The sequence below is a fragment of the Streptococcus sp. sy010 genome (genome assembly GCF_007859175.1).
Classification (GTDB): domain Bacteria; phylum Bacillota; class Bacilli; order Lactobacillales; family Streptococcaceae; genus Streptococcus.
Genome location: NZ_VOHO01000001.1, coordinates 230,686 through 288,356, shown reverse-complemented (window position 1 = coordinate 288,356; position 57,671 = coordinate 230,686). Strand labels below are relative to the sequence as shown.

Annotated in this window: 56 protein-coding genes, 2 pseudogenes and 1 riboswitch (1 of these 59 running past the window's edge); of the genes and pseudogenes, 7 read left to right on the top strand and 51 right to left on the bottom strand. The window is 38.0% G+C overall.

The annotated features are described in order from the left end of the window. From FRX51_RS01480 to dnaG, 13 genes are all read right to left on the bottom strand, one after another. Positions 1-279, bottom strand: partial view of a glycosyltransferase family 2 protein gene (locus tag FRX51_RS01480; protein ID WP_146495211.1) — the start only. 666 nt of this gene lie to the left of the window's left edge; the window shows 279 of its 945 coding nt (coding positions 1-279); the start codon lies at positions 277-279; the stop codon falls past the left edge of the window. A gap of 9 nt (positions 280-288) precedes the next feature. Further along, positions 289-2,715, bottom strand: coding sequence for an LTA synthase family protein (locus FRX51_RS01475; RefSeq protein ID WP_146495209.1), 2,427 nt, complete (start codon positions 2,713-2,715; stop codon positions 289-291). Further along, positions 2,712-4,466, bottom strand: coding sequence for a rhamnan synthesis F family protein (locus FRX51_RS01470; protein ID WP_146495207.1), 1,755 nt, complete (start codon positions 4,464-4,466; stop codon positions 2,712-2,714). Before FRX51_RS01470 ends, FRX51_RS01475 begins: the two co-directional genes overlap by 4 nt. Continuing rightward, entirely contained in the window at positions 4,466-5,872 is a 1,407-nt protein-coding gene (locus tag FRX51_RS01465; protein ID WP_146495205.1) for a glycosyltransferase family 2 protein, read from the bottom strand. Before FRX51_RS01465 ends, FRX51_RS01470 begins: the two co-directional genes overlap by 1 nt. A gap of 12 nt (positions 5,873-5,884) precedes the next feature. Then, complete coding sequence (locus tag FRX51_RS01460) at positions 5,885-7,108, bottom strand: ABC transporter ATP-binding protein (RefSeq protein WP_146495203.1); 1,224 nt, start codon at positions 7,106-7,108, stop codon at positions 5,885-5,887. Next, positions 7,108-7,908: an ABC transporter permease gene (locus FRX51_RS01455; RefSeq protein WP_146495201.1), complete on the bottom strand. Its 801-nt coding sequence runs from the start codon at positions 7,906-7,908 to the stop codon at positions 7,108-7,110. The genes FRX51_RS01460 and FRX51_RS01455 overlap by 1 nt, the downstream gene beginning before the upstream one ends. Continuing rightward, on the bottom strand, positions 7,908-8,840 hold the full coding sequence (locus FRX51_RS01450; protein ID WP_146495199.1) for a glycosyltransferase family 2 protein: 933 nt from the start codon (positions 8,838-8,840) through the stop codon (positions 7,908-7,910). Before FRX51_RS01450 ends, FRX51_RS01455 begins: the two co-directional genes overlap by 1 nt. Further along, complete coding sequence (gene cps2T / locus FRX51_RS01445) at positions 8,830-9,987, bottom strand: beta 1-4 rhamnosyltransferase Cps2T (protein WP_146495197.1); 1,158 nt, start codon at positions 9,985-9,987, stop codon at positions 8,830-8,832. The genes FRX51_RS01450 and cps2T overlap by 11 nt, the downstream gene beginning before the upstream one ends. Before the next feature lie 100 nt (positions 9,988-10,087). Beyond that, positions 10,088-10,939: a dTDP-4-dehydrorhamnose reductase gene (gene rfbD / locus FRX51_RS01440; protein WP_146495195.1), complete on the bottom strand. Its 852-nt coding sequence runs from the start codon at positions 10,937-10,939 to the stop codon at positions 10,088-10,090. 51 nt (positions 10,940-10,990) lie between these two features. Beyond that, on the bottom strand, positions 10,991-11,917 hold the full coding sequence (locus FRX51_RS01435; RefSeq protein ID WP_146495193.1) for a glycosyltransferase family 2 protein: 927 nt from the start codon (positions 11,915-11,917) through the stop codon (positions 10,991-10,993). Positions 11,918-11,923: 6 nt separating this feature from the next. Further along, complete coding sequence (locus FRX51_RS01430; protein ID WP_146495191.1) at positions 11,924-12,256, bottom strand: metal-sulfur cluster assembly factor; 333 nt, start codon at positions 12,254-12,256, stop codon at positions 11,924-11,926. A gap of 41 nt (positions 12,257-12,297) precedes the next feature. Continuing rightward, positions 12,298-13,407, bottom strand: a complete 1,110-nt coding sequence (rpoD, locus tag FRX51_RS01425; RefSeq protein ID WP_146460258.1) for an RNA polymerase sigma factor RpoD — start codon at positions 13,405-13,407, stop codon at positions 12,298-12,300. Then, positions 13,404-15,179 carry a DNA primase gene (gene dnaG / locus FRX51_RS01420; RefSeq protein WP_261379779.1) on the bottom strand — a complete coding sequence of 592 codons (1,776 nt, stop codon included), beginning with the start codon at positions 15,177-15,179 and terminating at the stop codon, positions 13,404-13,406. Before dnaG ends, rpoD begins: the two co-directional genes overlap by 4 nt. Before the next feature lie 158 nt (positions 15,180-15,337). Here dnaG and mscL point away from each other — a divergent pair, with 158 nt between their 5' ends. Then, positions 15,338-15,691, top strand: coding sequence for a large conductance mechanosensitive channel protein MscL (gene mscL / locus FRX51_RS01415; RefSeq protein ID WP_146495189.1), 354 nt, complete (start codon positions 15,338-15,340; stop codon positions 15,689-15,691). 102 nt (positions 15,692-15,793) lie between these two features. Here the strand turns inward: mscL and rpsU are convergent, their stop codons facing one another. The 8 genes from rpsU to FRX51_RS01375 form a co-directional block, all read right to left on the bottom strand. Further along, on the bottom strand, positions 15,794-15,970 hold the full coding sequence (gene rpsU / locus FRX51_RS01410) for a 30S ribosomal protein S21 (protein WP_000048058.1): 177 nt from the start codon (positions 15,968-15,970) through the stop codon (positions 15,794-15,796). A gap of 162 nt (positions 15,971-16,132) precedes the next feature. Beyond that, positions 16,133-16,741, bottom strand: coding sequence for a superoxide dismutase (locus FRX51_RS01405; protein ID WP_146495187.1), 609 nt, complete (start codon positions 16,739-16,741; stop codon positions 16,133-16,135). Between the two features lie 75 nt (positions 16,742-16,816). Continuing rightward, positions 16,817-17,851 (bottom strand): DNA polymerase III subunit delta, encoded by a 1,035-nt coding sequence (gene holA, locus FRX51_RS01400; RefSeq protein ID WP_146495185.1) that lies wholly within the window; start codon positions 17,849-17,851, stop codon positions 16,817-16,819. Positions 17,852-17,945: 94 nt separating this feature from the next. Then, positions 17,946-18,389 carry a VOC family protein gene (locus tag FRX51_RS01395; protein ID WP_146495182.1) on the bottom strand — a complete coding sequence of 148 codons (444 nt, stop codon included), beginning with the start codon at positions 18,387-18,389 and terminating at the stop codon, positions 17,946-17,948. A gap of 80 nt (positions 18,390-18,469) precedes the next feature. After that, positions 18,470-19,564, bottom strand: a complete 1,095-nt coding sequence (locus FRX51_RS01390) for a hypothetical protein (protein ID WP_146495180.1) — start codon at positions 19,562-19,564, stop codon at positions 18,470-18,472. 72 nt (positions 19,565-19,636) lie between these two features. After that, complete coding sequence (locus FRX51_RS01385; RefSeq protein ID WP_146495178.1) at positions 19,637-21,844, bottom strand: DNA internalization-related competence protein ComEC/Rec2; 2,208 nt, start codon at positions 21,842-21,844, stop codon at positions 19,637-19,639. 16 nt (positions 21,845-21,860) lie between these two features. Further along, the gene (locus tag FRX51_RS01380) at positions 21,861-22,508 is read right to left on the bottom strand and encodes a helix-hairpin-helix domain-containing protein (protein ID WP_146495176.1); all 648 of its coding nucleotides are present in this window, start codon (positions 22,506-22,508) and stop codon (positions 21,861-21,863) included. Between the two features lie 76 nt (positions 22,509-22,584). Further along, the gene (locus tag FRX51_RS01375) at positions 22,585-23,325 is read right to left on the bottom strand and encodes a 1-acyl-sn-glycerol-3-phosphate acyltransferase (RefSeq protein ID WP_146495174.1); all 741 of its coding nucleotides are present in this window, start codon (positions 23,323-23,325) and stop codon (positions 22,585-22,587) included. A gap of 95 nt (positions 23,326-23,420) precedes the next feature. Here FRX51_RS01375 and FRX51_RS01370 point away from each other — a divergent pair, with 95 nt between their 5' ends. Together FRX51_RS01370 and FRX51_RS01365 are read left to right on the top strand one after the other, a co-directional pair. Further along, positions 23,421-24,176, top strand: coding sequence for a tRNA1(Val) (adenine(37)-N6)-methyltransferase (locus tag FRX51_RS01370; RefSeq protein ID WP_146495172.1), 756 nt, complete (start codon positions 23,421-23,423; stop codon positions 24,174-24,176). After that, on the top strand, positions 24,160-24,435 hold the full coding sequence (locus FRX51_RS01365) for a GIY-YIG nuclease family protein (RefSeq protein WP_146495170.1): 276 nt from the start codon (positions 24,160-24,162) through the stop codon (positions 24,433-24,435). Before FRX51_RS01370 ends, FRX51_RS01365 begins: the two co-directional genes overlap by 17 nt. Positions 24,436-24,468: 33 nt before the next feature. Here FRX51_RS01365 and FRX51_RS01360 read toward each other — a convergent pair whose 3' ends face one another. From FRX51_RS01360 to murF, 5 genes are all read right to left on the bottom strand, one after another. Further along, positions 24,469-26,016: a DEAD/DEAH box helicase gene (locus tag FRX51_RS01360; protein WP_146495168.1), complete on the bottom strand. Its 1,548-nt coding sequence runs from the start codon at positions 26,014-26,016 to the stop codon at positions 24,469-24,471. A gap of 210 nt (positions 26,017-26,226) precedes the next feature. Further along, positions 26,227-26,820, bottom strand: a complete 594-nt coding sequence (locus tag FRX51_RS01355; RefSeq protein ID WP_186627075.1) for a DUF4230 domain-containing protein — start codon at positions 26,818-26,820, stop codon at positions 26,227-26,229. Between the two features lie 112 nt (positions 26,821-26,932). Beyond that, on the bottom strand, positions 26,933-27,313 hold the full coding sequence (locus FRX51_RS01350) for a PH domain-containing protein (protein ID WP_146495166.1): 381 nt from the start codon (positions 27,311-27,313) through the stop codon (positions 26,933-26,935). A gap of 10 nt (positions 27,314-27,323) precedes the next feature. Beyond that, positions 27,324-28,868: a peptide chain release factor 3 gene (locus FRX51_RS01345; RefSeq protein WP_146495164.1), complete on the bottom strand. Its 1,545-nt coding sequence runs from the start codon at positions 28,866-28,868 to the stop codon at positions 27,324-27,326. A 485-nt stretch (positions 28,869-29,353) separates the two neighbouring features. Beyond that, positions 29,354-30,724: a UDP-N-acetylmuramoyl-tripeptide--D-alanyl-D-alanine ligase gene (gene murF / locus FRX51_RS01340; protein ID WP_146495529.1), complete on the bottom strand. Its 1,371-nt coding sequence runs from the start codon at positions 30,722-30,724 to the stop codon at positions 29,354-29,356. Between the two features lie 102 nt (positions 30,725-30,826). Then, positions 30,827-30,918, top strand: a riboswitch (THF riboswitch). Positions 30,919-30,954: 36 nt separating this feature from the next. Between murF and FRX51_RS01335 the strand changes: the two genes are divergently transcribed. Then, complete coding sequence (locus tag FRX51_RS01335; RefSeq protein WP_146495162.1) at positions 30,955-31,509, top strand: folate family ECF transporter S component; 555 nt, start codon at positions 30,955-30,957, stop codon at positions 31,507-31,509. A gap of 39 nt (positions 31,510-31,548) precedes the next feature. Here the strand turns inward: FRX51_RS01335 and FRX51_RS01330 are convergent, their stop codons facing one another. From FRX51_RS01330 to FRX51_RS01260, 16 genes and pseudogenes are all read right to left on the bottom strand, one after another. Then, positions 31,549-32,595 carry a D-alanine--D-alanine ligase gene (locus tag FRX51_RS01330; protein WP_146495159.1) on the bottom strand — a complete coding sequence of 349 codons (1,047 nt, stop codon included), beginning with the start codon at positions 32,593-32,595 and terminating at the stop codon, positions 31,549-31,551. 121 nt (positions 32,596-32,716) lie between these two features. Beyond that, positions 32,717-33,313, bottom strand: coding sequence for a recombination mediator RecR (recR, locus tag FRX51_RS01325; RefSeq protein ID WP_146460223.1), 597 nt, complete (start codon positions 33,311-33,313; stop codon positions 32,717-32,719). A gap of 14 nt (positions 33,314-33,327) precedes the next feature. Next, a complete protein-coding gene (gene pbp2b, locus FRX51_RS01320; protein ID WP_398587218.1) occupies positions 33,328-35,397 on the bottom strand; it encodes a penicillin-binding protein PBP2B in 2,070 nt (689 codons plus the stop codon). Between the two features lie 59 nt (positions 35,398-35,456). Next, on the bottom strand, positions 35,457-35,885 hold the full coding sequence (locus FRX51_RS01315; protein WP_146460218.1) for a hypothetical protein: 429 nt from the start codon (positions 35,883-35,885) through the stop codon (positions 35,457-35,459). Between the two features lie 77 nt (positions 35,886-35,962). Then, the gene (locus tag FRX51_RS01310; RefSeq protein ID WP_146495155.1) at positions 35,963-36,655 is read right to left on the bottom strand and encodes a phosphoglycerate mutase; all 693 of its coding nucleotides are present in this window, start codon (positions 36,653-36,655) and stop codon (positions 35,963-35,965) included. An 83-nt stretch (positions 36,656-36,738) separates the two neighbouring features. Beyond that, positions 36,739-37,518: pseudogene (locus tag FRX51_RS01305) on the bottom strand (nucleoside phosphorylase). A gap of 15 nt (positions 37,519-37,533) precedes the next feature. After that, the gene (locus FRX51_RS05790; RefSeq protein WP_186627074.1) at positions 37,534-37,677 is read right to left on the bottom strand and encodes a hypothetical protein; all 144 of its coding nucleotides are present in this window, start codon (positions 37,675-37,677) and stop codon (positions 37,534-37,536) included. A 69-nt stretch (positions 37,678-37,746) separates the two neighbouring features. Beyond that, complete coding sequence (locus FRX51_RS01300; RefSeq protein WP_146460213.1) at positions 37,747-38,022, bottom strand: HU family DNA-binding protein; 276 nt, start codon at positions 38,020-38,022, stop codon at positions 37,747-37,749. A gap of 113 nt (positions 38,023-38,135) precedes the next feature. Then, positions 38,136-38,975 carry a DegV family protein gene (locus tag FRX51_RS01295; protein ID WP_146495153.1) on the bottom strand — a complete coding sequence of 280 codons (840 nt, stop codon included), beginning with the start codon at positions 38,973-38,975 and terminating at the stop codon, positions 38,136-38,138. A 212-nt stretch (positions 38,976-39,187) separates the two neighbouring features. Beyond that, positions 39,188-40,846: a DNA repair protein RecN gene (gene recN / locus FRX51_RS01290; RefSeq protein ID WP_146495151.1), complete on the bottom strand. Its 1,659-nt coding sequence runs from the start codon at positions 40,844-40,846 to the stop codon at positions 39,188-39,190. After that, positions 40,847-41,677: a TlyA family RNA methyltransferase gene (locus FRX51_RS01285; protein WP_146460207.1), complete on the bottom strand. Its 831-nt coding sequence runs from the start codon at positions 41,675-41,677 to the stop codon at positions 40,847-40,849. Beyond that, a complete protein-coding gene (locus tag FRX51_RS01280; RefSeq protein ID WP_146495149.1) occupies positions 41,670-42,533 on the bottom strand; it encodes a polyprenyl synthetase family protein in 864 nt (287 codons plus the stop codon). The genes FRX51_RS01285 and FRX51_RS01280 overlap by 8 nt, the downstream gene beginning before the upstream one ends. Further along, positions 42,534-42,746, bottom strand: coding sequence for an exodeoxyribonuclease VII small subunit (locus FRX51_RS01275; protein WP_146460202.1), 213 nt, complete (start codon positions 42,744-42,746; stop codon positions 42,534-42,536). After that, the gene (gene xseA, locus FRX51_RS01270; protein ID WP_146495147.1) at positions 42,724-44,064 is read right to left on the bottom strand and encodes an exodeoxyribonuclease VII large subunit; all 1,341 of its coding nucleotides are present in this window, start codon (positions 44,062-44,064) and stop codon (positions 42,724-42,726) included. The genes FRX51_RS01275 and xseA overlap by 23 nt, the downstream gene beginning before the upstream one ends. 96 nt (positions 44,065-44,160) lie before the next feature. Next, positions 44,161-45,015, bottom strand: coding sequence for a bifunctional methylenetetrahydrofolate dehydrogenase/methenyltetrahydrofolate cyclohydrolase (locus tag FRX51_RS01265; protein ID WP_146495145.1), 855 nt, complete (start codon positions 45,013-45,015; stop codon positions 44,161-44,163). Positions 45,016-45,063: 48 nt separating this feature from the next. After that, complete coding sequence (locus FRX51_RS01260; RefSeq protein WP_146460196.1) at positions 45,064-45,294, bottom strand: YkuJ family protein; 231 nt, start codon at positions 45,292-45,294, stop codon at positions 45,064-45,066. 242 nt (positions 45,295-45,536) lie between these two features. Between FRX51_RS01260 and FRX51_RS01255 the strand changes: the two genes are divergently transcribed. The 3 genes from FRX51_RS01255 (at position 45,537) to FRX51_RS01245 (ending at position 48,668) form a co-directional block, all read left to right on the top strand. Then, positions 45,537-47,783: an ATP-dependent Clp protease ATP-binding subunit gene (locus FRX51_RS01255; RefSeq protein WP_146495143.1), complete on the top strand. Its 2,247-nt coding sequence runs from the start codon at positions 45,537-45,539 to the stop codon at positions 47,781-47,783. Between the two features lie 74 nt (positions 47,784-47,857). Further along, a complete protein-coding gene (locus tag FRX51_RS01250) occupies positions 47,858-48,304 on the top strand; it encodes an NUDIX hydrolase (RefSeq protein ID WP_146495141.1) in 447 nt (148 codons plus the stop codon). A 64-nt stretch (positions 48,305-48,368) separates the two neighbouring features. Then, complete coding sequence (locus FRX51_RS01245; protein ID WP_146460187.1) at positions 48,369-48,668, top strand: DUF1827 family protein; 300 nt, start codon at positions 48,369-48,371, stop codon at positions 48,666-48,668. Between the two features lie 74 nt (positions 48,669-48,742). On the opposite strand, the gene ileS is transcribed toward FRX51_RS01245, so the two are convergent. The 9 genes and pseudogenes from ileS to ftsA all read right to left on the bottom strand — a co-directional run. After that, positions 48,743-51,532 (bottom strand): isoleucine--tRNA ligase, encoded by a 2,790-nt coding sequence (gene ileS / locus FRX51_RS01240; RefSeq protein ID WP_146495139.1) that lies wholly within the window; start codon positions 51,530-51,532, stop codon positions 48,743-48,745. Positions 51,533-51,774: 242 nt separating this feature from the next. Beyond that, positions 51,775-52,554, bottom strand: coding sequence for a DivIVA domain-containing protein (locus FRX51_RS01235; protein ID WP_146495137.1), 780 nt, complete (start codon positions 52,552-52,554; stop codon positions 51,775-51,777). Between the two features lie 10 nt (positions 52,555-52,564). Further along, positions 52,565-53,356: an RNA-binding protein gene (locus FRX51_RS01230; protein ID WP_146495135.1), complete on the bottom strand. Its 792-nt coding sequence runs from the start codon at positions 53,354-53,356 to the stop codon at positions 52,565-52,567. Next, positions 53,353-53,607: a YggT family protein gene (locus FRX51_RS01225; protein WP_146495133.1), complete on the bottom strand. Its 255-nt coding sequence runs from the start codon at positions 53,605-53,607 to the stop codon at positions 53,353-53,355. Before FRX51_RS01225 ends, FRX51_RS01230 begins: the two co-directional genes overlap by 4 nt. A 3-nt stretch (positions 53,608-53,610) precedes the next feature. Next, positions 53,611-54,186, bottom strand: a complete 576-nt coding sequence (locus FRX51_RS01220) for a cell division protein SepF (protein ID WP_146495131.1) — start codon at positions 54,184-54,186, stop codon at positions 53,611-53,613. Positions 54,187-54,195: 9 nt separating this feature from the next. Further along, on the bottom strand, positions 54,196-54,867 hold the full coding sequence (locus FRX51_RS01215; RefSeq protein ID WP_146495129.1) for a YggS family pyridoxal phosphate-dependent enzyme: 672 nt from the start codon (positions 54,865-54,867) through the stop codon (positions 54,196-54,198). 1 nt (position 54,868) lies between these two features. After that, positions 54,869-56,167, bottom strand: a complete 1,299-nt coding sequence (ftsZ, locus tag FRX51_RS01210; RefSeq protein ID WP_146495128.1) for a cell division protein FtsZ — start codon at positions 56,165-56,167, stop codon at positions 54,869-54,871. 28 nt (positions 56,168-56,195) lie between these two features. Continuing rightward, positions 56,196-56,423, bottom strand: coding sequence for a cell division protein FtsA C-terminal domain-containing protein (locus FRX51_RS05910; protein WP_398586887.1), 228 nt, complete (start codon positions 56,421-56,423; stop codon positions 56,196-56,198). Then, a pseudogene (gene ftsA, locus FRX51_RS01205) lies at positions 56,399-57,590 on the bottom strand (cell division protein FtsA); the annotation flags it as partial. The pseudogene ftsA and the gene FRX51_RS05910, both read right to left, overlap by 25 nt. Between the last annotated feature and the right edge of the window lie 81 nt (positions 57,591-57,671).

Here is a 57,671-nt window from a genome sequence, read left to right as displayed (position 1 = left end):
CTCATCTGCAGGATAAGTGTCATCCGCATCAACCATGATGTAGTAATCCGCGTCAATTTCACGAAACATCGAACGCACCACATTTCCCTTACCTTGACGAGGTTCAAAACGAACCACTGCTCCGGACGCTTTAGCTAATTGGTTGGTCTTGTCCTTAGAGTTATTGTCATAAACATAAATGGTCGCTTGCGGCAATACCTTTTGGAAATCAGAAATAACCTTTTGAATGGTTACTTCTTCATTATAGGCTGGCAACAAAACAGCAATTTTTTCTTGCATTTTCTCTCCTTATTTAATTTCAAAAAAACTTGGTCTTGCTTTAATATAAGCCTTACCTATAGTCATATCATACTGCAATAGTTTCAGATCAGCTTCCACTTCTTCTAACTCTTTTTCACTCAACTCCGCACGGTTAAGCAATTGGGTCAATAAAGCATAATAAGGGGAAACCTTGGCATTAGTATGAGCTAACAAGGCTGCTGGAAAATCATTAGAGCGAATAAGTGGGTACTCTAATTGTTGATTTTCTTGGTTGTTCCAAATAAAATAATCGGTTTGATACTTGCTATCTGCTTGCTCACTAAACACTTGTTCTGGATATAAACTTGGCAAATGGTCCCCATAAAAAACAACGGTTATCGGCTTGTCAATTTCTTGAAGGGCTTCTAAAAAAGCAATGGTGGCTTCATCTGTCTGTGCTAATAAACGAGCATAACTGGTTAGATTAGCATTTTCTTTTGCAGAAAAATTTTGTCCTGTCACCATCACTTCTTCTGGTGTGCTAGCTGACCAAGGGACATGATTTTGCATGGTAATGACAGAGAAAAATTGACTGTTTTTTGTATCCAAACGTGCCAAAATATTATCATAAACCGTTTGATCACTGATATTGACACCCGCACGATTAACATCAAGCAACTTGTCCTTCGTGCTATTAGTAAAGACTTGTTTGCCAAAGCCTAACTGCTGATAGATAAGATGACGACTATAATTAAGCCTATTTTCTGGATGAATCACCACTTTATTTTGTTTTTGATAAAGATCGCTAATCGAAGGAAATACCTTCATTTTAGGCACAACTTCAGTATAAAGGACGGAAACTGATGACGAAAAATTGGGTAAAGGAAGGCCTGTCAAAGATTGAAATTCCATATTTGCAGTGCCACCACCATAACCATCTGATGTCATCAAGCCAGATGTTGTTTCTTCTTTAATGGCATCAATATTAGGCAATACACTAGCTGATAAATCAATACCATCTAAACGTTCCGGATTGGCTAAACTCTCACTCAACAGATAGATAACAGTTTGTTGGTCAATTTTTTCTGTTCTTTCTCGATTGATATCCTTGGCTAGTTGACTATATTTTTTTACTAATTCTTCTATTTTAGCCTGATTATATTGACTTGGTTTTTCCATAATCGGTGTCGTCAACTGTTTAGTCCATACATAAGCTAGTGATTTATAGCGAGCATTACTTGAAAATCCTAACCAGTTAATATTTAAAACCTTATCTAATTTAGCCAAACTAGGTAATGGGTTAAGGTAACTAGCATTGCCATAAACCACAGCTACAAGACTAACTAAAACGAAGAGACTCCCAAAAAATCGTTGTAACCAAGAAAAAATTGGAGGGGAAACCAGACGCCTTCTAACATAAGAATAAATAAAACCAAGACCAATAAGAAAGAATAGACTCAACCAAATTACGCTTGGACTAACAAAACCAATCAGTAATCCTAATTGACGTAACCAAACAAAGTCAATTAACAAGAGTGGTTCACTACGCATGAATTCTTTTAGGTAATTGACTAACGATAGACTGCTACCCAAGCCAAAAATCAGAAGACTTCCTATCAAGTAGCGATTGGTCACCAAATAAACCAGTAAAGCTAAGGCAAAAAGTATAAGTAATTGAAAACTGATCGCTCCAGGCAAAACATAATAATTAGCAATACTCTCTGATTTTTTGACACCAAGCTGAAAGGTATAATTAAAGAATAAGGCAAAAAAAGCACTAGAAGCTACAGCTAGATAAGGAGTTGCCAAAGCCATGCGTAATCCCTGCCAAGCTTTAGAAAAGATGAAAATCAAGGCAGCAAAACATAATAAAGAACTGGTAACTTGTACTAATAAGCCTAAATGATAACTAGCTAATTCATCTGAAGCAAACAATGGGCGCAAAGGCAACAAAAGACTAGCACGATATTGACTATCTTGTAACAAGAAGGAAGCACTCAAAAGATAGAAAAGAAGTTCCTCATGACCAGTATAATCTGGCAACCATTCCTGTTTATCATAGGCAACAAGTAGGCGATGAAGAAAAAAGGCCAATAGAATCATAAAAAACAGTGGTAGGAGAAAATTCCCTTGCCAAAATTGATTTTTTTGAAACGCTCCAACAATAAAATCCTTGTTATTGAGTTGGCGAGTCAACCTCAAAAAATAGGACAAGAAAAGATAAATTAAATAAACCGTGCTTAATCTTTTAAAAAATGACCACGTCAACAGTTTGGGTAAATAAAGTACCAAACCTAGACCTGAAATATAGAACAAGAGGTAACTAAAATTTTTAATCCCAACAAGGTCTGAGGCCGTATTGTTGGCTAAGATTGACAGATTGATTAGTTGAAGATTGAAATAAATACTCAATAATAAAATAATCAATCCATGTAAAGCAAATAGCCAATCTATAGATTTTAAGCCCTGTTTCATGATGACCACTTTCCCATTAGTCGCTTGATAATATACTTAATAGCGCGTGCAGGCCCAATCACAATATATTTTAAAGCACCTTTTATCCCACCCATATAGGTAAAATCAACATAAGTACTTGGAGCACTGCCTTGACGTTCATTAAGTAATTTATTATCAATAAAAGGACTCAGACGGATTGGGTTGGCTGCAATTCTGAAATCATAATGTTGATTCCAAGCAATATAGACTAGCAACCGCTCAATCGCATGGAGAATAGAATTTTGTGGTAGGGGTTCAGCTGGCACATCTGCATCCGTCAAATCCAAATCAAACAGTGGCTTCAAAGCGTCATACTTGAACCAAACAAACGTTCCATAGCTCATCACAAAGGTCTGCATGGCTTGAAAATCAATAGTCTTTTTCATCCCCATTTTTTGCCATAAATCGTTCATTTCAGGAGCAATTAAGTGTTCATTCCAAGCATCCACAATCTTATTATAACGGAAAAAACTAGGAATATCGGCAATCACCAAACCGATATTTTCCTTGCTTAGTTGAGCTAATATTTGATTGGCTGGTTTGATGAGCATCTCAATCAATTCCTGACGCCAAGATTGTCCTGCCCAAAAATCAGCTTCTTTTGATTTTTTAGTATGAAAATGTCCAACATAATCATAAGCAGATAGTTGCTCTTTTAATTTTAACATCGGCAACACATCACGGCCAATATTACCAGTCACTATAATCTCAGCTTTTTGATTAAATGCCGCTAACACTTGTTTTATGTCTTCTTGTTTTTCTACCTGGTCTGTCGTGATAAACAAATCATAAGAAAAGCTAAATTGCTTAAAGGCTTCTAAAAATTCAGCCAATAAATCAACATAAAAGACATGAAGGTGAACTGCTACTTTTTGATGTTCAAGAATAGGTTCTTGTACATCTGTTAGCTCAAGATATTTACGCCCCAACAAATAGCTACTGTCTGGTAAACCAACGTCAGACATGTGTGTCACAATTAGTTCAACAGGATAGCTTGTTGTTCGCTCAATTTCTGCTAGCAAGTAGGGACTGATATGCTGATTGGCGTCAATCGCTTTAACCTTAATAAAGGGCACACGATTGTTCAAAATAGCTGTCGGATGATAGTATGAAAAATCAGGGTGCAACATACCAGTCGTGTCTTCTTCCACCGTATCAAAAACGGTCTGATAATTGAAGCCCGCCTTTAATAAAGTCGTGGTTACTTGTGTTTCATAATGACTGATAACATCTGCAACATCTGTAAAATCCTTAACAGAAGACCAAAAATTGCGAAATACTGACGATTCAACGACGGTTTGCTTAAAACTGATAAAATAACTTTGAATATGTTCTGCAAAATCCTTGGTCTTACGATTGTTAGTCATGCCCCAAAAATCAATTTCAGAAACTGCTTCATATTTAAGATAATAATCTTTCAAATCCCATAAAGGACCAAAACAAGTATCGTTCATAATGGTCACATTATCATACATCGTCAGATGATCAAACCCTAATTTCAGCATACCATCACGCCAAGCCGCAAAATCAAACCCTTGATTTTCTCGCTGAATAAACTCATCCATCAATCTTTGATCCACTAACTGTTGATAATCCATTTCTTGAATTTGACTATTAGAAATGAATAGAATCTTAGAAAACAACGGACGAAGCTGATTTAATTGATGGTAAACATGTGGGCTAACACGATTGTATTTATTAAAATGCACATATAAAAGCAAACGCTTCATTATTTTCTCCTAAAAAAGTTAATCAGCTTAGTTGGAATACGCCAACGACGAGAATGAACGACAGAATTATAACGAACAACCATTTGCTCTAACTCTTGTTTATAATAATCTTTTTCTGATTCCAACATAAGTAGCTGACGTTGACTGTTATCTAAATTTTGTCTAAGCTCTTGATAAGTCAACAAGTCTGAACTAAGTAATTTGACAATGTAGTCATCTTCAGCCACATCATCGACATTATACATCTGATAAGATAGGCTGAACTGCTTTTGTGGTAAATGACCTACATCATAATAAAGATAAGCATCCCCCTGATTGAAAAAATAAGTTTCTTGAAATCTAACACCATTTGTAAAATTAGGTAGTAGTTCTGTTTGATAGCTATCATCAATAACACGAATATAACGATAAAAACTAGGTAGTTTAGATAAATCGATTCGTAAAGTGATAGCATCATCTGGCAAGGTAAAGGTCAAGGTATCCTGATAAGACATCGTGGCGGACAAAACCTGATTAGCATCAGATGCTTCCTTTTTTATATAACTAATGCTGATTTCTTGAGTACTTAGATGAGACACTGGATAGTCTTTTTGAGCCAAGGCCAGACTGAACTCATTATGTCTGTCTAGCAGTAATTTCAACATAGCCACCATATCTCGCTTGGGGTACTTATCTAAATAATAGTATTGTGTTTGTAATAGGCGATCAAAGCGTTGTTGTAATTGCTTGAAAGCCTTAGGCCGTGAATCTGAGCCTTGATTGACACGATAAGCCACGGTCACTTCTGGCAAAAAGACAAACTCAGTCAGATTGAACAAGTCTAGTTGTAAATTAAAGGTATCATCTGCTGTGTCTTTGTCCTCTAGTAACATTTGATTAGCTTGTCGCATAACTTGGGTTTCGACCAACCAACTAGACGGCGCTGTAAAACCACGGGTGACCAGCATTTTTTCATAAGTGTCTGCCAAATCGACCACTCCTTGTTCAAAAACACCTTGAGCTAAGATACGACCATTCTCATCAATGTAGTTAATATCTGTTCCACACCACTTAGCTGCTTGATGTTCAAGTAATTGAACTTGTTTGGCCAATTTTAAGTCATCAATCCAACAATCATCTCCATCACAACGAGCAATGTAATCCCCCCTAGCTTCTTGACAAATCGAAATCCAAGTTTGGTTAATCCCTTGATTCTCTTCATGATAAAAGGCTCGAATCAGCTCAGGGTATTTTTTCGCATAGGACTCAATAATCACTCTTGACCCATCAGTTGAACAATCATCAACTAAAAGAATTTCATAATTAACCTCTTTTTGACCTAAAAAACTATCAATGGTCTGTTCCAACCACTGGGCTTTATTGTAAACCGTACAAATAATCGAAACTAGGGTAGGTGATGTTTTCATAACTTTCCTCAACTATTCTGACAAGATTTCCCACGAACCGTTGCGTTGAATAATACCAGAAGCAGAATCCAAAGCAGATAAATCATCTAGGGCAATATCATCACGATTAATCATAATAATCGGTGCATTACTAGCATTAGCAAATGCCAACATTTCCTTAGACGGACCAAGTATGGTAACCTGTAATTTCAACTTAATATCGTTAATATTGGGAATGTCACAGGTATAACGATAAGACTTATGCCCTGTTCCCTTGGTCGGTATATCCCAAGCATTGTCATTATAAATCCAAATCTGACGATCAATATCGGTTAGGGAAAAAACAATGTGGGTATCAATATCGGTCAGCACATCATAGGAAATTTCAAAGCTAATCTTATCTTTTGGTGTCATTTGAGCTTGGGACAGTAGTTTAACCTTGAGATTATCGACTTGTAAAATCTCTTCTACTGATTCTGATTCTTCTTCACTGGTTTCCACCACTTCAGTTTGTACGGCATTGTCAAAACTATATTGGTTGGCTACATCATCTGGTTCTCCATTAACCTTGATCAAACCATCTTCAATCAAAATAGCCTTATTACAGTATTTTTTTACTGCTCCCATGTCATGGGTCACTAAAATGGTTGTCTTGCCACTCGCTTTTCGTTCCAAAAAATAATCATTACATTTACGCTGAAAGGCCTCGTCACCTACGGCTAAAACTTCATCTAGAATGAGAATGTCACCTTGGGCCTTGATGGCTACTGAAAATGCCAGACGAACCTGCATACCACTGGAATAGTTTTTCAGCTTTTGATTCATAAATTCTCGCAACTCAGCAAAATCAACAATGTCATCATACATGGCATCGACTTCTTCTGTGGTAAAACCTAACATGGCACCATTCATATAAACATTTTCGCGCCCAGTCAATTCGGGATTAAACCCAACCCCCAACTCGATAAAGGAAACCAACTTCCCATCAATCGTTACTTGTCCCTTTTCTGGTGTGTAAATCTGTGAAATGATTTTGAGTAAGGTTGATTTTCCTGACCCATTGCGTCCAACAATTCCAAAAAAATCACCCTTTTCTACCTCAAAGCTAATGTCTTTAAGAACATGGTATTCCTTGTAGCCCTTAATCCCCTTGAAGCGATTAACCAAACTGGTTCGCAAACTATGGGTACTTTCTGTTGGAAGTTTGAAAAACTTACTAACCTGCTCTACTTTTACTGCAATTTGCTTAGCTGTCATTAAAGAATCTCCGCGAATGTTTTAGCATGTTTATTAAAATACCAAAAACCAAAAGCAAAAATAGCCACTGGTAAAAGGTAAGGAATTAAAGAATAAGGAAGTCTGACAATCTGCCAAACGGTTGTATTGGCTGGATTGATTAGTAGATAGCGTAAATCTTGGATAATTTGAGCCATGGGATTGAGCATGACAATCTTGGCTGCCAGCATACTGGTATTTGAAATTTGACTAAGCGGGTAAATAATTGGTGTCGCATACATACCTGCTTGCATCAAGACTTCCCATACTGGACCAATGTCACGAAATTTAACGAAAAGAGCTGATAAAAAGAGAGCAATTCCCATAGCCAAGAGCGCCACTTCAACCACTAAAAAAATAGATAACATGGCAGGCCATGTGAACTCAACACCGTTAATTAAGGCAAAAAGCATGACAACTAAAAGGTTAATACCGTAGTTAATCAAGGCTCCTACAACTGAGGATAAGACAATGATACTTTTTGAAAAATTTAACTTTCTCAACAAATCACCACGACTAACAATAGACATCATCCCCATGTTCGTTGCTTCAGAAAAGAAAGACCAAGTCACCATACCTAGAAGAAGCGCTACGGCAAAATGTGGCACATCTTGACCAAATCTCAAAAAATGAATAAAAACCACATACATAATAGCGAAAAGCATGACTGGTTTTAAAATTGACCAAAGGTAGCCAATCACGCTCCCTTGATAACGTAGCTTAAAATCAGTTTTGACCAATTCTTTTAATAAAATTCGATTTTCTTTTTTAAAGAAATCCATTATTTTCTCCTGTAAGCAAATTTTGTAACGATTAACATCCTAAAAATAAAGGTATGAAACCACCTGTTCTTAGCAAATTGATATTTTTTCAACAAACCAATGCGTTCTACCAACGGTTTGTCTAGCAACCCAACATACGCTTCAATTAAGTCACGATTGGGTTGAGATAAGTCTTTATCCAAAAGCAGAGCAGCTTGTTTTTGACTAGCTGTAATTAACCACCAATATTTAGTAACCAACTTATGAGGTTGTAACCAATTTTTCATCCGCTTAGACCAAGTTCTAGCTCCTAAAACATTATCACTATGCTGACGATACAGTTCAGTCGGCGTATCTAGATAGACTAATTGTCCTAAAGCAGTCGCTAGCAGAGCCAAATACCAATCATGCATGAGCAAATTTTCTATTTCCGTCCAATTCTGAGCCAAGGCATGATTGATCATCATGGTGCCACCTGTGACCGTATTTTCAGTCAGTTCTTGTCGCAAGTTGGTATTGGCATGATGAGATTGTGTCTTTATCATGCTAGGATACAAGACATTTAACTGTTCATCTACCACAGACAAGTCTGTATAAATGAGTAAAGGGCACTCCTTGGCAAATTCTTGTGCTTTTTCTAGACAAAGTGATAATTTTTCTGGCAACCAGACATCATCTTGGTCACTAAAAAAATAATAATCTGCCTGTTCCTGTTTTAGCAACCGATGAAAACTCTTAATAACACCTAGATTTTTTTGATTAGGATTTGGCAACAGACGAATACGTTCATCTTCTGCCATATAAGATTTGACAACATCAAGGGTTTTATCCGTTGAACCATCATCGCGAATCCATAACGTCCAATCGGTAAAGGTCTGTTGTTGAATACTTTCAATCTGTTGACCAATGAAAGATTGACCATTGTAGCTGGCAAGAAGAATATTAACCTTCATCTAAAAACAACTCCTCATACTGTTCAACAATTCTTTCCCAAGTGTAAGATTCCCTCATCAACTGCTTGGCTTTTTGTCCCAAGGCTGAAAAATCAAGTTCTTTCTCATAAGCATCCAGTAAGTCTGTCAAACTATCATCATCTTTTTTCCAATACAAAACCGTATCTTGAGCCACTTGGCGATTAAAATCCACATCTAAAACCAAGTTGAGATTGGTATGGGCGAGAGCCTCTAACAAACCTGGGTTGGTCCCACCCACTTCATGCCCATGTAAATAAGCAAAGGCTTCTTGACGAAGATAAGTCAACAATTCACGGTCATAAACTGTACCGACAAACTTAATTCTTCTATCCTTATCAAAGCCTGTTTCTTGTCGTAAACGCTCAAAATAAGGATTTTCTTCATGATTGCAAACAATTAAGAGATCACGCTGACTCTTGCTCTTCATAAAAGACTTTATCATGTAAGCATAGTTATTTTCTGGCACAAAGCGTCCCACAATCAGATAATACGCCTTCTCCTGACAAGACCAGTTGTCAAAAAAATCTCTAACTACTTGACTATCCTGCCTTAAAGAGCTTGCTGACAAATCTGTTCCATAAGCAATAAATGTCGTTTTAGCCCAAGGATATGCTTGCTTGATATAACTTTCAATTCCCTTATTGTCACAAATGACCAAGTCTGCCGCCTGGGTCATCTTTTTCTCAGCATGCTTTAAATAGGCTTGAATAGGCTTAGACCATTTGGAACGTTTCCACTCCAAGCCATCTGGATTAACATAGAGTTGACCACCTACTTTTTTTATCTGGTGTGCAACAGGGCCTATCATTCCTCCTATGGTATTTCCCAAGATATAAAAAATAGGATTTTTGATTGCTTGTTCTTTAATCATATCCAAGGCGTAGGCAATCGCTTTAAGGTCATAAGCAATCACTCGAGCTGGACCTAAAAACTTGGGAACCTTGATGGTGAAACAGTCTGCTCCTTCGTACATAAAATGATGCCCTGTTTTATCATCTGTTAGACAAGCCACATGGTAACGAACCATCGGAGTTTGTTGATTTTTGACTAATTCTTCCACAAAAGTTTCAAAGCCACCATACTGGGCTGGCAAACCCCTACTTCCAATCACAAAAACATCTTGCATGGCTCACCTCTTTTTCATTACAATCATAGTCTATTATATCATATTTTATCTTGATTCAAACCTAAAAAGCTAGAGCCTAAGCCCTAGCTAACATCACTAATTATTTAAGCTCTTGACGATAAAATTCTTTGAGTGCATCTTGCCAGCTTGGAATAACAAATCCTGTCGCCTTAGCTTTATCAAGATTAAGCGTCGAATTAAATGGTCGCTTGGCCTTAGCTGGAAACTGACTAGAATCAACAGGGGATACCTTGACATCATGATTTTTTAGAATCTCACAGGCAAAATCATACCAAGTCATGTCTTCCTTAGCATCATTTGACAAATGGTAATAACCATAAGCCTTGCGATTTTCTGCCAAATAAGTCATAAATTCCGCCAGAGTACGTGTCCATGTTGGACGTCCATGTTGGTCATTGACCACTGTTAATTCCGGGTGTTTGTCTGCCAAAGACTGCATGGTAAAGACAAAGTTTTTACCATACTGACCAAATACCCAAGCTGTACGGATAATGTAGTAATCAGCCAAATACTTTTCAACAAGCTCTTCACCCAAACGTTTGGTGCGGCCATACTCCGTTTGTGGATTTGGTTGATCTGTTTCCAACCATTCTTGACCAACCGGCTTTTCTCCATCAAACACATAATCCGTAGAAATATAAACTAGCGTTGCCTTAAATTTGGCACAAGCCTTAGCGACATTTTCAGTACCCGTCACGTTAATGGCATAATTGAGTTCTTTTCCTTCATCTTCTGCTGCATCAACTGCCGTGTAAGCTGCACAATGATAGACCAAAGTTGGTTTGACTTGGGCAAATACTGCTTCGACTTTTTCTGCGTCAAGAATATCCATTTCAGCCACATCAACTGCTACATACTCTTCTTGACGTTCGTCCAAAAGATGACAAAGCTCTGTCCCTAATTGCCCCTTACTACCTGTTACTAAAATCATGATGTTCTCCTTTAGCTATTTTTTTCTATTCTACACTAAAAAAAGATATTTTCATCCTTTTTCTTTAATAATATAGACAGGTCGTTTTTTAGTTTCAAGGAAAATCTTGGCAATATACTTACCAATAATCCCTAGACTGAGTAACTGTAAACCACCAATAAATAAAATAATGGAAACCAAACTAGCCCAGCCAGTCACACTACCACCAATGGTTAGCTTGCGAATCACTACAAATAAAATCCCTAAAATCGAGGTCAAGAAAAATAAGGTTCCTGTCCACATTGAGAAATTAAGTGGGGCTTCTGAAAAGTTGATAAAACCATCCAAGGAATATTTGAAAAGACTCCAAAAATCCCAAGAGGTTTCACCCGCCACTCGTTCACGATTTTCATAACTGACATAGGTTACCTTAAAACCGACCCAAGAAAATAGCCCCTTAGAAAAACGATTAACCTCACTCAAAGAAAGGATACTATCGACGACTTGTCTTGTCATCAGACGAAAATCACGAGCCCCATCTACCATTTCAGTATCTGAAATTTTATTGATTAAAAAATAGAAAGAACGTGCAAAGAAAGAGCGAATAGGTGGTTCACCCTTTCTATCTGCCCGTCTGGTTCCAACCACATCATAACCCTCTTGGATTTTTTGATACATTTCTACCAACAGTTCAGGCGGATCTTGTAAATCCACATCCATGACCGTAATAAAATCACCAGTTGCTGCTTCAAGACCTGCCAATAGAGCTGCTTCTTTGCCGAAATTTCGTGAAAAAGATAGATAATGAACATTGTCAAACTGACTAGCTACATCACGCAGAACATCTAAAGTCTGATCTTTTGAGCCATCATTGATGAAAATATAATCAAAAGCCAATGCTTTTTCCATTTTTTTCTCAACCAATTGAGTGGCTGAGAGAAATGTTCTAATCGTTGCCTCTTCATTATAACAAGGCACCACTAATGATAAACGTTTCATCTCATCCTACCTTATTCCTAACGCAATGCGAGCATAGCGACTCAATTTTTCAGTTGACCAAGCTGGTGTCCAGACTAATTTTACCTCTGTCTTTGTGACTTCTGGAATTTCCTTCATCACATCATAAATCTGGTCAGTAATCAAATCAGCCAAGGGACATCCCATGGTCGTCAGGGTCATGTCAATTTCTGTTTCACCATTTTGTTCAAAACGAATATCATAAATTAAACCTAGATTAACAATATCAATTCCTAATTCTGGATCTAAGACCAATTCTAATTGCTCTAAAATTCGATCTTTGATGTGAAGAATTTCTTCTTCCGTATATCTTGCTGACATTTTTCTCCCTTAATTTATTGATGATAGCACTAATTAACTGATTAGTCTTCCATAAAATCGCGTAATTGCTTGCTACGACTTGGATGGCGTAATTTACGTAAGGCCTTAGCTTCAATTTGACGAATACGTTCACGCGTGACATTAAAGACCTTGCCGACATCTTCAAGAGTACGCATTTTCCCATCATCAAGTCCGAAACGCAAACGCAAGACATTTTCTTCACGATCAGTTAGGGTATCTAAAATTTCATCTAGTTGTTCGCGCAAGACAACTCGTGTTGTGTAATCTTCAGGATTTTCAATCACTTCATCCTCAATGAAATCACCCAAATGACTATCGTCTTCTTCACCAATTGGGGTTTCAAGAGATACAGGTTCTTGAGCAATTTTCAAAATCTCACGAACCTTATCCGGTGCCATATCCATACGTTCTGCAATCTGCTCCGGCGTTGGATCTTGCCCCAATTCTTGTAGAAGATTACGCTGTTCACGAACCAACTTATTGATGGTTTCAACCATGTGAACTGGAATCCGAATGGTACGAGCTTGATCGGCAATAGCACGCGTAATGGCTTGACGAATCCACCAAGTCGCATAGGTTGAAAACTTAAAACCTTTTTCATAATCAAATTTATCCACAGCTTTCATCAAGCCCATGTTACCTTCTTGGATTAAGTCCAAAAACTGCATGCCACGACCAACATAGCGTTTGGCAATTGAAACAACCAAGCGTAGATTGGCCTCAGCTAGACGTTGTTTGGCATACAAATCACCCGCAGCAACTGCTACCGCCAATTCTTTTTCCTCTTCATTCGTCAAAAGAGGCACAACCCCGATTTCCTTCAAATACATTCTAACAGGGTCATTAACCTTAGCGGAATTACTCCCCAAAAGCTCTTCGTCTGTTAATTCTTCTGGTTCAACTTCTTCTATGACGTACTTAGTCGAAGGGTTACCTTGCTTATCTGTAATCGCAATACCACCATCTGTCAAACGCTCTAACAAGTCATCAATTTGATCCGCATTTAAAGCAAAAGGAATGACCAATTTATCCGTAATCTCATCATCAACAGCCATACCAGCTTTTTTATGATGACGAATAAACTCTGCCACCTGCACATTAAAAGTTGTGATTTCTTTTGTTTCTGTCATAAGTCCTCTTTTTCCATTTGTCGTCGTTGGGCAATCATGGCTTCTAAATCCAAAATTGCCTGTTCTTGATTACCATAACGATTAGCCTGACGAATCCGTTCTTCCTGCTCTTTCACCTCTTTTTGTTGACGGTAATAATGCAAACGTTTTTCCAACTGGCTTAATTCTTCCTCACTAGGAACTACTGGCAACTCTTGCTCTAAAATATAATAATACATGTCTTGTTCTGCTTGCCCTAATTGTTCCAAACGCAAGCGATCCAATTCACCCTCAGCCAAGAGAATATCATACAAGTGTTGAATTTCTTTAGTTTGAAATAAGTCTCCCTCATGATAACGAAAATCTTGTAATAGATAATCATGATGCAATAAGCGATGAAATAATTGCATTTCTGCTCGAATTAAGGGAGATAGTTGTCGGCTCTTAGGCAGTTCAACAAAGGTGGCTATGTCATTGCTAGTAGATTTACCTTGAGATTTTCGATAGCGCCACCGCTCTTGATTGACTGCCTGCTCTACCTGTTCATAATTAAAATCAGGTAGAAGCTCCGCCATTTTGTGAATATAGGTTGTTTGTGCTGTAATAGACTGCTCTTTAGCCAAAAGCCTAGCTAAACGCTCAACATAGGTAATTTGAGCTTGTAAATTATCAATATTGTCAGGTAAGTAATGATGAATTAAAAACTCCATCTGACTAATTCGATTCTGCGTTAACAATTTAGCTAAATCTTCAGGTGAATTTTTTTGAACAAACTCATCTGGATCCATCTGCTCAGGTAAATGAACAACTTCTACCTTAAAGCCTTCTAAGATTGGTAGGGCCTTAGCCACTGCTTCTTGACCTGCCTGATCACCATCATAGGTCAAAATAATCTTTTTTGCATAAGATTTTAGATGTTTAGCATGCTCTGCTGTCAAAGCTGTTCCCATAGACGCCACACTATTCACCAAACCCGCACGATAAGCTGCAATGACATCCATAAACCCTTCCATGACATAGATTTCATCTTGCTTTTTAGCCACCGCCTTAGCTCGATCAAGATGATAAAGTTCGTAGGATTTATTGAAAATAGCTGTCGCTCGAGTGTTTTTATACTTGGCTTCTCCTGCCTGTTCTGCTTGCCAAATCCGACCAGAAAAACCAATCGTCTGTCCCTTATCATTGGTTAAAGGAAACATAATCCGATTTCTAAAGCTATCAAAAACCCGATTTCGCTCTGTTAACTGAAACAAACCTGATTGAAAAATTATCTTTTCTTCATACTTCTCAGCAACCGTTTGATAAAGATAATCACTCGCTTCAGGAGACAAGCCAATCTTAAAGTAAGTCAACAACTCATCAGTCAAACCACGTTGATAAAGGTATTGTTTGGCTGCCTGTCCTTCTTTGGTTGTCATTAAAATCGCATGATAAAAATTAACCGCTTCTTCATGAAGGTCATAAAATTTTTGCTGGGGGTTAGCTCGAAGTTTGGGTGTTTGTGCTGTAACAGTTGTCGTGATACCAACACGTTCTGCTAAAACTTGAACACTTTCCATAAAAGTAATTTGACGATAGTCTTCTAAAAAACGAAAAACGTCACCAGATTTCCCACAACCAAAACAGTGGTAAAATTGTCGGTCTTCCAAAACACTAAAGGACGGTGTTTTTTCTTTATGAAATGGACAATTTCCCAAATAATGACGACCAGAACGAGAAAGATTAACCACTTCGCCAATAACTTCTACAATATTGACTCGACTTTTAACCTCTTCAATCATCGCCTTATTCATTAAAAACACCTCCCCCACCCTAGCTTATTTTCATTTTACTTCTCATTATAGCATAGAGCAAAAAACTTGTAAAATAAAACAAACATAGGGCTTGCACACTCTACCAATTTCTTGTATAATAAATAAGAATGTTAAAAGAAAGGAGATTTGCAATCAGTATGTTAAAAGAACTTAAAGATTTTTTGTTCAAAGGAAATATTGTTGATTTGGCTGTCGCTGTGATTATCGGTGCTGCATTTAGCGCTATTGTGACATCTTTGGTAGCTGACATCATCACACCAATCATTGGTATGATTATTGGTCAACCAGATTTCTCAGGAATCATGCTTGGCTCTATCGCAATCGGTAAATTCATCAATGCAGTGGTTAACTTCCTTATTGTTGGTACAGTCATGTTCTTCATCGTTAAGGCTGCTAACAAAGCCATGAAAGCTCCTGCAGAAGAAGCGCCAGCTGGTCCAAGTCAAGAAGAACTTCTTGCTGAAATCCGTGACTTGCTTGCTAAAAAATAATCAAGTTTAACTGATTCAAAACTCCCAGTTTTTCTGGGTTTTTTCTTTTACCAGTATATAAAACAAAAAGACAGGAATCCCCTGTCTTTTAGCTAATCTCAATTAGAATTTTTTACGTTTACGAGCCGCTTCTGATTTACGTTTACGTTTTACAGAAGGTTTTTCGTAGAATTCACGCTTACGTGATTCTTGAAGTGTACCAGCTTTAGTAACAGAACGTTTGAAACGACGAAGAGCATCGTCAAGCGATTCATTCTTGCGTACAACTGTTTTTGACATGTGTTTCACTCCCCTCAATTTCAATGTAACATTTTCACGTTCCTTAATAGGATAGCTAATTTTTCATCTTTTGTCAACCATTTTCTATCTAATTTCTTATATTTCTCTCACTGTTAAGCAAAAAGAGCTAATCAAAATTAGCTCTTTTAACAAATTATGATTTTAAGCCTTAGCTGCTTCGTAGAGTTCATTAACCTTTGTCCAATTGATTATATCAAAGAAGGCTTTAATATAGTTTGGACGAACATTACGGTAGCTAAGGTAGTAAGCATGCTCCCAAACATCCAAACCAAGAATAGCTTGTTTGCCTTCCATAACTGGATTATCCTGATTACCTGTTGACATGATTTCCAATTTGCCTTCAGCATTAACTACAAGCCATGCCCAACCCGAACCAAAACGAGTTGTTGCCGCTGTTGTGAAAGCTTCTTTAAAGGCGTCAAACGAGCCAAATGTCGCTTCAATATCTGCTTGTAACTCAGCTGACGGACTTGTTTTCTCTAAAGTTAACAAGTCCCAAAACAAAGCATGATTCAAATGACCACCACCATTGTTGATGACTGCTTGACGAATATCAGCCGGAATACTCTTAACGTCTGCTAGTAAAGTTTCTAGGTCTTCACCAATTTCCGGGTATTTTTCAAGTGCTGCATTAACATTGGCTACATAAGTCGCATGATGCTTGTCATGGTGTAAGGTCATTGTTTCTGCATCAATATAAGGCTCCAAAGCATCGTAAGCATAAGGAAGATCTGGTAAAATAATCGCCATGTATTAGTCCTCTTTTCTTTTCTGATTTACTCTTTCATACTACCGAAAATTTTCCCATCTGACAAGTATTTTAACTTACTTGAGTTGACTAATCTTCAAAAGGGCCAAGTCAAACAAATAATCTTTTTCATAGCGTCCTTGCTTAATCTGATAATCCGTTTCAATCAAAATTTTCATGCTTTCTTGTAAAAAGTCTAACGAATAGTGCCTCATATCGCGCAAGGCAAATTTGACCTGATAAGGATTAACCTTGCGACCGAGATATTCAGACAAGTCTGAAATCAACTGATTCTCTGCTTTCCCCATTGATTGCAACGTTTTAAGTTGAGCAAAAAAACGAATTTGCCCTAACATAACGGCAATCAACTTAATCACATCTTCACCTTGCAAGGTTAAATCATGAGCTAATTCACGCGCTGACAACAATTTAGCTTGTAAGACAAACTGGGTTAAATCAAAAATATTATCTTGTAAACTCTTTGGTAATAAGTCATTGACATCCGTTGAGGTAATCTTTTCCTTCCCCTTATATGTTTTTAGAAAAAGTAGATTTTTCAAACTCGTACTAAAATCAAAATTCGATTTTAATAGTAACTGTTCTAAGGCTCCTGAAGTAAAAGTTAAACCTAAAGCTTGAGCTTCTCTATCAATATAGGCTCTTAATTCAGGCTCTTTTAGACTTTCTGCTTCAAATACCAAACCATCACGTTTAAGTAATTTGACCAAGCGACGCTTACCATCCAACTTTCCTGCACAGCAAATAATCAAACGTGTGCTTACAACTGGATTAGCCAAATACGACTCAAACTGTTTCATTTCCGTATCCGTCAAAATATTTTTCTTATTGGTCGTCATGTCAAAAAAATTGTCAAAAATAACAATTTTCTCATCAGCAAAAAAGGGAAGGCTTTCCAAATCTAAGGCTGCTTGCTCAAAACTTGTTTCCTCCAAATCAAAATAAGAATAGGTCAAATCACTCGCCTCAAAGCCAATACTGGCAAGCAAGGCTGCCTTACACTCTTGGTATTGTCCCAAATCATCACCAGCTAAAACTAAAATGGGTGGCAATTGACTTGCTTTGAGTTTTTTTATCTTGTCCAATATTATCATAGGGTTCATTATAACAAAAATCAAAACAATTTTCTTCACTAAACCAACAAATTTTATGCAATAAAAATTCCCTCTAATGATAGAGGGAAGGGCTTTATTTATCTGCGTAGTATTCTTGACCGAAATTCGCAACTTCTGCGTTAATCTGCCAAGTGATGCCAAACTGATCTGTTAAGTTGGCATAAGCTGGTGACCAAGGTGTTGCTTGTAATTCCAAGTTAATGGCTTTAGCGTTAACCGATAACTTGCGATAAAGGTCTTCTGCTGTCTGAGCATCATCCGTTACTAGCGCAACCGAAATATTATCTCCCATGGTATAAGGCAATTTAGGATCATTATCTGATAGCATAAAACGTTGGCCGTTTAGACGGAATTGAGCATTCATGACCAAATGTTCCATCTCAACGGGGCAATCTGGTAAGAAATCTTTGAACAGATTAACTTGTTCAACCGTTGCTCCCAAGGCTTCTTTATAAAACTCAATCGCCTTCAAGCCATCACCATTTGTTACTAAATAAACTTCCATTGCTTTTAACATCATTCATTTCCTTATCTAAATCACTAATTTTTGTTTCATTTTAACATAATTCCAACTCTCGACACAAGTAAAAACACCAACTAATAATCCGTATCTTCTGCAGCATCCCAAACATAACCATCTACAATGGCTGCTCTCTCTGTCATATAAACATAGTCATAAATATCTGTAACGCTTTTGACATCATCATAATAGTAATAATAGCCCGTTTTTGCATCTACATAAACATACTCATCATAAAACCATTCATAACCCTTGTCAATCGCTTCTGATTCTGGCATGGCAAGGTACTTATTACCGTTCTCTTCAAATTCCTTATTGTCATCAAAATAATAATAACTAGACTTATCATCAACATAAACAATCTCAACATCATTTTCTGTTTCTGTGTTTGCCGAAACAAAAACCTCTCCTGTGATCTCACCGGTTAGGTAATCAATGGTTACATGTGGTGCGATATTATCAAGTGTGACTGTTGCGATACCATTGGCATCAAAGTCTTCTTCGCCTTCAAGGTCTATTTTTTCAAGCTCACCTTTTGGCGTCAAACCAACATAACGAAGCTGCACTTGACGTGGAACAAGCTCTTCCCCTTGATAAATCAACTCTATTTTGTAATCGATCATATAGGATTTGTTTTTGGAGAATTGTTTCTTATCTGAATTCTTTTGCTTCATCCACTCAACAAGAGCTTTTTCATATTGGCTAATACTAAACAAACCTGTTCGCTTATCAAGAGGAAAACCGTTATCTGTATAATTTGTAATTAGAGCATGATTTCTTATAAAATTCATTACATCTCTAAATTTAAAATCTCCATGTTGCAATAAGTATCTCTGAGACCAAACCCTTTGTATGTAACCTTGGTCTAATTCGGTAGGAATTAGGTAACGGTCATTATTGACTTGATATCCTGGCAAATCACAATCTTGCAAGGAAGATTCAGCTGGATAAGTTTCAGCAGCCTTGGCCTCAGTATAAATACTTAATTGACCCTGTCCCCAAGTGGGACGACCGAGTTTGTCTAACTCTCCCAACTTAAAATAAGGCTTTGCTTTATAGGGTAACAGCCCCATATTTTCATAATCTTGTGCTGTTAAGGCTGTAACCTTGGTCGATAAGAGCAAACAAGCTATAAAAACCATCAAGATCACTGGCTTAATGATTCGTTTCATCATCCCTCTCCTTTATATTATCTAGTTATAGCTTTATTTTAACATATTTTCAGTGAGCAAATTAGCAAAAAATTAACGAACGGTGTCAAGTTGCCAGTTGTTTTGTCCAGAAAATCGAATGGCTCCTTGTTGGTCAGTGCGATAAATTTTTATAGCTCGTTCATTAAGACGGTCTAGAGTTTCTTGATGAGGGTGCTGATACCGATTATTTGGACCAGCTGAAATCAAAGCAATTTTTGGCATCACCTTATCTAAAAAATTCGACGACGATGAACCACGACTGCCATGATGACCAACTTTCAAAACATCCACCTGTAAATTAGGATAGGTTGCTAGTAGCTCTTGCTCCCCTGCTTCTTCTAAATCACCTGTAAACAGAAAAGTCAACCCCAACAAGCGACCATATAAAACCACAGAGTCATCATTGTCGCCATCACCTTGTTTCAATGGAGCAAGAACTTTTAAGGCAGAGTTCATAATTGGTAAGTTATCTCCAGCACTTACTGTTTTTACCTTACTATTCAAACGACCTAAACGATTACGAAAACCTGTTTTTGTTAAACTTCCTTGACTGACCAAGAGTTGATCAACTTTAAGCTCTTTCGTTAACATTTCCAAATCCCCCATGTGATCTTCATGAGCATGGGTAACGATTAACTGATTGATTCGTCCAATCCCTCGACTTTTTAGATACGGAATTAGACTGTCTTTAGCATTGACTGATTGAACTCCTTGACGCCACACTTCTTTTTTATTTACAGTCAAACGTCCCCCAGTATCAATCAAAATGGTCTTACCTGACATATCTCTGATTAAAATACTATCACCTTGTCCAACATTAACCATAGTAACTTCATTTTCCAAAGGATTTTTAACTAAGAAAAATAGCAGAGCTAATATGATACTAAAACCAATGACAAATTGTTTGTTTCGATAATAATCATAAAGAAAAGCTAAAATCAATAACACAACAAATAATAACCAAGCACTTGGACTTCCTAAAATCAATGGTTTTGTCAACCAAGAACCAAACCCTTTCAACAAGCTTTCCAAGATGACAAATAATGGATTTAGCCAAGTTAACTTATAAATGGGAGAGATGATAAATGCTAGCGATAGCAGGGGCAAAATGACTTGGTCAAATACAAAGGATAAGAGAGCCGTTAATACAATCGACCATGGTTGAAAAACGGAAAAATAAGTCAATAAAATAGGAACACTACCTAGACTAATGGTCAGCACTTCTGCTAATTTTCTTCTCATCTGATTTAATTGACTAAAATCCATCATACTGATGATAAACGCATAAGTAAAACTCAACACACCTGCTGTCGTTAGTAAAACATTGGGCATAGCTAGTAAACAGATCAGTAAAGTCAAAGCAAAATTGTCTAGTTTTTTAAGACCCAAACGTCCTAGAAAAGCCTGTATCAGACTCCGAATAACTGAAATTGAAAAACCAGTTAATCCAGCATAAAAAAAAGAAAATAGTAATTGCAATCCATCAACCCAGTCTTGCCTTAACCCTAAACGCAAGCAGATTTTACGAAAATAATGGATAAAAAAGCCCACTTGCATACCAGAAAGTGCAAAAAGATGAATAATACCAAGCTCTTGATAAAGATCGCTCATCTCTGAAAAATCCTTATCTAAATAGCCAAATAGCAATCCTGTCATGTAATGACTCATAGGAGCTGGAAAACCTTGCTTAATGCTCACGATAGCCTGTCGTCGCCATTGATGCAGGTAATCAAGTAGAGATAGCTTTTGTATAATCGTCATTTTTTTAATAGACTGGATACTTAAAATTCGATAAATCCCTTGATTTTTAAGATAGGCACGATAATCAAAACCAGAGAAATTTCTTTTTTCACTAGCTTGGCTCAATTCCCCTTCAACTTCTAGGGTCATTGTTTGGCTCAAACGGCTAAAATATTCTTTTTCTTCAACTGATTTTAAAGTATAAAAGGTTTGATAACGCCAGCCATCTGCTGTGGCTTGAAACGTCAGCCGATCTCCATTGATACTCATGGTATCTGGAATCACTTGGACTTGGTTGACTTGAATAGGGGCTTTTTTATCATTTAGTTCCATCTGCTGAAAATGATAAACAAAATAAAGTAAAAATCCTACTAAAAGAATTAAATTAGATACAAAAACTTTTAACGGATAAAAATACCATAAACCAATTAGGGCAATAGATAATAGAATCCCTAAACCCAAAAAATGATAGGCTAAAATAAGGTAACTTAAACACACCAAAAAAGTCAAATAAATCATAGGTAGTCCCAAAGATTTAATCAACGCTAATCAACTCCCTTAATTTTTCAAACGTTTTCTCTCCAATACCTGATACTTTTTTCAAATCATCCACAGTCTGAAAAGAGCCGTTACTCTCACGATAATCAATAATATCCTGAGCTCGCTTAGCTCCGATTCCTGAAATGGTCTGCAAGTCACTAAGGCTAGCTTGATTGATATTGACCTTAGATGAAGCTAACTGGCTTTCCTCATCAGTCTTTATTTGAGGTGTAACAACACTGATATTTTCTCCTTGACTTGCCACATAAATAACACTAGCATCGGTCAACTTTTGAGCTAAATTGACAGATTTTTTATCAGCTAATTCAGTCAAACCACCTGCTGCCTTAATGGCATCATTTACTCGGCTACCTGCGGGTAGTTGATAAACACCTTCTTTTTTAACTTCTCCCTTGATGTCAACCACTAAAACATCTTGCTCACTTTCAGAACTAAGACTGCGGTCACTAGTTAATACTTCCCTTTGTTCAACCACTTGATTACTCGAACTGGTCAACAATAGATCATCTTGTTCTTTTGTAGGTTGAAAAAAGCTAAAATAAGTTAAGAATAAAAAGATGACACCACCTAAGCCTACTAGTAAAAATTTTTTATTTTTGATTTCGGTTAATATGTGATCCATAAGTCCCCTCCTTATCCTTTTATTCGTAATCAAACACACAAAAAAGAACACCTGACATCAGGTGTTCAACAAGGATTTAGTTACGATGCTTATCAGGATTCCAAACAAAGCTAGCTAACCAGCTAAAAACAAGTGTCAAGAAGACTAAAATGATTGCGACAAAAGCCGCTGGAATCCGAATCAGATACCATAAAACAGATGGTTTTTTAGGATTATGATAATTTTGATTTCCTTGATCTAATTGATCAAAAGCCGTTTGAATTCGACTAGCCACTTCTTCGACACCTACATTATCCATACGTTTAATGTCTGAAATGTCAATCGGTTCTCCAAAATTCATATCCACTCGCTCACGAGAAATCAATCCCTTTAAGGTCATTGGTCCAAGATAGGCTGATGGTACAATACGAACCTTTGCCATCTTAGCAATTAAGGCAACACCACCTTTAACATCATTAGAATGTCTGCTACCACTTGGAAACATAATCAAAGAGCGTGAGCTTTTTTTCAGCATATTGATAGGATAACGAATGGCTTCTTGACCTGGATTTTCACGATCAATAGGAAAGGCACCACACATACGAATCCACCAACCAAAAATCCGATTGGTAAATAATTCCTTTTTAGCCATAAAGATAAACTGTTTGGGACGAGCAGCAAAGGCCATAAAAACAGGATCCCACCAAGTACGATGAGGGGCTACTAGGATATAATTTTCCTCGGCATCAGGAATCTTATCTTGATTATGATAATGGACATTGCCATTGATAATCCAAAGTAAAAAGACCACTAAACCACGAAGATAGGTATAAAACATAGGTTTTCCTTACTTTCTTACTGAAATAACTTATTCTTTTATTGTACCATATTTGAAATGAAACAACAATCAAGTAAATATGATATAATAAAGTCATGGAAAATCCGCATTTACTAGAAAATGAACGAATCGATCAACTCTTTTCAACTGATGTGAAAATTATTCAAAATCGTGACGTTTTTAGTTACTCTGTTGACTCTGTCTTACTCTCTCGCTTTCCCAAATACCCACAAAAAAACGGTTTAATCGTCGATCTTTGTAGTGGCAATGGCGCAGTTGCCCTTTTTGCCAGCAGTCAGACTAAAAGTTCCATTCTGGCAATTGAATTACAGGAACGCTTGGCAGACATGGCAAAACGCTCTGTTCAACTCAATCAACTAGACCAACAAGTAACCGTTGTTCAAGACGATTTGAAAAATCTACTTCAACACGTCCCACGTTCGCAAGTTGATTTAATCGTGTGTAACCCTCCTTATTTTAAGGCTAGTGACACATCGAAAAAAAATCTATCTGAACACTATCTTTTAGCCCGTCACGAAATCACAACCAACTTAGATGAAATTTGTCAGGTGAGTCAACAAGCGCTAAAATCCAATGGTCGTTTAGCCCTTGTTCATCGTCCTGACCGTTTTTTAGAGATTATTGACACCTTAAAAGCATATAAGTTAGCTCCTAAGCAAGTGCAGTTTGTTTATCCCAAGTTGGAAAAAGAAGCTAACATGCTCTTGATTGAAGCCATTAAAGATGGCTCAATGGATGGCTTTAAGATTTTGCCACCACTGATTATCCACAAGGATAATGGCGACTACACAGATGAGATTTTTGAGATTTATTATGGTAAAAGAAACTAAAGCTTATCTTTATGTGCTACGTTGCCGAGATAATTCGCTTTATACAGGCTATACCACCAATATAGATAGACGACTGAAGACCCACCAAACAGGAAAAGGAGCCAAATACACCAAAAGTAGATTGCCTGTCGAATTGATTTATTGGGAAAGTTTTGACAGCAAATCCCAAGCTATGTCAGCAGAAAGCTTGTTTAAACAAAAAACAAGGCGACAAAAGTTAGATTATATTGCTAGCAAAACTGCTTCGTTTAAAGATTAAATAAAAAGACAAGGCCTATTAGACCTTGTCTTTTTATTTATCGCCTTTGTTACGAATAACAAAACCATTTTTCTTTTCACTAGAAGTACGATGAGGACGCTTATTGCCTTTATTTTCAAAATCACGACTATTTTTATTAGAACGACGTTTGAAATCACGGCGACCACCATCACGTTGATCCGATTTGCGACCAGAACGTTGTTGATTTCTACCACCTTTATGACCAAAGCCATTACCTGATGGCTTAAATGGCAATGGTTTTTCACGAGCAATCTCAATCTCTGGCATCGTATCTGGGTCTTGAACCGTCAAACTCAAGATGTAGAGTGCCAATTCTTCTGGCGTAAATTGACCAGCTAATTTAATGGCATCACTCTTGAATTTATCAAATCCAGCAGTGATTTTTTCATCCGCCAAATCACGAGCAATTTTTTTCAAAGCGACTTTCTTTTTAGCTTGGAAAGCTTCTTGAGCTGTTGCTGGTTTAAGACCTTTCATGCGTTTCTTGGTTAGGTTCTCAATGATAGAGAGGTAACCCATTTCATTTGGCGACACAAAAGTAATAGACTGACCATGCTTACCTGCTCGACCTGTACGACCGATACGGTGAACATAGCTTTCTGGGTCTTGTGGAATATCGTAGTTATAAACGTGGGTCACTCCTGAAATATCCAAACCACGAGCTGCCACATCTGTTGCCACCAAAATATCTAACTCATCGTTTTTAAAATCACGAAGAACACGAAGGCGTTTACCTTGATCAAGATCACCATGGATACCTTCCGCACGGAAACCACGTAATTTCAAGCCACGAGTCAACTCATCCACACGGCGTTTGGTACGACCAAATACAATGGCTAATTCTGGCTGATCAACGTCCATCAAACGAGTCATGGTGTCAAATTTTTCTTGCTCACGCACACGAATATAGTATTGGTCAACCAATTCAGTTGTCAATTCCTTAGCAGCGATTTTAACATGCTCAGGCTCTTTCATAAAGGTCACACCGATTCGCTTAATCGCTTCTGGCATAGTCGCTGAAAAGAGCAAAGTCTGACGACTATCTGGCACACGGCTGATGATCGCTTCAATATCTTCCAAGAAGCCCATGTTGAGCATTTCATCTGCTTCATCCAAAATCAAGGTTTCAATATCAGAGAGTTTCAAGGCCTTGCGTTTAATCAAATCCAAAAGACGACCTGGTGTTCCAACAACGATATGAGCTCCTGAACGAAGAGCCTTGATTTGTTTTTCAATACTAGAACCACCATAAACTGAACGAACCTTAACACCTTTATCACGACCAAAACGGAATAGTTCTTCTTGACATTGTACTGCCAATTCACGAGTTGGAGCAATAATCAAGGCTTGAATCGTATTATCTTCTGTATGAATCTTATTTAAGGTTGGCAAACCAAAGGCTGCCGTTTTACCAGTCCCTGTTTGAGCCTGACCAATGACATCCTTATTAGCAAGTGCAAGAGGGATGGTCATTTCTTGAATTGGTGATGGCTCAACAAAGCCAGCTTTTTCCACAGCAGATAAAATGTCTGCTGATAGGTCTAAATCTGTAAATTTCATAATTTCCTTTTCTAATAAAAGGCAGTGCGAAGCTGCCTTATGACGCTTAATTTTATAACATTCCCTGTCGGCAAAAGAGCTAAACACTCAATCACTAACTAAGTAACCTACTTAGTATAACACAAAGTCAACTAATATGATAGAAAGAAAGTGAGAAAAAGTCAATAAAGCGTTGTCAAAGAAAAAAGCACCGCTAGGGTGCTTGATAACTTATTTGAAAACAAAATCCAGTTCAATATTTGGGTTGATCGATTTGAAAAGGGTTCGATAGTAGTCCTTGGCAGCGATTTGCAACTGTTCTTGGTATTTCTCTAAATACTCTTTTTGCTCTTTATTACTCAGTGCTTTTGTTGCCAACTCACCTGTGTCAACATTTTTGGTAAAAACGCTAAGCAACTCTCCACTCGAATCATAGAGTTTATAAGGATCAACCTTGGCTTGTTCCACACCAATCACTTCAAACTTAGGTACCGTAATCTGATAACGATTATCACTAGTTTGACGAATTGATACAGGTTTTTTTATACCCAACTTAGCCTGGTAATTTAAGATGATAATAGTTTTTTTCTCTGTCAAAGGCAGATTAAACTTAGAAAAAAGTTTGACATTATTTTTTTGGGTTTCAATACGCTGAACACCCACATTAAGAAAGACGGTCTCCTTGACTTTTTCAATATACTGCACCACACTAGACGAGCTATTGTTCGAAGTAGTCCCAATGATACCGGTATAATTGAGAGTAAAAAATCCCCCGATCAATAAAGCAGCTAAAATAAATAAACAAACCATGGCTTTGCGTAACATCTTTTTCTCCCTGTGTCTTTTCTTTCATTATATCACCTTGTTCACGAAAAATGATTTTTCAACTACAAGCTATTCTTAAAAACCTCAGTCGTATCACTGAGGTTTCTAAATATTATTTCAACACCGCTTCAGCTAAAGCCTGTTGAATTTGAATGACGTTTTTATCACGTTTGAATTGGAGCGTTTCAGCTGGTTCAACTCCTGATGAAATCCAAATTTTTAATTCGGCATCAAGATCAAAATGCCCTGAGGTTTCTACAGTAAAACGAGAAATTGAACGATAAGGTAATGACTTGTACGATGTTTTCTTGCCTGTCATACCCTGTTTATCTACTAAGATTAAACGACGCTCAGTAAAGACAATCAAATCACGCACCAAACTAAAGGCTAATTCAACTTGCTCACCAGCCACTAAAATATCAGCCAATTCTCTTTCTACTCGATCGTTATCTTTTTGTGAGGCATTGCCTAACAAACCTGAAAATAGTCCCATTTTATTCTCCTTACATTTTTTCTTCTAATTGCACATCTGGATATTTATCGGCAAACCAACGCAGAGCAAAGTCATTCTCAAAAAGAAAAACCGGTTGGTCAAAACGATCACGTGCCAAGATATTACGGCTTGAACTCATGCGTTCATCTAAATCCTCTTCACTAATCCAACGCACAGTCTTTTTCCCCATCGGTGTCATGACCACTTCAGCATTGTATTCCCCCTCCATACGATGCTTAAACACTTCAAATTGAAGTTGCCCAACAGCTCCCAGCATATACTCACCTGTTTGGTAGTTTTTATAGAGCTGAATGGCCCCTTCTTGCACCAGTTGTTCAATTCCTTTATGGAATGATTTTTGTTTCATGACATTTTTTGTAGCAACTTTCATGAAAATCTCTGGGGTAAAGGTTGGCAAAGGTTCAAACTCAAATTTGTTTTTACCAACTGTTAAGGTGTCTCCAACTTGATAAGTATCTGTATCATAAACACCGATAATATCACCAGCCACGGCATTCTCTACATTTTCACGACTTTCCGCCATAAATTGAGTAACATTAGACAACTTGGCAGACTTACCGGTCCGAGAGAGATTGACGGCCATCCCTTTTTCAAACTGACCTGATACAATACGCACAAAAGCGATACGATCACGGTGACGGGGATCCATATTGGCTTGAATTTTGAAAACAAAACCAGAAAAATCTTGGTTGAGTGGATCAATAACTTCTTCATCCTTTGTTCGATGACCATGTGGTTCTGGTGCAAATTCCAAGAAAGAATCAAGGAAGGTCTGCACACCAAAATTCGTCAAGGCTGAACCAAAAAAGACAGGGGTCAACTCACCACTTAAAATCGCCTCACGAGAAAAATCATTTCCAGCTTCTTCCAATAATTCCACGTCTTCTAAGACTTGTTCGTAGAAGGGGTTGTTGGCAAACAGACTAGCTCCTTGGTCAAAAGAAGCAAAGCGTTCATCACCTTTGTATAACTCTAAACGTTTGTTATACAAATCATACAAACCTTCAAAGCTCTTACCCATACCAATCGGCCAATTCATCGGATAGCTAGCAATGCCCAAGACTTCTTCTAATTCTTCCAACAAGTCAAGCGGCTCACGCCCATCACGGTCTAATTTATTGATAAAGGTAAAAACTGGAATGTTGCGATGCTTAACGACTTCAAATAGTTTCTTGGTCTGAGCCTCGATACCCTTAGCTGAATCCACCACCATAACCGCCGCATCTACTGCCATCAAGGTACGGTAGGTATCCTCAGAAAAATCCTCATGCCCTGGGGTATCAAGAATATTCACTCGCTTACCAGCATAGTCAAACTGCATGACAGAAGATGTGACTGAAATTCCTCTTTGTTTTTCAATATCCATCCAATCTGATTTAGCAAAGTTACCAGTCTTTTTTCCCTTGACTGTTCCTGCCTCACGAATCTCACCACCAAAATAAAGCAACTGCTCTGTAATCGTCGTTTTACCAGCATCCGGGTGACTGATAATGGCAAAGGTTCGACGTTTTTTAATCTCATCTTGTAAAGACATCTTTTCTCCCTATTTTACAAATCATTAAATGATGTGTTCTGTATTGTCATTATACCCCAACTCTTAGCTTTTCGCAATAAAATAAAAGTCTTATTGTTGTCACTAACTAACTATAAGATAATGCACTTGATTAAATAGAAAAAGAAAATAACACAATGACCTTAACCCAAAAAATGGCTCGTTTTAGTCATTTTACTAGCCGTCACTAGCTATGGTATCGATACGAAAGTTGCTATCTTAGCAAGCTACAACGACTCGTTAGATGGTTATTCTCATTTTCTCTTGGTTTATAATTTAATTGGCCTTTATTTTATCCCATTTGTTTATGATCTCAAACTTGAGTTAGCATGATTTTTATTCTGTCATACTAATTGTTTGATTGGTTAATCTAAAACAATCTCTTGAAAACGACAACTTCTACCATTCATGGCTTTGATTTAATCCTTTATCTTCTTTTAGTTGCCAAAAATAAGAGCTAGTTTAATCTAGCTCTTATTTTCTAATACATCTACAATTTTTGCCAAATTCATCGAGTTGCTACCCTTTAGAAGAATCTGATCATCCCTATCTAGTTCTGCTACAATAGTTGCCACTAACTGTTCAAAATCATCTTGCTGGTCATTTTTAACAAAGTAATGAACAGTCCCTTGGGGAAACTTAGCAGCCGCCAAGTCAAATAGACCCTTAATATCTTGACCATAAAGATAAATCTGATCAAAATCATCAGGAGATAAACTATCAATCATGCTCTCATGAAGGGCTTGTGATGTTGGCCCAAGCTCTTTCATATCTGCTAAGACAACCAATTTGCGACCAGCTTCATTTTTAGGAATATTAGCAAAGGTTTCAAGAATCAATCGCATGGCAGTCGGATTGGCATTATAGACATCACTGAGAATGTCTGCACCATTACTAGCCTTTTTCCATTCTGTTCGGTTCTTGGTTAAGTTAAGGTGAGCCAAAGCTGAGATAATCTTTTCTTGACTGATTCCTTCTTCTAAGGCAATATAGGCTGCAATCATGGCATTCGTTGCATTATATTTGCCAGTCACGGGAATACTTAATTCTTCATCTAAGAAATTCACTCTAAATCTCAAAGACTCTTTTTCTTCAACCAAGTTTGTCAGATAAAGCTCTCCTCCTTGACCAAAACGTTTAACCGTCTGACCTTGAGGGATAAACTCATCCACAATCGCATCATTAGGGATTAACAACAAGCTATCCAATGCCATGCCTTTTGTCAACTGCATCTTACCTTGAGCAATTTTTTGACGTGTGCCAAAAAACTCCAAATGGGCTTCACCAATCAAGGTAATAGCTGCCAATTTTGGTCGAGCAATCTCTGACAACAGCGCAATATCACCTAAGTGGTCTTGCCCCATTTCTAAAACTAACTTTTGAGTATCTTTTGGCATAGAAAGAATGGTATAAGGTAGTCCTATTTCATTATTGTAGTTCCCTTGTGTTTTATAGGTGGGATAAGTCGTTGCCAAAAGGTCAAAAATCATATCCTTGGTCGTGGTCTTACCATTAGAACCTGTCACCGCAATAACATCAACCCCTGTCTTATCAATATAGTAACTTGCCAACGTTTGTAGAGCCACCAAACAATCATCAACTAAAAGATAAGGAACATCAACCAAGTCTTTCTCAGATAGGGTTACAACTGCCCCTTTTTCAATAGCTAAGTCAATAAAATCATGACCATCACGCAAGCCTTTTAAGGGAATAAATAAATCCCCCTTTTCAATCAAACGACTATCAAACTCAATTTTATTGATTGGTAAGTCTGATAATAGATTGGTATCGTTTTTAGCTCCAATAACACGAGCAATTTCTTGTAAGGTTAAATTCATCTCAATCATTCTTTCTTTTTCTTTCTCTTTATTATATCATAAACTAGACTTGTCATTGGGCAAATATCTGCTATAATATTAGACGGTAGCCAAAGGCTACCTTACAGAGTAGATGATTCGCGTTAAGTGTGTGTGAATGGGATGTTGTCACACAACGAAACCTATTGGTGCGGTGAATCATTGCATCCGCTGTTATTTCCATAACAGCTCCACTTGTGAAAGGAGCACAAATGAACACTTTATTTTCTAGACCAAAAATGACTAGTCAACGTTTGGTAACTTTAGCCATGTTGGCTGCCCTTGCCATTGTCATTAGTAAATTTTCCATTACGGTCATCCCCAACCAACTGGTTGTAGGTTTTACCTTTATCGTTAATACCATTATCGGTATGGTGGCAGGACCTATTTGGAGTTTTATTACCCTTGCCTTGATTGATGTTGTTGATAACCTTAGTAGTGGACAAGGTAATTTTATTATTTGGTGGACAGTCATGGAAGCCATTGAAGGCTTACTTTATGGACTCTTCTTCCACGGTCATTTGCTATCAAAAACTAAAAAACAAGACTGGTTCAGAGTAACCTTGGCTGTTTTAGTCATCATGCTTTTTAGCACCTTCTTGATGACACCATTTTTGATTCAGACCTACTTTGGTACCCCTATTATCGCCCAGTATTTAGCTGGTCGTTGGTTGAAAATCTTTGAAATTCCTGTGCGTATTGTAGCCATCATGCTACTTATCCCACAGTTACAAAAAATTCCTGAATTAAGAAAACTTGTTAAATAAAAAACTCAGCGTATCATCCCTACGCTGAGTTTTATGATATTAAAGTAAATGACTTTCTCGCTTATCAAACATTTCTTGAGCCAGTTGAACCAAGCGTTCAATCAAATCGCTATAAGCCAAGCCCATATTCTCCCAGAGAAGTGGATACATTGACCACTGCGTAAAACCTGGCATGGTGTTTAGTTCGTTAAGGTAAATCTTACCATCTGCCGTCAAAAAGAAATCACATCGAGATAAGCCGCAGCCACCAATCGCACGAAAGGCTTGTGCTGCATAAGCTCGCATCTGCTCCATAACTTGAGTATCAATCTTGGCTGGGATTTCCATGGTAATCTTATTATCAATATATTTGGCTTGATAATCGTAAAAGGCAACATCTTTAACCACTTCACCTGCTTCTGTAGTCTTCACATCACTATTACCCAAAAGACCAACTTCGATTTCACGTGCATCAACCCCTTGCTCAATCAAGATGCGGTTGTCATATTTCAGAGCGAGTGTAATGGCCGCACGCAAGTCAGCTTGATTGTCTGCCTTTGAAATACCAACACTTGATCCCATATTAGCAGGCTTGACAAAAACAGGGTAAGTCAAGTTAGCTTCTACCTCAGCCACTTTTGCCTCTATCTCATCTCCTTCAAGAAAGACCACATAGGCCACTTGAGGAATTCCCACTGTAGCTAGGACTTGTTTGGTCACAATCTTATCCATGGCTACTGATGAACTAAGGACATTGGTGCCGACATAAGCCATGCCAAGCACTTCTAGAAAACCTTGGACTGAGCCATCTTCGCCCATAGGCCCGTGAAGAACAGGGAAAACAACCGCTCCTTCTTCATAAATGTCACTTGGCTTCACTTGTTGGCTTAAATTAACCGTATCATTGGTCATCAATTTTTCGTCTTGACCTGGCTGACTAGTAAATTCTTGCGTTTTGATAAATTGACCACTTTTGGTAATAAAATAAGTTTTTACAGAAAACTTATCATAATTGACTGCTCGCATCACACTTTCTGCTGATAAAACTGAAACGTCACGCTCTGCTGATCGACCACCGTATAATAAAATTAAGCTTTGTTTTGTCATCTTTATCTCACTTTCTTTTTTGATTCGACTACCTTTATCATACCATAAAAAAAAAGGATTTTCAAAAATGACTTTTTAAAGCCCTTTCATACTAAATCAAAAAGACTAGGATAACCTAGTCTTACAACTGTGTCCGATTTTCAATAGCTCGAAGAAGCGTTAATTCATCAGCGTATTCAATGTCACTGCCGACTGCAAGCCCACGTGCTAGACGTGTTACCTTGATACCTGCTGGTTTTAATAATCGGGAAAGGTACATGGCTGTTGCTTCACCATCTGCTGTGGCATTGGTGGCGATAATTACTTCTTCCACTTGCTCGTCCATTAAGCGATTGATTAAACTTTTCAAGTTAATATCATCTGGACTGATTCCATTCATCGGTGAAATCAAACCATGTAGCACATGATAACGTCCCTTATACTCTTGGATTTTTTCCATGGCAGACACATCTTTACTTTCTTCAACCACTAAAATCAAACTGGCATCTCGATTGTGATCTTGGCAAATATTGCAGGGATTTTCATCTGTTAAATTGCCACAAATCTGACAATATGTTAGTTCACGCTTAGCTGATAACAGATTTTTAGCAAATTCATTGACCTCTTCATCACTCATGTTCAAAGTATAAAAAGCCAGTCTTGTTGCTGTTTTAATTCCGATACCAGGTAATTTTGCAAATGAATCAATCAACTTGGCAACTGGTGTTGGATAAAGCATCTTTTTCTCCTTTCTTAGTCAACCCCATAAGTATTAACATAAAGATTGATGATGTCACGAGTAATCTGATGACTGGTTTTTCCTACTAGATCATTACTGTGCGGTAACACAACGGCAACAGCAATTTGAGGATTTTGACTTGGGGCATAAGCGACCACATTTAGATTGCTGGTCATCACTGACTTACCAGAAGCATCAGTGACAAAAGCCTCGGCAGTTCCAGTTTTAGCTGAAATGCTAACATTAGCTCCGTAACCAATTTCATTTCCAGTTGTAAAGCCATTGCCACCATAAACCACATTATAGAATCCTTCTTGGATCAGGGCCATTTCTTGAGCTGAAATAGCAACGGTATTAAGATTCTTGACTTCAGTAGCCTGCACTAACTGCCCCAAACCACCATCGTCTGTATTGTCATAAATTCCTTCGACCAAATAAGTCGCCAAGCGATTACCACCATTGGCTACGGTTGCTACATATTGAGCCAGTTGCATGGTAGTATAATTGTCAAACTGCCCAAAAGACTCGGTCATCATGTTAGCTAAGCTATAATCTTGTGGAATAAAACCTGCCGACTCGCCTGGCAAGTCAAGCCCTGTTTTGACACCAAGTCCATACTGAGCATAGGTCGCTCGTAACTTTTCCATAGCCGTTTGATAAACCGAAGCTTTCAATAAATCGCTAGTCATACCACCTTGCCCTGCCAGCTTTAGAGCAACCTGAACCATATAGGTATTAGACGAATACTCTAAAGCCTGAACTGCTGTGATTGGCAAGCTACCACCTGCCAAATCGGTAAACCAAGACTTAATGGTATCAATTTGTTGATCATAAAGGGTTTGATTCTCTGAAATCACCCCATTTTCCCAACCAGCTGATAGGGTGGCCCCTTTCACAACTGAGCCTGGTGTGAAAACCTTAGTAATGGTTCCCAAGGCATCTCTTGTCAATTCTCCTGTTTGAATATTATGTTCTAGACCTGCCATCGCTAAGACTGCACCAGTATTGGGATTTAGAGCAACAGCATATATCCCTTCAGAATTAGTAACATTACCTGCTGCCAACTCCTCTTCATAATAAGTTTTGAGAATCTTTTCAACACCCTCTTGGAAAGACAGGTCAATAGTTAATTTAATATTTTGTCCCTTTTGACCTTGACTCGTTTGCTGATCTGAAACAATTTGACCTGACTTATCTACTGTCACCTGACGAGTTTGACGCTGTCCTTGTAACACTTCTTCATATTGCTTTTCTAAATAACTTGTTCCGACCCGATCATTGAGTGCATAACCTTTTTTAAGGTAAGTTTCAGCTTCTTCTTGAGGTAAACCTGCTTGTTCTGTTGATACACGACCAATGATAGAAGACAAGGAGGTTTCAATAGACTGTCTTTGCCAATTGGTCTGAACTGAAATTCCTGGTAATTTAGCCTTATTGGCCGTCACATAGGCAATTTGTTCGGACGATAGATCACCTGTTGTCAAAAAGACGGTGTCAAAAATACCTGCTCCGTTTAGCTGATTAAAGATGTAAATAATTTTCAATTCTTCATCGCTATAGACTAGGGCTGACTCTGGCACTGCTGCCAAGACATTTTCATAAATGGTGGATTGGGTCAAGTAATTCCCTAATTGATCAAATTTTTTATCGTTAGGGAGTTGCTCAACCAATTCTTGAAAACGGTCTTGGTCCACCAAGTAATAATCTTTTTTAGCCCGATCTGATACCTGTGTTTCTGTCAAATCAACATAGCTTGACAAGTCCTGAGCCAATTTTTTCATGTCTTGTGCAGTCATGACATTATTCCGAGTAAAGGCTAGTTGCTGCTTGAGCTGATTATTGACCAAGGCAGTTCCCTTAGCATCATAAATCTGTCCCCTAGGACTAGAGGTAGTGACGGTATAGGTGGTTGAAGCCACTAATTTTTTTTGATAAAAAGCCTTGTTCAATAACTGCATGTCTGCTAAGCGTAAAACCAGTATTGAAAATAAAAAAACAATAACAAAAAAAAGAAGATAAATACGTTGTAGTAGAGTGTTAGTTACTTTTGAATATTTGCTAGCCATATCCTTACTTTCTAGAATTATCGTATGACTATTTTATCATAATTATCACAAAAAAACTTGTCAGTCAGACAAGTTTTTTAAGAATTAGCTAGATAGTTTTCAATAGCTGAAACATCTACTTTTTCGATATTTTCTAAACGTGATTCCTGCTTTTTATTGGCAAAATAGCCCAAATAAACTGGGGCTTTAATCTGATATTTTTTTGAAAAAGCCTTGTACTGTTTACTATCGATACCAACCGTTTCAAGATAGTAAATTGGCAATTCCTTCGTATCTGTCGCCTCTTTCAATTTGGGAACAAACTTTAAAGCTGCATCACTATCTGGACGACCGATTAAAAGATAAAAGGACTCTTTTTGTCGGATTTTGGTTTTTACTTCTCCAAGCTCTATCTTGGGGTAAGCCTGAATCATCTCTTGATAATCTTGATAAAGAGAATCTGCAAACACTTTTTGTGAAAAGATAAGGGTTAAACACGACAACAATAAGAATAAATATTTTTTCATTATTCTACCTCCTATCTTTTTATTCGCAGAAAAATAAAAGAACCTAAGTAGTAACTTAGATTCCTTTATTTTTTTAATTATTTACCAAGGTAATACTCAGCTGTTACGTTCAATTTATCGTCAAATTCAAACACAAGTGGTGGGAAGTTTGGAATTTCCACATCCATGATTTCATCATCTGACAACCCTTTAATGTGTTTAACAAGGGCACGGATTGAGTTACCGTGAGCACCAACAAAGACATTTTGACCTGATTTAAGGGCTGGTGCAATCTTGTCTTCCCAGAATGGAAGTGCACGCTCAAGCGTTACTTTCAAGTTTTCAGCGTCTGGCACAACTGAATCATCAAGAAGAGCATAGCGACGGTCTGCATGTGCTGAATGCTCATCATCTTTAGCCATTTCTGGCGGCAAAGTATCGTATGAACGACGCCAAATATGAACTTGTTCATCACCAAATTCTGCGGCTGCTTCTGCCTTGTTTTTACCAGTCAAACCACCATAATGACGCTCATTCAAACGCCAAGATTTCTCAACTGGTACCCAAAGTTGATCAGCATACTCAAGTGCCAAGTTTGTTGTTTTAATCGCACGTTTCAGTACAGATGTGAAAGCTACATCAAATTCGATACCAGCTTCTTTGATCAATTTACCAGCATCAATTGCTTGCTGTGTTCCTTTTTCTGAAAGGTCAACATCTGCCCAACCTGTGAAAAGGTTAGCTTTATTCCATTCTGATTCACCGTGACGGGCAAATACTAATTTCACCATGTTATTTCTCCTTTATTTTTGGATAATCCAAAGTAATACCCTTTTATTATATAAAAAAATTGTGAAAAAATCTACTAAAAATATTAGAATTTCTTGCCTTCAAAATGAGTCAAGGCAAACTCAATCATCAAATGACCAATCTTATCCTTTTTCTCCAAATCATCATGGTTAGACAAGGTTCTAGGATCCCAACTTTCATTGGCTAAACTATCAGCCGAATAAAAACAATGTACATGTTGAATTTGGCGAAAAGCTGCTAAGGCTGCTACCGATGAACACTCCATATCCACACAAATAGCACCTTCTTGCCGACGCTTGGTGATTTTATTTGCTGTTTCTCGATAAATCCCGTCCGTTGTCCAAGCCTTACCCAGCGTATAGCTAATCTGATCTTGGTCTAAAAAGCTTTCTAGGGCAGATAGATGATCTTGATTGACTGCAATTTCACGACTAGCTGGTTGATAATGGTAGCTTGTTCCTTCATCACGAAGGGCGGCTGTCGGAATGATGATACTGGTTTCTTTAATCTCTTCCAAAACACCACAAGTCCCAAATAGAACAAGGTTTTCCATACCCATATAAATCAAATCTTCTAGCACTGCCACACAACCTGCCGCTCCCACAAAAGCATTGAAAAAGCCAATTTAAATACCTTGGATGTCCAATTCATAAATAGGGATTTCAATACAGGCTAGTGACAAGCTAAACAATTTACGATGTGGATAGGAATTGAGCAAGCGTGAAAAAGTTTCACGAGCAAAGCAAGACACAAAAGTCTTTGGAAAATCTGGCATTCTTTCCCCCATACTATCAGAAGGATTTATTACTGCCTGTTGACTCGCGTCAAATTCTTCTAAAATCATCACTGTTTTTCTTTCTTATTTTTCCTTATCATCACACTCTTGAGATTTATCGGTCAATATATCCTTGGGTTTGATGAGATAGCTAGTAATTCCAACGATAATCATACGAAAAATAAATAAAAAGAGAATAATTGCAATAATCAGTTGTTCTGTGGTCATAATCTAATCAAACCTTTCAGATAGACAAAACAAGCCTAAGCAATGTTAGACTTGTTTTTGAGTTAATCATTATTTAACTGCGTCTTTTAGGGCTTTACCAGCTTTGAAAGCAGGAACTTTAGAAGCTGCAATTGTGATTTCTTTACCGGTTTGTGGGTTACGACCTTTACGAGCTGCACGTTCACGTACTTCAAAGTTACCAAAACCAATCAATTGCACTTTTTCACCAGCCGCAAGGAATTCTTCGATTGCTGCAAAAACTGCATCAACTGCTACTGCTGAATCTTTTTTTGTCAATTCTGTTGCTTCTGCAACTTTTGCGACTAAATCTTGTTTGTTTGCCATTAAACAAATCCTCCATAAATGTAATACATGCTATATCATACATTAAAAAGACTATCGGGTCAAGTATTTAATGCTATTGATTTAACAATATTATCAGCCAAGGTAACTAAGGCTTAGGCATAATGAATCATGACAGCAAAGGCTCCTTCACCAGTATGCGTTTGAATAATAGATCCAGTTTCTAAAACAGAAATCTCTTGGGCTACGAATGGTTGTAGTTCTGCCTTTAATTGTTGAGCGAAATCCATATCACCTGCGTAAGAAATGGCAATTTCTTTAATCTCTTTCTCAGCTAGATTTTCCTTCAATTGACTGAGCCATTTTGTAAAAGTTTTTTGACCTCTACCTTTCACCAAAGTGTTCAATTGATGGTCTTTTAATTCCATGACAACCTTGATATTGAGTAGAGAACTAAGTAAACCTGTGACACGACCGATACGACCACCTTTGACGAGATTTTCCAAGGTCGATACCCCAATAAACAACTCTGTTTTATCTTGAATAGCCTTGACTTTTTCTAAAATCTCTTCTCTACTAACTCCTTCTTGTGCTAATCGTGCGGCTTCAATCACTTGAAAGGCCATGGCTTGATCAGTAAACATAGAATCAAGCACGGTCACATCTGCTCCAGCAAGAGCAGCCCCTTGACGTGAAGCCTCACTGGTTCCTGACAAGGTATGGGTTAAATGAATGGCAAGAATATGTTCACTTCCTTTTTCTTTTAGTTCTTCATACACTTGAGCAAATAAGCCTACTGGTGGCTGACTAGTTTTTGGGAGTTCACGTGATGACCGCATTAAAGATAGAAATTTCCCAGTTTCTTTCAAATCATTATCGGAATAAACCGTATGACCAATAGTAACAGATAAAGGAACCACAATAATTCCTAACTGCTCAATTACTTTGGGAGCAATTGTTATAGAAGAATCTGTTACAATCTTGACATTACTCATCTTATCACTCACTTTTCTTTTATTTTATTACCCTGTTCATTATATCAAATCTTTTGCCAAACGACTATTATCATATCAGCCTAAAAAGCATTGATTTTAATTTACGAATAATTTCTCTTCAAGAATTTAATTATCAAGTCAAATAGTGCTAAAACTGTTGCAAGCAATCGGCTTAATTCAAAAATAAAAGTTAGAGAAAAATTCTCTAACTTTTATTTTTTTAATAATTCTCTGGCTTGAATCCTAGCAGCGTCTGTAACATCTTGCCCTGCCAACATCTTGGCAATTTCTTCGACACGTTCTTCTGTTTCTAAAAGACGAACCACTGAAACAGTTGAGGCCTCGCTACTTCTTTTTTCAATAAAGAATTGATAATCCGCAATAGCAATCACTTGTGGTAGATGAGAAATCGCTAGCACCTGCCCATGTTGACCAATTTTATAAATCTTTTGAGCGATAGCTTGGGCAACTCTTCCTGACACACCAGTGTCAACTTCGTCAAAAACAATACTGGTCTTATCTTCCTTACGAGAAAACGCTGATTTAAGGGCCAACATCAAGCGAGATAACTCTCCTCCAGAAGCTACCTTAACCAAGGGTTTAAAACCTTCTCCAGGATTAGTTGAAATGTAAAATTCTACTTGTTCATGACCGTCACGATTGAATTTACCTTTGCTAAAATTAACCTTGAAATCGGCCTTTTCCATGTACAAATCTGCCAGTTCTTGCTTAATGTCAAGAGCTAGATCTTCAGCTATCTTGTGGCGTTCTTGGCTTAGTTGACTAGCCGCTGCGACCAATTCTTTCTCAAGACCTTTCAACTGACCTTCCAAGTCATCCGTTCCTAAATCATTACCTGTCAGATGATTATATTCCTTAGAGATACTGCTAAAATAAGTCAAAACATCATCAACACTCCCACCATATTTACGAGTAATACTGTTAATGACGTCAAGTCTAGTTTCAATGGTCATCAGTCTTTCAGCATCAAATTCTAAATGATCAAGTGTATCTGACAAACGTTTACTGACATCTTCCAAAACATAATAGGCTTCGCTCAAATGGCTAGACATGTCCTTATAAGCCGTATCATAATCTTCCAAACTCATCAAATCATTCATAGCCGAACGAATATTAGCTAGGCTAGAAAACTCTTCATCATCTAAGAGTTGATAAGCACTGGTTAAAGTGTCTGCAATTTGTTTATGATTTAATAATTTTTCACGTTCTTGCTCTAATTTATCGTCTTCACCAGTTTGTAAATCTGCCGTTTCAATCTCAGCCAACTGAAATTCTAACATTTCAATTCTAGCCTTATGCTCTGCTTCATTTTTTTGCTTATCGAGGACACGCTTACGTAAACGACGGTACTGATCAAACAGTTCTTGGTAATGTTTCTTGGTCTCAACAAACTCTTGATTGCCAAAACTATCTAGGAGAGCAATGTGCAATTGTGGCTTCATCAACTCTTCTTGGTCATGTTGACCATGAATATCTACTAAAAACTGACCAATAGCTTTTAATGTCGTCAAATTAACCATTTGCCCATTGACACGACTAACACTGCGACCATTGGCAAAAATCTCTCGGCGAATAATCAATTCATCACTCAACTCAATTCCATTATCCGCTAAGAGTTGGCTTAGGGCAGGATTTTTATCCAAAGAGAAAAATCCCTGAATTTCCGCTTTGGTCGCCCCATTACGAATGACTTCTGTACTAGCCCTTGCTCCTAGCATCATATTCATGGCATCAATGATGATTGATTTGCCAGCACCGGTTTCCCCTGTCAGTACCGTCATGCCATTATCAAAGTTTAGGGAAATTTCTTCGATAATCGCAAAATTTTTAATCGAAATGCTTAATAACATCTACTTATCCTCTTCGGCTTGCTTAAATTGGGCATGAGCTGTTGCAACCACATCCTCTATTTGACTAGCTACTTGATTTGTTGGCAAATCTGACTTTTCTAAATGTAAAAGAAACTCAATATTACCATGCCCACCTTGAATAGGAGAAAAATCCAATTGACAAGCTGAAAAGCCCGTCGCCACTGCCAATTCAGTCACTTCTTGTAAAACACGTTCATGGATAGCAGGATCTTTAACAATGCCATTTTTACCAATCTGCTCTCGACCTGCTTCAAATTGAGGCTTAACCAAAGCAACGACTTGACCATCATCAGCTAAAATCTCATGCAACGTAGGTAAAATCAAGGCTAGCGAGATAAAACTGACATCAATAGAAGCAAAACTCGGTTGTCCTTCAACAAAATCAGTTAACTGGGCATAGCGAAAATTATACTGCTCCATGCTAATCACTCGTGGGTCTTGACGTAATTTCCAGACCAACTGATTGGTTCCGACATCCACTGCATAGACTAATTTAGCAGCATTTTGCAGCATGACATCGGTAAAACCACCTGTTGAGGCACCTATGTCTAAAGTGGTCAAATCAGCAACAGACAAGCCAAAAACATCCAGGGCTTTTTCTAACTTTAGCCCACCACGACTGACGTATTTTAATTTTTCACCCTTTAATTTTAATTCGGTATTTTCATCAATTTTTTCACCAGGTTTATCAAAACGCTGACCATTGACGGTAGCAACAACCAAGCCTGCCATGACACCACGCTTGGCCTGCTCTCTCGTATCAAATAAGCCCTGTTTATAGGCCAATACATCTACACGTTCCTTAGCCATGCCATCGTAACCTTTCTATCGTGTTTAAGATATCATCTGCTTGAAAACCTTGTTCTTGCCTTAATTCTGCAAAAATCTCTTGCACCCTATCCAAACTCTCATTTAAGATTTTTTTAGAGTTTTCAAGACCTAACAGACTAGGATAGGTTGATTTATCTGCCAACAAATCTTTTTTCGGTGTCTTACCTAAGGTGTCAAAATCAGCCGTCACATCAAGAATATCATCCCTTACTTGAAAGGCTAACCCAACCAACTGACCAACCTGTCTTAATTTATCCAAAACTTCTGCTGATTGTTGAGTCATTAAACCAGCGGCAACAAAGGGAAATGTTAAAAGTTGCCCTGTCTTGTTGGCATGAATTTTTCGCAGGTCTTCCAAATCAAGTCTTTTGCCTTCACCAAGCATGTCTAAGGCTTGACCTGCCACCATTCCAAAACTACCTGAAGCCCGTGACAACTCACTAATCAAAGCTAAACGAACCTTTTCTGGTAAATCAGTTTCTGCCAATAGGGCAAAGGGATCTAAAAAGAGGGCATCTCCTGCTAAAATCGCCATGGCTTCACCAAACTGTTTGTGATTGGTCGGCATACCTCGACGAAAATCATCATTATCCATAGCTGGTAAGTCATCATGAATCAAACTACCTGTATGAATCAACTCAACACTGGCTGCCACTTGATAATGGCTTTTTGTCAACTCAAGTCCAAAACCTTCCAAAACCTGCAAACAAAGCAAGGGACGAATTCGCTTGCCACCTGCCTTAATCGAATAGCCGATGGCTTCTACTAAATGCTCAGACACATTTGCTTGAGCATAGAAGTCCAGCATAGCTTGATCAATTTTTACCATCTCCATCTAGTCCATCTCCACCTGACTGCCGTCTGCTTGCATGACCTTAACCAAGGTTTTTTCTGCTTCTTGTAGGGTTGTTTGAAGACGTTTTGATAGGCTCATCCCCTTTTGAAATTCAGCCAAGGCAGTCTCTAAAGGAACATCTCCATTTTCTAACTTGGCAACAATACTTTCTAATTCTTGTAAGTCTTCTTCAAATGTTTTTTGCGTTGACATTTTTTACCTCCACTTCTAAATCACCATCTCGCATCACGATGGTCAATGCGTCACCTACTTTTATAGGGGTAACTGAATCAATAAGATCTTGATTTTTTTGGACAAGGGCATAGCCTCGCTCAATAATTTTTTGAGTATCTAACGACAGGAGTGCATCTTGGGCTTTATCAAAGCGTGCCACCTGTCTATCGTACTGATTGGCCATATTACTTTTCAATAGACGCTCTAATTGGGTCACCTTATCTTTTTGACTGGCTAGTTTAGTTGGTAACCCTAAAAAAGTCAAAGATTGATTGAGTTGTTGATAAATCTGCTGCTTGATTTGTAAAGTCTGATCCATTTTCTCAGACAATCGAGTCGTCAAATAATCCACTTTCTGTAAATAGCCATCATACAATCTTTGAGGCTGACGAAAAACAAGAGATTGACTCGAGTTCTGCAAACGCTGATTAGCTTGTTCTAACAGAACTTGCATGGCTTGATATAGGCGTTTTTCCCAATCCAACAAACCTGTAAGCAAATCTGTCTTAGTAACTGGTGTAGCTAATTCAGCCGCAGCTGTCGGTGTGGCTGCCCGTTGATCTGCGGCAAAATCAGCCAAGGTCACATCTGTTTCATGCCCCACACTAGAAATAATTGGCAAACGAGATTCAAAAATAGCCTGAACCACAATTTCTTCATTAAAGGCCCAGAGGTCTTCAATTGATCCACCACCACGACCAACAATCAAGAGATCTAAGTCAGTTATTTGATTAGCCAAGGCAATGTTGTTTGCAACTTCTTTCGCTGCCCCTTGTCCTTGCACCTTAGTTGGAAAAAGTAAAACCTCTACTCCGGCAAAACGGCGAGAAATGGTCGTAATAATATCCTTGATAACTGCCCCACTAGGACTGGTGATGACACCTACTCTTTTGACAAAACGAGGAAGAGCTTGCTTATGGCGACTGTCAAAATAACCTGCCTCCGTAAGCTTTTTTTTCAACTGCTCAAATTGAAGAGCCAAAGCTCCCATACCATCTGGCTCTGCCTTTTCAACAATAATGGAATACGAACCAGATGGTTCATAAAGCTGAACTCTTCCGATGATATTGATTTGCATGCCTTCTTCTAACTCAAATCCCAAATTTCGATAAATACCAGACCACATGGTTGCTTGAATGACTGCCTTATCATCTTTAAGCGAAAAATATTGATGATTGGGACGTCGACGAAAATTGGATACTTGACCAGTTAAATAAACCCGCTCTAGATAGGGGTCACGGTCAAATTTTAATTTTAAGTATTTGGTCAAAGATGACACTGATAAATAATCTGCCATGACAACTCCTACGACTTTTATAATCTATACCAGTATAACAAAAAAAGTGCCAAAAGGCACTTGTTGATTCAGCTCTCTCAGCAATTTTTAGCTCTATTAGCTAAGTCCCTTATTTTTTGCAATCTGATAGGTCTGCTCCAAAAGCATAGTAATGGTCATAGGCCCCACTCCCCCTGGAACTGGGGTAATTAGGCTAGCCACTTCACTAACCTCATCAAACTTGACATCTCCAACAAAACGGCCATCAGCTAGACGATTCATGCCGACATCAATCACGACTGCCCCTTCTTTAACAAATTCTTTTGTAACAAAATGACCACGGCCAATAGCCACAATTAAAATATCAGCTTGTCTTGCCAGTTCTGCTAAATTTTTAGTTCGTGAATGCGCAATGGTCACCGTTGCATTTCGATCTAACAGCAGTTGAGCCATAGGCTTACCGACAATATTGCTACGGCCAATCACTAAGGCTTGTTTGCCTTCGAGTTCGACCTTGTAAGTATCCAATAACTTGATAATGCCTGCTGGTGTACAAGGTATTAAACTCCCATGTCCTGACCAGAGTTGCCCCATATTCATAGGATGAAAGCCATCAACGTCCTTGTCTGGCGATATTGCCAACAGTACGTCTTGATCATTGATATGATTTGGTAAGGGTAGTTGTACCAAAATCCCATGGCAAGTTCTATCTTGGTTATAGTTCTCAATCAAGTCCAAAAGGTCACTTTGACTAATAGTTTCTGGAACACGAACAATCTCACTCTCAAAACCTGCTTTCAGAGCAGCTCTTTCTTTATTGCCCACATAAAGTTGACTGGCAGGATCATCACCAACCAAAATTACTACCAGCTTAGGAACAATTCCTGTTTCTGATTTTAATTTAGCGACTTTTTCAGCCAATTCTGCTTGCATCTGCTGAGCAACCGCCTTACCATCTATCAATCTTGCCATTTCTATCTCCTTCTAACAAAAAACACCTAACGGTGTTTTTGTGCATGCTTAATAAAGTAAGTCATAAATTTCCATTGCAATCAAATCAATGCTATCAAAGGTATAGGTCTCACGCGCTGCAACATCACGCAGGGTAAACACTGCTCCTGTTTCTGGATCATGATTAAATGATACTTCAGCAACCACTACACCTTCACGTTCAAAATTACGTTTTAAATTACCACCATCAGTCGCCATCAATTCCAAGCGATTGATAATTCTTACCAAATGTGATTCCATGGTTTTCTCCTATTTTCTAAATACTACTTCTCTATTTTATCACAAAAATCAATAAAGACGCAAAAAAACAGGCGTTTTTTCCTTATCTTAGCTAAAAATAACTAACCTATCGGTAAGGAATAATCTTTTTACTTGCTTATTTACTTAATTGTTGTATAATAAAACTATAAAAGTTTGACCTTTTTTGACCAATCGAGATTCAAGCTTTTGAAACCAACTTCTATTGAAAAGAGGTACTGATTATGCTATGTAAAAATTGTAATCTAAATGAAGCAAGTATTCATCTCTATACAAGTGTTAATGGCAAACAACAACAAATTGACCTTTGCCAAAATTGCTACCAAATCATGAAAAGTCAACCAAGTCAGCAAGGAATGAGTAGCAATTCACTCAATCCTTTCTTTGATGATTTTTTTGGTGATTTAAATAATTTCCGTGCTTTCAATCAAGATTTACCAAATGCACCTAAAACTCAAGCTGGTGGGGGACGTTCTGGAAACGGTGGAAACAACCGTAACAACAAGCAACAAGCCCCAAAACAGCCAAAAGGACTCTTGGACGAATTTGGTATCAATGTGACTGACCTAGCTAAACAAGGTAATATCGACCCTGTCATTGGACGTGATCAAGAAATCGTTCGTGTTATTGAGATTCTAAATCGTAGGACCAAGAATAACCCTGTTCTTATCGGTGAGCCTGGTGTTGGTAAAACTGCCGTTGTAGAAGGTTTGGCCCAAAAAATCGTTGATGGCAATGTCCCTCAAAAACTTCAAGGAAAACAAGTTATCCGTCTTGATGTGGTTAGCCTTGTCCAAGGAACAGGCATTCGTGGCCAATTTGAAGAACGCATGCAAAAACTCATGGATGAGATTCGTCAGCGACAAGATGTCATTCTTTTCATTGATGAAATCCATGAGATTGTCGGAGCTGGCTCTGCAGGCGATGGCAATATGGATGCCGGCAACATTCTTAAGCCCGCTCTTGCTCGTGGGGAGTTACAATTAGTAGGTGCTACCACTCTTAACGAATATCGTATCATTGAAAAAGACGCCGCCCTTGAACGCCGTATGCAGCCAGTCAAGGTCGATGAACCAAGTGTTGAAGAAACCATTACCATTCTTCGTGGTATCCAACCTAAGTATCAAGACTATCATCATGTCAAATACACAGATGAAGCCATTGAATCGGCTGCTCGACTTTCCAATCGCTATATTCAAGATCGTTTCCTACCAGATAAGGCTATTGATTTGCTAGACGAAGCTGGCTCAAAAATGAATTTAACCCTAAATTTCGTTGATCCAAAAGAATTAGACAAGCGTTTAATTGAGGCAGAAAATCTCAAGGCACAAGCCACTCGTGATGAAGATTATGAAAAAGCTGCTTACTTTAGAGATCAGATTGCCAAATATAAGGAAATGCAGGAACAAAAAATTGATGACCAAGATATGCCAATCATCACTGAAAAGCATATTGAAGCGATTGTTGAACAAAAAACCAATATTCCTATTGGGGACTTGAAAGAAAAAGAACAATCTCAACTGCTCAATCTCGCTGATGATTTGAAAAAACAGGTCATCGGTCAAGATGAAGCTGTTGATAAGATTGCCAAAGCCATTCGTCGTAATCGTGTCGGTCTTGGTAGCCCTAACCGTCCAATTGGTAGTTTCTTGTTTGTCGGTCCAACTGGTGTCGGTAAAACTGAACTCTCTAAACAACTAGCCATTGAACTCTTTGGTTCGGCTGATAGCATGATTCGTTTTGACATGAGCGAATACATGGAAAAACATGCTGTTGCTAAATTAGTCGGTGCCCCTCCAGGCTATGTGGGCTATGATGAGGCTGGACAACTGACAGAAAAAGTACGTCGCAACCCTTATTCTCTCATTTTACTTGACGAAGTGGAAAAGGCCCACCCTGATGTGATGCACATGTTTCTTCAAGTTTTAGATGATGGTCGCCTAACTGATGGTCAAGGGCGTACCGTCAGTTTTAAAGATACCATTATCATCATGACTTCTAATGCCGGCACAGGTAAAGTAGAAGCCTCAGTTGGTTTTGGTGCTAGTCGTGAAGGACGCACTCATTCGGTTCTCAACCAATTAGGTGATTTCTTCAGCCCTGAATTCATGAATCGCTTTGATGGGATTATTGAATTTCAGCCTCTTAGCAAGGAAAATCTGTTAACCATCGTTGACCTTATGCTTGCCACTGTTCGTCAACGCCTAACCAATAACGGCATTGAACTTGAAGTCACCAACAAGGTTAAAGAAAAATTGGTTGACTTAGGCTATGATCCTAAAATGGGAGCTCGCCCACTTCGTAGAACCATCCAAGATTATATTGAAGATGCCTTAACTGACTTCTATCTTGAAAATCCAAACGAAAAACAACTCAAGGCTGTGATGACAAGCAATGGTCAAATCATGATTAAATCAGCTAAAAAAGCAGATAGCACAAAAGTTACTGAATCTTCCGAAATAACTGATTAAACTGAAAAATCTAGTCATTTAGACTAGATTTTTTAACGTTGACAGGTTATAATAAAAGGAAAAGGAGAAATGTAATGACCACAAGACCAACCTTTGGTATAAAAAAAGAAAACACAGACTATACCACACGATATGGTGTTTATGCTATCATTCCTAATAAGACAAATGATCAAATTATCCTTGTTCAAGCTCCTAACGGTTCTTGGTTTTTACCTGGGGGAGAGATTGAAGCTGGTGAAGAGCATCTGACTGCTCTGCGTCGTGAATTGATTGAAGAATTAGGTTTTACAGCTGAATTTGGACAATACTATGGCCAAGCTGACGAATACTTTTATTCTAGTCACCGTGACAAACACTACTACAATCCAGCCTATCTTTATCAAGTGACCCATTTCCAAGTGGCACAATCCCCCCTAGAAGACTTTAATCAACTGGCTTGGTTTCCTGTTGACGAAGCGATTCGCAAACTCAAACGTGGTAGTCATCAATGGGGGGTTAAAGAGTGGCAAAAAAATCACTAATATGTTAACTTATTCACAAAAATATGCTATAATAAAATTATCAAAATCATTCGGAGATTAATTTATGCGACTAATCAATACCACAAGTAGCCATTCCGCCTTGGTTAAAAGCCAACTCACCAATACTGATGCTGAATTAGTTGAAGTCTATTCAGCTGGTAATACAGACGTGGTCTTTACCAAAGCTCCCAAACATTATGAGTTGTTAATTTCTAATAAACATCGGGCCATCAAGGATGAAGAAATTGTGGCAATTCGTGAATTTTTCATGAAACGTAAAATTGACTCAACTCTCGCTCTTTTTGATCAATTACAAACCTTGCACACTCCTAATCTGATTGAAATTTCAATCCCTATCAAATAACCAAGAATCAGTTAACTGGTTCTTGGTTTGCTATTATCTGCCTAATAAAAAAGAATGACCTTTTGGTCATTCTTTTATTTTTCAAATCCCTGAGCCACTGCATCAACAAAATGTGTTTCTACAATCTCAGCACAGTGAGCACAAATATTTACTTGGTAAGGACGCTCTTGTGTTGACTCGTCAACTCGACGACAACGCTCACACACTTGACCACTTGCCGCTTCTACATTAAAGCTAACATTATCAACGACAACAGCATCTACTGGTGCTGATTGATCACTGAGAGTTAATTGTGACACAATCAACAGTTGAGCAATATCTGATTCAAGAGATGTCAAAAGTTTTTTTACAGTTTCATCCGCATAGACCGTCAAATGAGCTTCTAATGATTTTCCGATAACTTTAGCATTCCTTGCTTCTTCCAAAGCTTTTTGAGTTTTGGTACGGAAAACTAAGAAGGCTTCCCATTTCTCTAAAATCTCGTCTTGGTTGTCAAATGTTTCCACTTCTGGCATTTCAGTCAATTGAACAAATTCTGCTGTTTCATGTTCCAGATATGACCAGATTTCTTCTGCCGTATGAGGCATGATTGGTGTCAAAAGTTTTGTGATTTTAACCAAAATATCATAAAAGACAGTTTGCATTTGGCGACGAGCTAGGCTATCCACTGCCTCAATGTAAACGACATCCTTAGCAAAATCCAAATAGAAGGCTGACAAGTCAACTGTAACAAAATTGACAACTGCTTTATAGATAGCTATAAAATCATAAGATTCATAGGCTGCGATGATACTTGCCACCAATTTATTAAATTTAATCGTCATGTATTGATCCACTGGACGTAGATCTTGATAGGCTACTCTATCTGTTTCTGGATTAAAATCAGCAGTATTTGCTAGAAGGAAACGTAAGGTATTACGGATTTTACGATAAGTTTCAGATACTTGAGCTAGGATATCCATTGACACACGAACATCATTATCGGTATCGACTGAAGTTACCCAAAGACGAAGAATCTCTGCTCCATATTGTTTGGCAACATCATTTGGTGAAATAATATTGCCTTTCGACTTAGACATTTTTTCGCCTTTACCGTCAAGGACAAAACCTTGAGAAAGGATTGATTTATATGGAGCATGACCATTAACCGCAACAGAAGTAATCAAAGACGAGTTAAACCAACCACGATACTGGTCACTGCCTTCAAGATAAAGATCTGCTGGATATCCCAAATTTGAACGCGTATTCATCACGCCATTCCATGATGAACCAGAATCAAACCAGACGTCCATAATATCTGTTTCTTTAGTAAATTGACCGTTTGGTGAACCAGGGTGACTAAATCCTTCTGGTAAAAGTTCCTTAGCTTCACGTTCCCACCAAATAATTGAACCATGTTCTTCAAAAAGATTAGCCACATGGTCTGTTACTTCCTTGGTCATGATTGCCGTACCATCTTCAGCATAAAAGATTGGTAAAGGCACACCCCAGTTACGCTGACGGGAAATAACCCAGTCACCACGGTCACGAATCATGTTATAAAGACGCGTTTTACCCCAAGCCGGATAGAAATTAACCTTGTCAATCTCTGATAAAATATCTTGACGGAACTGAGAAACAGAAGCAAACCATTGTGGTACCGCACGCCAAATGATTGGCTTTTTAGTTCGCCAGTCAAATGGATACGAGTGAGAAATTTCTTCTTGTGCTAAAAGCAAATCGCCCAGTTTTTCAATGACAACTGGTGTGATTTTATCGTAAAACTGACCAGCAAAATCAGGACCAGCATTTTCCGTCATCATACCACGTTCATCAACTGTCACAGCAACCTCTAGGCCATACTTGATACCGACATTGTAGTCATCCTCACCAAAACCTGGTGCCGTATGGACAACACCTGTACCAGAATCAAGAGTCACATGGTCACCATTCATAACCAATTCATCAACTTTTTGATCCCATGGATGTTCTGTCACAATACGGTCTAGTTCTTTACCTTGATAGCTAGCCAAAACTTCCACATTTTCCCAAGCAAAACGTTCTGCTAAAGAATTAAGTAAATCAGCAGCAACCAGGAATTTTCGACTATCATTTGCTGGTTTAACCACTATATAATCAAACTCAGGACCAACGGTCAACCCACGCGAAGCCGTTACTGTAAATGGTGTTGTTGTCCAAACTACAATATAAGTATTAGTATCAAGAAGACCTTTACCGTCTTTGACACGGTTGGCATAGTACAGCGATGTCGATACTAAATCATGATACTCAATCTCTGCTTCAGCCAAGGCTGACTCAGATGACCAAGACCAATAGACAGGCTTGGCTCCACGATAGATATAACCTTTGTCAGCCATAGCCCCAAAGACACGAATTTGTGCGGCCTCAAAATCTGGTGTCAAGGTGACATAAGGATTTTCCCAATCCGCTGCGACACCTAGACGCTTAAAATCTTCTCTTTGTTTATCAACTTGACTAAGCGCATAATCACGACACATTTTAAGGTACTCAACCAAGTCCATTTCTTTGCGTTTGACACCTTGCTTAGACAAAACTTGCTCAATTGGTAAACCATGAGTATCCCAACCTGGTACAAAGGGAGCTCGATAACCCATCATCGACTTAGCACGAGTGATGATATCTTTTGAGATTTTATTGAGGGCATGACCAACATGGATATTGCCGTTTGCATAGGGAGGGCCATCATGTAGAAAGAAAGTTGGTTTTTCTGCGTTCAATTCTTGACGTTTCTGATAAATAGCTGCTTCCTGCCATTTTTTTTGCCATTCTGGTTCTTTGTTTGGTAGGCCTGCACGCATTGGAAAAGCCGTCTTGCCTAAATTCAAAGTTTCTTTTAATTTCATATCATTCTCCTTTTCATATAAAAAGAGCTCCGTCAAAAAGGACGAAAGCTCGTGGTACCACCTTAATTCAGATAATACACTGATGTATTATCCCTCATCTTGTTGAGTAACGACAACAAACCGTCCTAACTTACTCTGATGTTCAGCTAGAATGCGACAAAATGATAATAATCAGTTGAGGGATTATAGGACTTCCACCATCTCCTATTCGCTAGAAATATCAAAAGATTATCTTGTTTTTGTTAATCAGCAATATTTAATTTAAATGTTTGTGTTTCTCCAAAAGATGGCTTAGGATTTTCCTTAACTTCTTCTACCACCACGTCTTCAGTCACAACTGGTGTCTTAAGCTCTTGAGTGGTTTCAAGTTGCTTATTACTTTCTTCCATACGACGTTGCAATTCTGCAATCTCATCTGGTGTAAATTGACGTGTGGCATCCAATGAGTCTTCATCGGATTTCATTACCATTTTTTCATCTAAAACACTTTCTACAACTTCTTTAAAAGCCGATGTCGAATCTTGCAAATAAACGGCTGTCGGTTGTAAGAGTTCACTCCATTCTGGCGACATAATCAAACTATGTTGAGCTTCAATGGCAGCCAATAAGCGTTGATGAAAGACTCGACTTTGACGTTTCAAATCTTCAGTCTCAATCGCTACAACTTTTGCTTCATCAGCAGCATCACGAATAATCTGATTGCCTTTTAATTTAGATTCTTCCAACAAATTATTTGCTTGAGCAATAATGTTATCTGCTTCTACTTGAGCTGTTGATTTGATATTTTCAGAAGTTTCTTGAGCCAAAATAACGGACTGACTCAAAGACTCTTTAATATCATCAAAATAAGCTAATTTTTCTTCCAAAGACTTAATTTTATTGGCTTGTTCACGATTAAGACGTACCAAGTCCTCATACTCATCAGTAACCAAATCTAAAAAGTCATTAACTTCGTCTTCACTATACCCACGAAATTTTACTTTAAACGTTTTTTCTTTAATTTCTAATGCTGTTAGCGCCATACATTCCTCCTTATTTAGCAATCATTTGACGAATGATCACCTTATATTTTCCTTGTTTAGTCTGTCCTAAAATTTCTTTTATTTGAAAACGACCATACCCACGAATACTAATCAAATCTCCTATTTTCAAGTCTTGACTTCCACGTTGAAGGAGATGATAATTACACTTCACTTTTTCTTGCTCAATCAATCGTGTAATCGTCGTTCGAGATTCCTTTATCACCTTAGCTAATAGGGTATCCGCTCGAAAACTAATCGTTAAAACAAGTTGTTCATCACTTGCTCCTTCTCCTACCAAACGTTCTTCAAGAGAAACTTCCCGAAAAGAAACTGGAACAGAAGCAATTTTTTCCACCTGATTTCTCAAATAAATCACTTTGTCTTGGTCCAAAAAAATCTGAACTCTTTTATCAACCAGCAAAATGTCTCCGAGCAGAGAACGTCTGATACCTAATTGATTAAGCAAGGCTCCTAAAACTTGTCGATGAGATAACGTATAAAATTTTCGTGGGTAATCAATCTCTACCAAAGTCAAATTAAAGTCTTCGACAGCTAACTCGTAATAATCAGGAGCAATAATCACTCTTGTATATTCCATCGGTGCCATAAGTGTCGAAACAAAATGTTTGACTTGAGCCTGTCCTAAAACACTGAGTGCAATTTGTAACTGCCTTGGATCTAAAAATTCTGTCAATTGATAAGTATAGGTATTCTCCATCTTGGTGATTAAATCGCTAATCTTATCAATAAATACTTTTTCATCCGAATGAAAATGCTGATAAATCAATCTCTTATCTGTCATTGCAATAAACTAATCAAAAAGGCACTTAAACGATTAAGTAGGAACATGACTAGAAAAATTGTAAAATCAAGACCTGCAAAAACTAAACGAAACTTTTTAAAGGGTGTTAATAGTGGCTCTACTAAACCAACTATTATTTGTCCCAGTTTCGTTTCATAAGCACCTGGAAACCAAGACATGATCGCGTAGATAAATAGAATATAAGAATAAACTTGAATTAGTCTTAAACTTACTAAAATAACCAAAACCATGTTTTATCTTCTCTTCATGTCATAATCAAAGGACTGATCTTGAGCAGTATTTGGAATTTGCATTTCTTCAACATCAACGACAACTGAAGCTGGTGTCAATAGATACATCGACGACCCTACTTTTTGTAAATTACCAGATAAAACTTCACTAGCACCATCAATAAAGTCTAGACATCGTCTAGCTTGAGTTTCTAGCATATATTGAAAATCAATCAAGACACATTCATTACTATTTAATAGAGCCACAATCTCTCGAGCATCTTCATACTTACGAGGATATTTAAGAGCGATTGTTACCGCTTCTCCCATGCTTTGATGTTGAACAGCTCTCAAATCTGCTTTTGGACTTCTTGTTCTGACGGTCTCTTGAGTTGACGTTTTCATTGTTGTTACTGGCTCTCTTTGTGGTTGAGCTATCTGTGGTCTCGGTGCTTGAGGACGAGGACGCTCGTGTTCTCTAACCTCTTGCCGATGAGAACTTTGAGCAACCTCTCTTTCTTGCTCAAATTCTTCAAGTTCACTGACCTCATCCGTTGAAAAATAAGAAATGATATTATTTGTAAAATCTTTTAGTCCCATTTCTATCTCCTATTCTTTAAAAAATGATTGGCCAATTCTAACAAAGGTCGCTCCTTCTTTAATGGCCAGAGCAAAATCGCCGCTCATTCCCATACTTAATTCTTTAAATGGCATATGAGCTATTTTCTTTTCAGCTAATCGCTCTCTGAGCAATCTTGCTTGTCGAAAAATCGCTTGTTTTTCGTCATCGCTGGCTTCAAAAGGAGTCATTGTCATCAAGCCTACAAGAATAATCTTATCTAATTTTGCTAGTTCTTCTAGTAAATCATCCAATTCTTCTATATAGACCCCATGCTTACTTGTCTCTTTTGAAATATTGATTTGTAAGAAACACTTAACTGGTTTACTTGCTCGTTTTTGAATCTCTAAAGCCAAGTTAAGAGAATCTAAAGCATGGAAATAATCAATATAATCAATAACTTCTTTTACCTTACGCCGCTGAAGACTTCCGATAAAATGCCAAGTTAACACATCGCCCTTAACCTGATGATATTTTTCTAAAAATTTATCAACACGATTTTCACCAAGATGATGATGCCCCAAATCAACTAAGGCTTGAGTTGTTGCAACATCTACATATTTCGTTACTGCAATCACTTCAACCGGTTGAGCCTTTTGTTCATCAGAAACCAAGACAGCTACTTGCTTCATGATTTCTTGTTTATTTTTAGCAAGATTCATCTTAACGATTTTTGAAAAATGGCGGTGTTTCTAATTCATCGTCACCTTCAAAAGCAGTTTGTTGGAAACTAGACATAGTTAATTGACTATCTAACTCTCCTTCTGTAGGACGGGTAATCTGATCACGTTTTAAATCCCAATTGCCAAATGATGATTGTTCACTAGCAGGTTTTACTTGCTTACTAGAAACAGAACTAGTTGGCATTTCACGAACTTCAGCCATATCAAAATTGTGGCGACGATCAAAACCTGTTTGCACTGGTTCTTGTGTTTCTAGAGGTTGCGTTTGAGGACCTGAAGTAAATTGACGAGGCTGACGGAAATTAGCCACTGTTTCAACACGGTCTTTACCAACACCAGTTGCAACAACCGTCACACGAATCTCATCTTTCATGCTCTCATCAATAGATGTTCCCAACCAGATGTTAACACCATTACCTGCTGCTTGACCAACAATTTCAGACGCTTCTTCTGCTTCTGTCAAGGTCATATCCAAACCACCTGTGACGTTAACGATAACATCTTCAGCTCCATCAATGGTTGTTTCCAAAAGTGGTGAATAAATAGCTTTACGAGCAGCTTCAATGATACGTTCCTCACCGCTACCGATACCGATACCCATAAGAGCATTGCCCTTATTAGCCATAACTGTCTTAACATCAGCAAAGTCCAAGTTAATCAAACCAGGATTAGTAATCAAATCAGTGATACCTTGAACGCCCTGACGCAACACATTATCAGCTTCACTAAGTGCTTCTAAAAGTGGTGTCTTTTTATCAACAATTTCCAATAAATTATTGTTAGAAATAATCAAAAGCGTATCTACTTGCTCACGTAATTCAGCAATGCCTTCGATTGCAAAATTACCACGTTTGTTTCCTTCAAAACCAAACGGACGAGTCACCACTGCTACTGTTAAAGCGCCCAAACTTTTGGCAATACGAGCAATCACTGGTGCAGCTCCTGTACCAGAGCCACCACCCATACCAGCAGTGATAAAGACCATGTCAGACCCTGTCAACGCTTCAACAATGACTTCTTCACTTTCTTCAGCAGCCTTACGACCAACTTCAGGCTGACCTCCAGCCCCAAGACCTCGTGTTAATTTAGGACCTAATTGAATGACTGTTTCTGCCTTAGACGCACTCAAGGCTTGAATATCTGTGTTGGCTGCAATAAATTCGACACCTGCCACACCTTCTTCAATCATGCGGTTGATGGCATTACCACCGCCTCCACCGACACCAATAACCTTTATCACTGCTCCTTGAACAGACGCAGCATCAAATGAAAATACCATATTTTATTTCCTCATTTCAATCAAACTTTTAATCAAATAAACTTCCAAACACACCACGTACCCGATCGCCTAGTTTATCTTTTGATTTCTTTGGCTTAACTTTTTTCGTTTTAATCGGTTGGGGAATGAAATCTTCTGGAGCTTGTAGTGGTGGACGAACACCAGTATCTAAAGTTTCTTCTTGATACATTGTTGGAGCTGGAACAGTCACTGACATCGTCGGACGTCCAACATCAGTTGGTTTACGTCTTAGCAATTCTTCACCCGTTACAGCAGCTTGAGCTAATAATTCTACTTCGCTCATTTTTCCAACATATTCTACCAAACTAATAACATTGGCAAACATTGGATTACGAATACCAACTTGATTAGGCACATGTAATTTAACCTTTGTTTTAAATACATCCTGTGCTAATTCAACAATCCCTGGCAAGATTGACCCACCACCGATTAAGACTACACCACCTGGTAAATCAAGCAAACGACCACGTTCTAGATCTTGTTTAATTCGCTCTAAAATATGACGAATACGAGCTGAAATAATTTCTGATAAATAACGTTCAGTAATTTCAACAGGCTCATCACTACCAATAACATCCACAGGAACAGTTTCTGTCAAACTCGTTGCATTGGTATCAGCGCTACCAAAGTTAAATTTCAAGGCTTCTGCAATCTGCATAGAAGTTTTGAGTACCTTAGAAATATCTTTAGTAACATACTCACCACCTTCAGAATAGATGTTTGTATATTGCAACTCTTGTGCTCGCATAGAAGCTACTGTCGTTTGCCCTGCTCCCATATCAATAACAGTCGCACCAAACTCACGTTCCCCTTCATTTAAGACTGATTTCGCCATGGCTAGAGGGGAGATGATAATATTCTCAACTTGAATCCCTGCACGCTCAACTGTTTTTCTTAAATTATGCAAGATAGTATTAGGCCCAGTATAGATTAAACCACGCATTTCTAAACGCACGCCCATCATGCCTCTTGGATCACGGATTCCTTGAAAACCATCAACGATGAATTCTTCAGGTACCAATGAGATGACCTCACGCTCAGGAGTGATGCTCTTAGTCAAGGCTGAACGAACGACACTTGCCACATCTTCATCTTTGATTTCTTTTGATTCATTAGGTACAGGAATCATCCCTTGAGTGGGCTCGATTTGTAACAGATTAGCAGGAAGTGCCACATTAACCTTATCAATGGTAATCCCTGCTTTTTCACCTGCCTGTTCAATAGCTGATTTAATCGAATTCGCTGCTGCTTCAATATCAACAATAATACCATCTCTGACACCAGTACTTGTGACATTACTTACACCGATGACATTCATCTCTCCTTGAACAAGTTCAGCAACTAGAACCTTGATTGAACTCGTCCCTATATCCAAACCTGTAAAAAAGCCATTCCTAGCCATTCACTTGACCTCACTATCTTTTCAAAACTATGATTCATTTATACTATTCAAAAATAGAATTACTCAGTGATTATTATATCA

Bases quoted from the DNA above. Each gene is read 5' to 3' on its own strand.
- FRX51_RS01475 (WP_146495209.1), bottom strand. From the start codon at position 2,715: ATGAAACAGGGCTTAAAATCTATAGATTGGCTATTTGCTTTACATGGA.
- FRX51_RS01470 (WP_146495207.1), bottom strand. From the start codon at position 4,466: ATGAAGCGTTTGCTTTTATATGTGCATTTTAATAAATACAATCGTGTT.
- FRX51_RS01465 (WP_146495205.1), bottom strand. From the start codon at position 5,872: ATGAAAACATCACCTACCCTAGTTTCGATTATTTGTACGGTTTACAAT.
- FRX51_RS01460 (WP_146495203.1), bottom strand. From the start codon at position 7,108: ATGACAGCTAAGCAAATTGCAGTAAAAGTAGAGCAGGTTAGTAAGTTT.
- FRX51_RS01455 (WP_146495201.1), bottom strand. From the start codon at position 7,908: ATGGATTTCTTTAAAAAAGAAAATCGAATTTTATTAAAAGAATTGGTC.
- FRX51_RS01450 (WP_146495199.1), bottom strand. From the start codon at position 8,840: ATGAAGGTTAATATTCTTCTTGCCAGCTACAATGGTCAATCTTTCATT.
- cps2T (WP_146495197.1), bottom strand. From the start codon at position 9,987: ATGCAAGATGTTTTTGTGATTGGAAGTAGGGGTTTGCCAGCCCAGTAT.
- rfbD (WP_146495195.1), bottom strand. From the start codon at position 10,939: ATGATTTTAGTAACAGGTAGTAAGGGGCAATTAGGGACAGAGCTTTGT.
- FRX51_RS01435 (WP_146495193.1), bottom strand. From the start codon at position 11,917: ATGAAACGTTTATCATTAGTGGTGCCTTGTTATAATGAAGAGGCAACG.
- FRX51_RS01430 (WP_146495191.1), bottom strand. From the start codon at position 12,256: ATGTCAGCAAGATATACGGAAGAAGAAATTCTTCACATCAAAGATCGA.
- rpoD (WP_146460258.1), bottom strand. From the start codon at position 13,407: ATGACAGAAACAAAAGAAATCACAACTTTTAATGTGCAGGTGGCAGAG.
- dnaG (WP_261379779.1), bottom strand. From the start codon at position 15,179: ATGAATAAGGCGATGATTGAAGAGGTTAAAAGTCGAGTCAATATTGTA.
- mscL (WP_146495189.1), top strand. From the start codon at position 15,338: ATGTTAAAAGAACTTAAAGATTTTTTGTTCAAAGGAAATATTGTTGAT.
- rpsU (WP_000048058.1), bottom strand. From the start codon at position 15,970: ATGTCAAAAACAGTTGTACGCAAGAATGAATCGCTTGACGATGCTCTT.
- FRX51_RS01405 (WP_146495187.1), bottom strand. From the start codon at position 16,741: ATGGCGATTATTTTACCAGATCTTCCTTATGCTTACGATGCTTTGGAG.
- holA (WP_146495185.1), bottom strand. From the start codon at position 17,851: ATGATAATATTGGACAAGATAAAAAAACTCAAAGCAAGTCAATTGCCA.
- FRX51_RS01395 (WP_146495182.1), bottom strand. From the start codon at position 18,389: ATGTTAAAAGCAATGGAAGTTTATTTAGTAACAAATGGTGATGGCTTG.
- FRX51_RS01390 (WP_146495180.1), bottom strand. From the start codon at position 19,564: ATGAAACGAATCATTAAGCCAGTGATCTTGATGGTTTTTATAGCTTGT.
- FRX51_RS01385 (WP_146495178.1), bottom strand. From the start codon at position 21,844: ATGATTTATTTGACTTTTTTGGTGTGTTTAAGTTACCTTATTTTAGCC.
- FRX51_RS01380 (WP_146495176.1), bottom strand. From the start codon at position 22,508: ATGGATCACATATTAACCGAAATCAAAAATAAAAAATTTTTACTAGTA.
- FRX51_RS01375 (WP_146495174.1), bottom strand. From the start codon at position 23,325: ATGTTTTATACCTATCTTCGTGGTTTAGTGGTCTTTTTACTTTGGATT.
- FRX51_RS01370 (WP_146495172.1), top strand. From the start codon at position 23,421: ATGGAAAATCCGCATTTACTAGAAAATGAACGAATCGATCAACTCTTT.
- FRX51_RS01365 (WP_146495170.1), top strand. From the start codon at position 24,160: ATGGTAAAAGAAACTAAAGCTTATCTTTATGTGCTACGTTGCCGAGAT.
- FRX51_RS01360 (WP_146495168.1), bottom strand. From the start codon at position 26,016: ATGAAATTTACAGATTTAGACCTATCAGCAGACATTTTATCTGCTGTG.
- FRX51_RS01355 (WP_186627075.1), bottom strand. From the start codon at position 26,820: ATGTTACGCAAAGCCATGGTTTGTTTATTTATTTTAGCTGCTTTATTG.
- FRX51_RS01350 (WP_146495166.1), bottom strand. From the start codon at position 27,313: ATGGGACTATTTTCAGGTTTGTTAGGCAATGCCTCACAAAAAGATAAC.
- FRX51_RS01345 (WP_146495164.1), bottom strand. From the start codon at position 28,868: ATGTCTTTACAAGATGAGATTAAAAAACGTCGAACCTTTGCCATTATC.
- murF (WP_146495529.1), bottom strand. From the start codon at position 30,724: ATGAATTTAACCTTACAAGAAATTGCTCGTGTTATTGGAGCTAAAAAC.
- FRX51_RS01335 (WP_146495162.1), top strand. From the start codon at position 30,955: ATGAACACTTTATTTTCTAGACCAAAAATGACTAGTCAACGTTTGGTA.
- FRX51_RS01330 (WP_146495159.1), bottom strand. From the start codon at position 32,595: ATGACAAAACAAAGCTTAATTTTATTATACGGTGGTCGATCAGCAGAG.
- recR (WP_146460223.1), bottom strand. From the start codon at position 33,313: ATGCTTTATCCAACACCAGTTGCCAAGTTGATTGATTCATTTGCAAAA.
- FRX51_RS01315 (WP_146460218.1), bottom strand. From the start codon at position 35,885: ATGAAAAAATATTTATTCTTATTGTTGTCGTGTTTAACCCTTATCTTT.
- FRX51_RS01310 (WP_146495155.1), bottom strand. From the start codon at position 36,655: ATGGTGAAATTAGTATTTGCCCGTCACGGTGAATCAGAATGGAATAAA.
- FRX51_RS05790 (WP_186627074.1), bottom strand. From the start codon at position 37,677: ATGACCACAGAACAACTGATTATTGCAATTATTCTCTTTTTATTTATT.
- FRX51_RS01300 (WP_146460213.1), bottom strand. From the start codon at position 38,022: ATGGCAAACAAACAAGATTTAGTCGCAAAAGTTGCAGAAGCAACAGAA.
- FRX51_RS01295 (WP_146495153.1), bottom strand. From the start codon at position 38,975: ATGAGTAATGTCAAGATTGTAACAGATTCTTCTATAACAATTGCTCCC.
- recN (WP_146495151.1), bottom strand. From the start codon at position 40,846: ATGTTATTAAGCATTTCGATTAAAAATTTTGCGATTATCGAAGAAATT.
- FRX51_RS01285 (WP_146460207.1), bottom strand. From the start codon at position 41,677: ATGGCTAAGGAACGTGTAGATGTATTGGCCTATAAACAGGGCTTATTT.
- FRX51_RS01280 (WP_146495149.1), bottom strand. From the start codon at position 42,533: ATGGAGATGGTAAAAATTGATCAAGCTATGCTGGACTTCTATGCTCAA.
- FRX51_RS01275 (WP_146460202.1), bottom strand. From the start codon at position 42,746: ATGTCAACGCAAAAAACATTTGAAGAAGACTTACAAGAATTAGAAAGT.
- xseA (WP_146495147.1), bottom strand. From the start codon at position 44,064: ATGGCAGATTATTTATCAGTGTCATCTTTGACCAAATACTTAAAATTA.
- FRX51_RS01265 (WP_146495145.1), bottom strand. From the start codon at position 45,015: ATGGCAAGATTGATAGATGGTAAGGCGGTTGCTCAGCAGATGCAAGCA.
- FRX51_RS01260 (WP_146460196.1), bottom strand. From the start codon at position 45,294: ATGGAATCACATTTGGTAAGAATTATCAATCGCTTGGAATTGATGGCG.
- FRX51_RS01255 (WP_146495143.1), top strand. From the start codon at position 45,537: ATGCTATGTAAAAATTGTAATCTAAATGAAGCAAGTATTCATCTCTAT.
- FRX51_RS01250 (WP_146495141.1), top strand. From the start codon at position 47,858: ATGACCACAAGACCAACCTTTGGTATAAAAAAAGAAAACACAGACTAT.
- FRX51_RS01245 (WP_146460187.1), top strand. From the start codon at position 48,369: ATGCGACTAATCAATACCACAAGTAGCCATTCCGCCTTGGTTAAAAGC.
- ileS (WP_146495139.1), bottom strand. From the start codon at position 51,532: ATGAAATTAAAAGAAACTTTGAATTTAGGCAAGACGGCTTTTCCAATG.
- FRX51_RS01235 (WP_146495137.1), bottom strand. From the start codon at position 52,554: ATGGCGCTAACAGCATTAGAAATTAAAGAAAAAACGTTTAAAGTAAAA.
- FRX51_RS01230 (WP_146495135.1), bottom strand. From the start codon at position 53,356: ATGACAGATAAGAGATTGATTTATCAGCATTTTCATTCGGATGAAAAA.
- FRX51_RS01225 (WP_146495133.1), bottom strand. From the start codon at position 53,607: ATGGTTTTGGTTATTTTAGTAAGTTTAAGACTAATTCAAGTTTATTCT.
- FRX51_RS01220 (WP_146495131.1), bottom strand. From the start codon at position 54,186: ATGGGACTAAAAGATTTTACAAATAATATCATTTCTTATTTTTCAACG.
- FRX51_RS01215 (WP_146495129.1), bottom strand. From the start codon at position 54,867: ATGAATCTTGCTAAAAATAAACAAGAAATCATGAAGCAAGTAGCTGTC.
- ftsZ (WP_146495128.1), bottom strand. From the start codon at position 56,167: ATGGTATTTTCATTTGATGCTGCGTCTGTTCAAGGAGCAGTGATAAAG.